This is a genomic window from Streptomyces guryensis (assembly GCF_021261325.1).
Classification (GTDB): Bacteria; Actinomycetota; Actinomycetes; order Streptomycetales; family Streptomycetaceae; genus Streptomyces; species Streptomyces guryensis.
Genome location: NZ_JAJSBI010000022.1, coordinates 57,672 through 115,342 on the forward strand (window position 1 = coordinate 57,672; position 57,671 = coordinate 115,342).

Consider the following 57,671-nt stretch of genomic DNA (forward strand, 5'->3'; position numbering starts at 1 on the left):
CGCAACGTGTGCGACGACGTACGACGAGGGGCCCGGAGCGTGCATCGCTCCGGGCCCCTCGGGCGTCTCCGTGCCCCTGTGCCGCGCCCTACGCGGTCTGGTGCGCCAGCAGCGCCACCGCCGCGATCAGCACCGCCAGCAGTGCGATCAGCGCCATGGGGTTGACTCCCGCGAAGAAGTTCTCCTGCTGCAGCCGCTCGCGGTTCGCGCGGCACACGGGGCACCGGCCCTCGCTCACGGGCGCCGCGCAGTTCGCGCACACCAGCCGGTCGTACGTCATGCGCTCGCCCTCCTAGCCCTACGGTTCCACCGGGAGAACGCTCAGGGGTTGCCGAACGTTCCCCTCTCTACTGTGCCAGGTTCCTCCAGAGGGTGCGCGGGGTCGCCCCGAGAGGGGCGGTGACGCTCGTCTCGCGGCTGCCGGCCGGTGGGGGCTTGTCGCGCAGTTCCCCGCGCCCCTTACCGGCGCTGCCCCCCAGGCCCCTTACAAAGCCCCGTACAAAAGCGCACAACCTGCACCCAACCGCAACCGCTGCCTGCGCTTGTGCACCCGACTCGCGTATGGTCACGCTCATCTACCCCCGGCGACCCGTGGTGCATCCGTGATCCGATTCGACAACGTCTCCAAGGTCTACCCCAAGCAGACCCGTCCTGCACTCAGGGATGTGTCCCTGGAAGTGGAGAAGGGCGAGTTCGTGTTCCTCGTGGGGTCCTCGGGCTCCGGAAAGTCCACCTTTCTGCGGCTGATCCTCCGCGAGGAGCGGTGCAGTCACGGTCAGGTGCACGTTCTGGGCAAGGACCTCGCGCGCCTGTCCAACTGGAAGGTGCCGCAGATGCGGCGCCAGTTGGGGACGGTGTTCCAGGACTTCCGGCTCCTGCCGAACAAGACGGTGGCGGAGAACGTCGCCTTCGCGCAGGAGGTCATCGGCAAGTCGAAGGGCGAGATCCGCAAGTCCGTACCGCAGGTGCTCGACCTCGTCGGGCTGGGCGGGAAAGAGGAACGGATGCCCGGTGAGTTGTCCGGTGGTGAGCAGCAGCGCGTGGCCATCGCGCGCGCGTTCGTCAACCGGCCCAAGCTGCTCATCGCCGACGAGCCCACCGGCAACCTCGACCCGCAGACCTCCGTCGGCATCATGAAGCTGCTCGACCGGATCAACCGGACCGGCACCACCGTGGTGATGGCGACGCACGACCAGAACATCGTGGACCAGATGCGCAAGCGCGTCATCGAGCTGGAGAAGGGCCGCCTCGTCCGCGACCAGGCACGCGGCGTCTACGGCTACCAGCACTGACCGCCACGTCCACGGAAAGGCTCAACCAGTCGCCATGCGCGCACAGTTCGTACTCTCCGAGATCGGTGTCGGTCTCCGCCGCAATCTGACCATGACCTTTGCGGTCGTCGTCTCCGTCGCCCTGTCCCTCGCCCTGTTCGGTGGGTCGCTCCTCATGAGCGACCAGGTCAGCACCATGAAGGGCTACTGGTACGACAAGGTCAACGTCTCGATCTTCCTCTGCAACAAGAGCGACGCCGAGTCGGACCCGAACTGCGCCAAGGGCGCGGTCACCGACGACCAGAAGAAGCAGATCCTCTCCGACCTGGGCAAGATGACCACGGTTGTGCAGAAGGTCACGTACGAGTCGCAGGACGCGGCGTACAAGCACTACAAGGAGCAGTTCGGCGACTCCCCGCTGGCCAGTTCCCTCACGCCGGACCAGATGCAGGAGTCGTACCGGATCAAGCTGAAGGACCCGGAGAAGTACCAGGTCATCGCGACCGCCTTCGACGGGCGGGACGGTGTGCAGTCCGTGCAGGACCAGAAGGGGATCCTGGACAACCTGTTCGGGCTGCTCAACGGCATGAACTGGGCCGCGCGGGCCGTGATGGCGCTGATGCTCGTCGTCGCGCTGATGCTGATCGTCAACACCGTGCGGGTGTCCGCGTTCAGCCGGCGGCGCGAGACCGGGATCATGCGCCTGGTCGGCGCCTCGGGCTTCTACATCCAGGCGCCGTTCATCATGGAGGCGGCGGTCGCCGGGCTCATCGGCGGGACGGTCGCCTGCGGCTTCCTGGTGGTCGCGCGGTACTTCATCATCGACCACGGTCTGGCCCTGTCCCAGAAGCTGAACCTGATCAACTTCATCGGCTGGGACGCGGTGTTGACCAAGCTGCCGCTCATCCTCGCCACGAGTCTGCTGATGCCCGCGTTGGCCGCGTTCTTCGCGCTGCGCAAGTACCTGAAGGTGTGACGCATGCCAAGAGGGCCGTACGGTCAACCGGCCGTGCGGCCCTTCGCGTTGTCCTAGACTCACCGGCATGTCAGGTCGTGACCTGTTCTGCCAGCCCCGCCGCATCCGCCGCGGGGCCGCCCTGACATTCGTCTTCGCGAGCGTGCTCGTCGCGGGCGCGGCAACCGGCTCCTTTTCCGAGGCCGACCGGAAATCCCCGCCCGGCGAGGCCCGTTCGGCCATGCCCGCCGGCCATCACGAGGACGTGGCGAAGGCGGCCGAGGAGGCCATGGCCGACGGCAAGTCCCCGATGAAGGCCGCCGAGCGCGCGGTCAGCCGCAGCGGGGACCGCTGGGGGGCCGTCTACTCCGAGGGCGAGTACCAGGAGTTCGAGGAAGCCCTGGAGGGCCAGTACACCGGCGTCGGCCTCTGGGCCCGGCGCGAGCGCGACGGCCGTATCGAGGTGATCAGGGTGGCCGCCGGCTCGCCCGCGGCCGCCGCCGGGATCCGCAGCGGCGACCGGCTGCGCAGCATCGACGGCGAGAAGGTCGACGGTCAGCCCGTCACCGAGGTCGTGTCGTTACTGCGCGGCGACGCCACGGACGCGGCCGCCGGTACGGCCGTCCGGCTCGGCGTGCAGCGCGGCACGCGCGCGTGGGTCGAGACCTTGCGCCGCGCCCGTCTGTCCACCGACTCGGTCGCCGTTCGAAAACTCGCCGGCGGGGTCACCGTGATCAGGATCGCCGCGTTCACCAAGGGCTCCGGCGACGTCGTCCGCACCGCCGTACGGCAGGCCCCCGCAGGCGCCGGGATCATCCTCGACCTGCGCGGCAACTCCGGCGGCCTGGTCACCGAGGCCGTGACCTGCGCCTCCGCCTTCCTGGACGGCGGCCTCGTCGCCACGTACGACGTCAACGGAGAGCAGCAGGCCCTGCACGCCGCCCCCGGCGGCGACACCACCAGACCCCTGGTCGCGCTCGTCGACGGCGGCACGATGAGCGCGGCCGAGATGCTGACCGGCGCCCTGCAGGACCGCGGCCGTGCGGTCGTCGTGGGCTCCCGCACCTTCGGCAAGGGCTCGGTCCAGATGCCGAGGGAGCTTCCCGGCGGCTCCGTCGCCGAACTGACCGTCGGGCACTACCGCACCCCCTCCGGCCGCAGCGTCGACGGCCGGGGCATCACCCCCGACCTGGAGGTCACCTCCCCGGGGCAGGCGGCCGTGGAGCGGGCCGAGACCGTACTCGGCGGGCTGGGCGACGCCGACTAGACGCCGATCCGGATGCCGATTAAAGGCTGGTCCGCACCCCCCTCCGTAGTGCGAAAATGGACAGCACTATGAGCAAGGGAATGTACGTACCGAAGGAAAACCAGCCCAAGCAGGGCGGGGCGGCCGCGAAGGCCAGGGACGGCGAGAAGGGCGGCAAGCGCAAGATCGTCGCCCAGAACAAGAAGGCCCGGCACGACTACGCGATCGTCGACACCTACGAGGCCGGTCTCGTGCTGACCGGCACCGAGGTCAAGTCGCTGCGCGAAGGACGGACCTCGCTGACGGACGGCTTCGTCCAGATCGACCGGGGAGAGGCGTGGCTGCACAACGCCCACATCCCGGAGTACCACCAGGGCAGCTGGACCAACCACTCCGCGCGCCGCAAGCGCAAACTGCTGCTGCACCGCGAGGAGATCGACAAGCTGGAGTCCAAGGCGCAGGAGACGGGTCACACGATCGTGCCCCTCGCCCTGTACTTCAGGGACGGCCGCGCGAAGGCCGAGATCGCCCTTGCGCGAGGCAAGAAGGAGTACGACAAGCGCCAGACCCTGCGGGAGAAGCAGGACCGGCGGGAGTCGGACCGGGCGATCGCGGCGGCGAAGCGGAAGCAGCGGGACGCGTAGCCGACCGGGCGCCCGGGAATACGGTGGCATCGTCGCGCGTTGTTCACGTACGATGGCACCGCACCTCACAGCGGGTGCGCACCCCTCCTCGGAGGGCCTCTTCGGAGGGCTTGAAAACACAACATGGGGATGATCGGTTTCGACAGCGGCTGTCGAAGCAGGGGAAGCGTGTCGAGGAAGCGGCAATGATCTCGTTAACCATATGTCGCAACCAATAATCGCCAATTCCAAGAGCGATTCCCGCGTCTTCGCCCTCGCTGCCTAATAAGCAGTGAGCGAAGGCCCTAACGGGTGTCAGACCGGGGATGTTCCCGACCCGGACCCTGGCATAATCTAGGGGACTAAACCATTCGGCCCGGTCACGGGGGCGGATGGGAAACCAAACAGTGGCTGGGCCCGTCGGCGACTTGTTCGCGTGATCACCGGGGCCGAGAAAATCGCAGCGAACTGCACACGGAGAAGCCCTGATTCCGCACCGTTGGACGCGGGTTCGATTCCCGCCATCTCCACTCATCCCATGTGAAACAAAGGCCCCGTCGCTGCGAGCGGCGGGGCCTTTGTCGTGCACACCTTCACAGATCCCACACAGGTGCCATAAGGTGATCGCCGCGCCCGGCGGAGCCCGACCACTTCGCCCCCGCGCGTATCGACCGGCGACTGGGGGGACCAGACCGTGCGGGACCAGTCCGGCCCCTACTTCGAGAAGTACGACTCCGATTTCGGGCTCAGTGGTCTGACCGAGTCGTTCGCCCTGTCGACGCCGCCGGGGACGGAAGAGGCGGCCCTCGGACTCCTCACCGGGAAGCTCGCCGCATACGAGGGTGAGGCGCCCGTCGACATGTCGGGCATCGAGCGGCTCGGCGAGGAGGAACGCCGCATCCTGGGGTTCGACGTGTTCCACGACGACTTCGGGTATGCCGAGGAACTCCGTGCGGACCTGGGCAGCCTCCTGGAGGCCCCGCTGTCCGACGAGGTGCTCGGCGCCGTGTGGGTCGCCGCCACGGGAGGCGCATGGGATCCGAAGGCGCACGGGATCGGCGTCCGCGACTGGCTCGCGCGGATGGACGCGACCTGCGCGGCCCGTCCGCCACGGGCGATGGTGGGCCGCGCACCGGGCCCTTCGTGGTCGTTCTGGCGACTGCCGGCCGTCGCCACCGTCCGGGAGGCGATCCTGGCGGAGATCCGGGCGTCCACCGGTGAACTCCCCGGACTGGCGCCGGCGCTGGAGGAGGTCGCCACCCGGGCCGACCTCGACCTCGGGTTCCGGCTCTATCTGCGGGCGCTCAAGACGGCAGCCGTGCCGGTCCCCGAGGTGCGCTGCAACAGGTTCTGCGAACTCGGTGCACCGTTCGGATATCACTTCCAGGTCGTCTACGAGGGGCTCACCGTCGTGTGGCAGCCCCTGGAGGTCGCGCGGCGTCTCTTCGACGGGGACTTCGGGTTGTCCGAACTGGCCGGGCAGTTCGACCCGATGTGGGAGCGGTCCGTCCCGGCGCCCGAACTCCTCCACCGGACCGTGATCGCCGACGGCTATCACGTACCTGGCGTCCAGGCGCTCGTGCTGTGGGAGGACTCCGTCCGGCTGCTTCGGTCCCCGCTGTCCGGCGACACCCTCACCACGCTCTGGTTCGCCGCGTCGAACACGGACCCCGGTCGCTCCGCAACCGACGGACCGGCCTGGCTGCGCCGGATCGCCGAGGAGTGCCGGACGCGGCTGACCGAGGTCGCCCCCGGGCACACCCCCGCCCTGCCCCCGGTCCGGGCCGACCTGGCGGACGCGGTCCTGCCCGAACTCCGGGAAGCCGCACCTCTGTTGGAGCCCGAGCACGCGACCGCCCTGGAGCAGGTCGTCGTCCAGGTCGACCCCGACCTCGGATTCAGGCTGCTGATCAGAGTCCTGCATACGGCGTCCGGGTCACTCTCCAAGCGGCAGTACGCCCGCTGCCGGGCCCTCGGCGAACGCTTCGGCCACGGCGAGGATCACGTGTCCCATGCGATCGAGCACCTCGTCCAGGACGAGTGACCGCCCCGCACTCGCCCCACCTCTGCACGGCCGCACCCGCCCCGAGCGGCCTCACCACTCCCGCACGACCTCACCCCACCCGACGAAGGACCCACCCGCGCATGTTCCTGATCCGTCTCCTGCCCAAGCTGCCCCGCGAGATCTGCCTCGCCGTCATCGGGCTCATCGGCGGTGTTTTCCTCGCCGGCCACGGCATCGTCCAGGCCCACGCCGAACTCACCGGCACGCCCGGGACCGTCCAGGTCACCGACTGCCGGCGCGCCACCGGAGCGTGGAGCGACCTCTGGGAGGACGGCTGGGCCTGTGCCGGGTCGTTCGAGTCCGACGACCACAGCGTGCGGATCGCCGCCGTCGGGATCGACGGCATCATGACATCCCCTCCCGACAGGCCCCTCGCCGCCCGCGTCGCCGGAGCCTCGGCCGGCACCGCGACCCAGGACAGCTCAGGCCGGTGGAAGTGGCCCGCCCTCACCGGCGTCGTCGTGCTCGCCTTCACCGCCTGGCGGATCCGCTCCATCCGCGGCCTTCTCCGCGAGCGCCGCGCCGACGGAGCCGGAAGCCCAGTCCCGGCCTGACGGGCCGGCACGGCGTCCCACAACCACGGCGCCCGATGTGGTGCCTCAGCACATGTCGACGGACCGTTCACGCTTCTACGGTCCCTCCCCATGACCCAGACCAGAGCCGCACGCCGCAGCACCGTCCTCGCGACCCTCCTGGTCGCCCTGATCGCCGCCTTGCTCACCCCGGGCAGAGCATCCGCCGCCTCCCTCCAGGAAGTCACCGGCTTCGGCGCCAACCCCGGCGCCCTGCGCATGTTCCGGTACGTCCCCGACGGGCTGCCCGCCGGGCGGCCCGTCGTCGTCGCGCTGCACGGGTGCACGCAGGACGCACCCGGCTACGGCACCGGGAGCGGGTGGATCCAGCTCGCCGACCGGTGGGGGTTCTCGGTCGTGCTGCCGCAGCAGACCACCGCCAACAATGCCTCGTCCTGCTTCGACTGGTTCCAGAGCGGGGACATCGAGCGGGGGCAGGGCGAGGCCGCGAGCGTCGCGCAGATGGTGGACCGGCAGCTCGCCGACGTCGGCGGCGACGCCTCGCGCGTGTACGTCACCGGGCTGTCCGCCGGGGGTGGCATGACCGCCGTGATGATGGCGGACTACCCGGAGAAGTTCGCCGCGGGCGGGATCGTCGCCGGGCTGCCGTACGGATGCGCGCAGGCCGCCGGATCGCCATGGGTGTGCATGTACGTCGGTGCCACGCAGACGGCGAAGCAGTGGGGCGACCGGGTGCGGGCCGCCCGGCCGGCCTATACCGGCCCCTGGCCCACGCTCACCGTCTTCCAGGGAACGGCCGACTACACCGTCAAGCCCGTCAACATGACCGACCTGATGAAGCAGTGGACGGATGTGCACGGGGCCGACCAGACCGCGGATGTCAGTGACACCGTCGCCGGCTATCCCCACCAGGTCTTCCGCGACGCGGCAGGGAACATGGCCGTCGAGACGTACAGCATCACCGGCATGGGGCACGGGCAGCCGGTCGACCCCGGCAGCGGCACCGCGCAGTGCGGTGCCGCCGGGGCCTACCTCCTCGATGTGAACCTGTGCGCCGCCTACCGGCTCGGGCTCGCCTGGGGGCTCAGCGCAGGGTGAACGTCGACAGGCGTACGTCCTTGCTCAGCACCAGGTAGACGTCCGCACGGCCCTTCGCCGCGCCCGACAGCTCCGCGGTCACCGTCGTGTAGTCGTACGGCGACGACGTGCCCGCGAAGTGCGCGGTGCCGACGAGGGTGCCGGTCGGGGAGCCGAGCCGCACCTCCACCGTCCCGGGCGAGGTCCCGGCGACGCGTGCGCCGAACTCGCCCGCACCCGCCCCCAGTCGGGTGTCCGCGAACTTCAGCCACGCGCCGTCGGAGGCCGCCGACACCGCCGTACCGCTCGCCTTGGACTCGTCGACGAGAGCGATGCCGGCGGAGTAGTCGTCGAAGTTCTCCGCGCGGGTCAGCTTCGACAGGTCGCGGGGTGGGATCGTCTCACCCTTCACCTGCCAGGACGTACGCGCACGGATGTCGGAGGACGACGAGCCCACCAGGACGTCGTAAGTGCCGCTCTCCACGGCCCACTTGGAGCGCGTGACGTCCCAGTGCGCCAGGTCCGACGGCCGTACCTTCAGCCGGACCGTCCTCGTCTCACCCGGCTTCAGCGACACCCGCTGGAAGGACTTGAGCTGCTTGAGCGGCTGTTTGTCGCGGGAGGCGCGCTGGTGGGTGTAGAGCTGGACGACCTCCGCGCCCGCCCGGCTGCCGGTGTTGGTGACCCTCACCTCGTAGCCGTCGCCCACCCGTCGGAGACCGGAGTACGCGAACGTCGTGTACGACAGCCCGTATCCGAAGGGATAGAGCGCCTGCCCCTTGAAGTACTGGTAGGTGCGGTCGGACTTGATGATGTCGTAGTCGAGGATCGACGGGAGGTCGGCGTCGGAGCGGTACCACGTCTGGGTGAGGCGGCCCGACGGGTTGGCGTCGCCGTAGAGGAGGTCGGCGAGGGCGTTGCCGGTCTCCTGGCCCGCGTGGGTGGTCCACAGCAGCGCGGGGACCTCCTTCTGCAACGACCCCAGAGTGGTCGGGTAGCTGTTCTCGACGATCACGACCGTGTGCGGGTTGGCCGCGTGCACCGCCTTGACCAGGGCTTCCTGTGAAGGTGCCAGGGCCAGGTCCGTGCGGTCGTGGGCTTCGCGGCCGTTGATCGACGGGTCCGAGCCGACCACCACGACGGCCTGGTCCTTGCCCTTGACCGCGGCGACCGCCTCGTCGACACCGCTGCGGACCACGTCCTTGGTGTAATGGGCGGCCTGGCCCTTGGCGACCAGGCCGAGGGTGCCGTCCGTGCCCGTCGGGCCCAGGTAGACCGGGTTCGACCACCAGGACTCGGAGGTCTCGTAGCCGGCGTAGCGCAGCAGGTACGTGCCGTCGTCCTGGCGCTCCAGCCTGAACTGCTGCTGGACGAACCAACCGTTCGGCTGGGTCTGGTCGTTGACGAAGTTCGACCAGTTGTAGCCGACGTACTTGCCGTTCGCCGCGGAGCGCAGGGTCACGATGCCGGAGCCCCAGTCGAACATGTCGAACTGGCTGTCCGTACCGGAATCCGCCGTCTCCTTCAGGGGCGCGCCCGCCTCGCCCGTTCCCGCTGTCACGTACTTGCCGGTGGCCGTGTCCTTCAGTGCGATCCGGTCCACGCCCTCGGTGCTCGCGACCGAGGTGCCGAGCTTCGCTTCGATGCCGTCCTTCGGGGTGACGGCGTAGGGGAGGGTACCCGAGTACCAGTCGGTGTAGAGGGTGTCGGCGAGCGGGCCGACGACGGCGGCACTGCCCGTCTTCCTCAGCGGCAGCGCACCGTCGTTCTTCAGCAGCACCGCCGCCTCGGTGGCCGCCTTGCGGGCCAGGGCCCGGTGGGCGGGGCTGTCGATGACGGACGCGTCGATGGAGCCGTACCTGCCGCCGCCGGGGTCGAACTCGCCGAGGCGGACGCGGATGCTCAGCACGTCTCCCGCGGCCTTGTCGACGTCCGACTCCGTCAACAGGCCCGTGGACAGCGCTGTCTTGACCGCCGTGGTCGTCGGGCCGGAGTCCGTGTCGTTGTCGGTGAAGCTGTCGACGCCCGCCTTCAGCGCCGCCGCGTCGGCCTCGGTCTGGGTGCCGTAGTACTTCTGGCTGCCGACCAGGTTGCCGGGCGCCGCGGCGTCCGTCACGTTCAGCAGGTCCTTCGAGGTCCAGGTGCGGACGGTGTCGTCGAGGGCCGGATTCACCGTGTTCGGGCGGCCGTTGACCAGGTTGTACGAGGTCATCACGCCCGTCGCCGCGTCGGCCGCGATCGCGGGCTTGAACGCCTGCTCGTCGTACTCCTTCAGCACGCGCGGGCGCAGTTCGGAGCTCGTGGTGTCGCGGTGCACCTCGTTGTTGTTGGCGAGGAAGTGCTTGATCGTCGGGGCCGTCTTGAGGTGGTCCGGGTCGCCTCCCGTCAGGCCCGTGCCGTACGCAGTCGAGACCGCGCCGGTCAGGTACGGGTCCTCGGAGTAGCCCTCCTCGTTGCGGCCCCAGCGCGGGTCGCGCAGCAGGTTCACCACGGGCGCCCAGAGGTTGAGCCCCCAGCCGGCCGGGCGGGTCTGCTGGAAGCCGCGTGCCTCGTCGCCGACCGCCGAGCCGACCTGGCGGAGCAGGGACGGGTCCCAGGTCGAGGCCAGCCCCACGGCCTGGGGGAACACGGTCGTCTTGCCGAGCCAGGCCACGCCGTGCAGCGCCTCGGTGCCGGTGCGGAACGACTGGATGCCGAGGCGGGGGATGGCCGGCTCGTACTGGTGGAGGAGGGAGATCTTCTCGTCGAGGGTGAGACGGGAGAGGAGGTCGGTGACGCGGGCGTGCACCGAGAGGCTCGGATCGCGGAAGGGGTAGGCGGGGTCGTCGGCGTGGGCGGGGACGGTGGCGCCCAGACCCGCGATCAGGGTCAGGGCCGCCAGCAGCGTGGTTCTCTGTCTTCTTCGCTTGCCCTTCATGTCACGGCTCCTTCAACTAGGGCCTTGCACAGACGAGTTGATCAGGCACTGCGTGGCATGGTGCTCGCCCGCTCCGCCAGCCGCGGCGGCAGCAGGGTGGCCTCGGGTACGGCGCTGCCCCCGAGCTTCTTCATCAGGAGCTCCACCGCCCGCTCGCCCACCTCGGCGGAGGGCAGGGCGACGGAGGTGACCGGGACGCGGACGGACTCGGCGAGTTCGTCGGGGCAGATGGCGGTGACGGAGAGGTCGCCCGGCACGCGCAGGCCGAGCTGCTCGAAGGCCTCGATGAGCGGTTCGAGGATCGGCTCGTTGTGGACGACGACTCCCGTCAGCGCCGGTTGTTCGCGCAGGAGTTGCTCGGCCACCAGCCGGGCGGCCGCGGGCGAGGCCTCGCAGGGGTGTACGGAGGAGGACAGCCCGCTGCGGTCGGCGGCGGCCGTGAAGCCCTGGACCACCCGCTGTGCGAACGCGGTCTGCCGTACGTACACCTCCGGCGGTGACCCGACCAGTGCCACCACCCGGTGCCCGAGCCGCGCCAGATGCTCCACGCAGGCCTCACCGGCCGCCTTGAAGTCGAGGTCGATGCAGGTCAGGCCCTCGGAGTCAGCCGGGAAGCCGATCATCACGGACGGCCGTTCCAGGGAGCGCAGCAACGGCAGCCTGGGGTCGCGGAGCTGGACGTCCATCACGATCAGCGCGTCCACCAGCGCCGTGTCCGCGACCCGCCGCAGCCCCTCCTCGCCCTCCTCCTGCGTCAGCAGCAGCACGTCGTGGTCGTGCTTGCGGGCCGTCGTCACCACCGACACCGCGAACTGCATCACCACCGGGACGTGGATGCCCGCCCGTAAGGGGATCACGAGGGCCAGGACGTTCGACCTGCTGCTGGCCAGGGCGCGGGCGCCCGCGTGCGGCCGGTAGCCCAGTTCGCGGGCGGCCTCCTCGACCCGCTGCCGGGTCTCCTCGGAGATCGGGCGCTTGCCGCTGAGCGCATAGGAGACGGTGCTGGGGGAGACCCCGGCGTGCCGCGCCACATCGGTGATCTTCACCATCAGCTCAGCTCCAGCTCCAGGGAGAGGAATCCGGTACCCGCCCGCGCCCGCGCCGTCCGCTCCCCGGCCGCCAGACCCCACTCCGCCACCGGATCACTGCACGAGGCCCGCAGGGTGTCCCCCTCGCGTACGACGGTGAAGGTCACGTCCCCCACCGGCACCGTCACCTGGGCGCCCCGCTCCAGGCCGTACGCCCGCAGGGTGACCCCGTCGGCATGGTCGTAGTCGGGCCGGTCGGCCACCGCACCCACCGGGATCACCGTCCCCGGCCGTACCAGCAGGGGCACGCTCAGGAAGCCGTGCCGCTCGCGCACCCAGCGTGGCCCGGTCACCGTCCGCCCGCTCAGGAAGTGCGTCCAGGTGCCCTCGGGGACGTAGTAGGACACGTCCCCCTCGTCGCCGAACACCGGCGCGACCAGCAGATCCGGCCCCAGCATGTACTGCCGCTCCAGATGCGCGCACCCCGGATCGTCCGGGAACTCCAGTACCATCGCCCGCATCATCGGCACGCCCTCGGTGTGCGCGGTGCGCGCGGCCTCGTACAGATACGGCATGAGCCGCAGTTTCAGCCGGGTGAACTGCCGCAGCACGTCGACGGACTCCTCGTCGAACAGCCAGGGCACGCGGTAGGAGGAACTGCCGTGCAGCCGGCTGTGGGAGGACAGCAGTCCGAAGGCCAGCCACCGCTTGAACAGCGCGGGGGACGGGGTGCCCTCGAAGCCGCCGATGTCATGGCTCCAGTAGCCGAAGCCGGACAGGCCAAGCGACAGCCCGCCGCGCAGCGACTCGGCCATCGACTCGTACGTCGCCTCGCAGTCGCCGCCCCAGTGCACGGGGAACTTCTGGCCGCCTGCCGTCGCCGAGCGTGCGAAGAGCACGGCCTCGCCCTCGCCGCGGTGCTTGCGCAGCACGTCGAAGACGGTGCGGTTGTAGAGGTACGTGTAGTAGTTGTGCATCCGCTCCGGGTCGGAGCCGTCGGACCAGGCCACGTCGACCGGCACCCGCTCGCCGAAGTCGGTCTTGAAGCAGTCGACGCCCTGCGCGAGCAGCGCCTCCAGTTTCGCGGCGTACCAGTCGCGGGCGGCCGGGCTGGTGAAGTCGACCAGCGCCATGCCCGGCTGCCACATGTCCCACTGCCACACGCTCCCGTCCGGCCTGCGCAGCAGATGGCCGAGCGCCTTGCCCTCCGCGAACAGGGGCGAGCGCTGGGCGATGTACGGGTTGATCCACACGCACACATGCAGGTCGCGTTCCTTGAGCCGCGTCAGCATGCCCCCCGGGTCCGGGAAGACCCGGGGGTCCCACTGGAAGTCGCACCAGTTGAACTCACGCATCCAGAAGCAGTCGAAGTGGAACACGGAGAGGGGGAGTTCGCGCTCCCGCATGCCCTCGATGAAGGACGTCACCGTCTCCTCGTCGTACGACGTCGTGAAGGACGTCGACAGCCACAGGCCGAACGACCAGGCGGGCGGCAGGGCCGGTCGGCCGGTGAGGGCCGTGTACTTGCGGAGGATCTCCTTCGGGCCGGGCCCGTAGATGACGTAGTACGTCAGCTCCTGTGTCTCCGCGCTGAACTGGACCCGGGACACCGCCTCCGAGCCGACCTCGAAGGAGACCTTGCCCGGGTGGTCGACGAAGACGCCGTACCCCGCGTCCGTCAGATAGAACGGGACGTTCTTGTACGCCTGTTCGGTGGCCGTGCCGCCGTCGGCGTTCCAGATGTCGACGACCTGGCCGTTCTTGACCAGGGGGCCGAAGCGCTCGCCGAGGCCGTAGACGGAGTGGCCGACCCCGAGGCCCAGCTGTTCCCGCAGGTAGTGCGCTCCGTCCGCGTTCCGCATGATGCCCATGCCCTTGGGGCCGCTGGAGGTGATGGTGCGGCCGTCCGCGAGGAAGTCGACGTGCCAGGGGCCGGTGCGGGCCACTCGGACCGACAGGGCGCCGGAGGTGAGGGTCGCGTGCTCGTCGTCGTAGGAGACGTGCGGGGCGAACTCCTGCTCGGAGAGCTCGAATTCGGGGCCGCGCGGCTGCTCGCCCTCGAAATGGGTGAAGGTGAGGCCGATGACGTCGGGCATCGGGGTGTGCGCGCTGATCGTCACGACCGGTCCCTTCAGCAGGTCGCCGCGGCGGCGGATGGGATGCGTCGGCGCGTGGATCTCCAACGAGCCGTCCGTCGCGGTGACGTCGAGGACCTCGACGGGGTGGGCCGCGGTGACGCCCTCGCGCAGCAGCCAGTAGCCATCGGTGAACTTCACGTGGGGGATCCTTACTTGACAGCACCCACGGCGATGCCGCGGGTGAGGGTCCGCTGGAAGACGAGGAAGAACACGATCGCCGGGAGGACGCCGAGCAGGGCCGCCGCGTTGGTCATCGTCGCGTCCATCAGGCGCTGGCCCTGGAGGACGCCGAGAGCAACCGACACCGTCTGGTTGTCGTTGGAGATCAGCATGACCAGGGGGAGGAGGAACTCGTTCCAGGTCCAGATGAAGAAGAAGACCAGGAGCACGCCGATCGTCGGCCGGCTGACCGGGACGACGATCCGCCACAGCACCTGCCACTTGTTCGCACCGTCGATACGGGCCGCCTCGATGATCTCGCGGGGGAACTGGCCCAGGACCGACGAGAGCAGATAGGTGCCGAACGCCGCCTGGATCACCGTGAAGACGATGATCACGCTCAGCCTGGTGTCGTACAGGCCGGCCTGCTTGCTCAGGTAGTAGACCGGGTAGACCAGCGCCTCCTGCGGCAGCATGTTGGCGAGCACGAAGAAGGCCAGGACCCAGGTGCGGCCCTTGATCCGCCCGATCCCGATCGCATACGCGTTGAGCACGGAGAGGATCACCGCGAGCACGGCCACCGAACCGCTGATCAGTACCGAGTTGACCAGCTTCTGGCCGAAGTCGACGCGCTGCCAGAAGCTCTTGAGGCCGTCCAGATAGAGGCCCTCGGGGAGGCTGAGCGGACCGTGCTGGGAGTACTCGGCCGGCGACTTGAACGCGTTGACCGCGACGATCAGGAACGGGACCACCATGAACAGGGCGGCGATGCACAGGGCGATCAGCACGGGGTAGCGGCGCAGAGCCGTCGTCATGTGCGGTCCCCTTCCTCGTCGCGGGTCTGGAGTTTCAGGAGGACGAGGGAGAGCGCCAGGATGATCGCCGTGAGGATCGTCGAGATCGCTGCGCCGTAGCCGACCTGGGTCTTCTCGAAGAAGGTGGAGAAGGAGAAGTAGGACGGGACGTCGGTGGCACCGCCCGGGCCGCCCTTGGTCAGCACGTACACCGCGCCGAACACCTTGAGCGCGGCGATCGTGCACCAGGTCAGGACGACGTAGATCTCCGGACGGATCTGCGGCAGCGTGATGTGCCAGAAGCGGCGCCACCAGCCGGCGCCGTCCAGCTCGGCGGCTTCGTACAGCTGAGGGTCGACGCGCTGCAGGCCCGCCATGAAGACGACCAGCGGGAAGCCGATCTGCACCCAGACCATCACGCCCATCACGCTGTACAGCGCGATGTCGGGGTCGCCGAGCCAGTCCTGCTGCCAGGAGCCCAGCCCCACTGCCTTCAGCAGCTCGTTGAGGGAGCCGTTGTCGGGGGCGAGGATCCAGCTCCAGACGATGCCGGCGACCGCGATCGGCAGCACCTGCGGGAGGTAGAAGCAGGCCCGCAGCACCGCGGCCCACCGCGATCCGAAGTGCTTGCCGATGTAGTCGAACAGCGCGGCCGCCAGGACGAGACCGATCATCGTCGGTACGGCCGCCATGGCGACGACCATGAACAGGCTGTGCCGGAACGACGCCCAGAACTCCGAGTCGTCCAACAGCTCCCGGTAGTTGGCGAGCCCGGTCCACTTGGGGCTGCCGATGCCCTGCCACTCCGTGAAGCTCACGCCCGTGTTCATCAGGAACGGGACGACGATGATCGCCGTGAAGGCCAGGATGCCGGGGAGCAGGAACAGGGTGTACGAGTCGCGGGTACGGGGGCGGCGCGGGCCGGTGTGCTGATCCTTGCCGGCGGCCCGCGCACCCCGTTCGACGGTGACCGTCATTTCGCCGGCGCGCCCTTGTCGTACGCCTGCTGCAGTGCGCTGAGGTAGGCGTCCGGTTTCTCGCTGCCCGTCATCAGCTTCTGCGTCTCGGAGACGAGGACGTCGTAGAAGCCGTTCACCGGCCAGTCCGGGTAGAAGGCCAGGCCGTCCCGCCCGCTGAGGGTGTTGAAGTTGGCGATGAGCTGCTTGGACTTCGGGTCCGTGATGGCGGAGGTGTCGGCCGCGACCGGGATGCCGCCCTTGTTGCCGAGCAGGTTCTGGATCTTCTTCGACATGGTGATGTCGATGAAGTCGTAGGCGAGGTCCTTGTTCCTGGCGTTCTTGGGGACCACCCAGATGTTGCCGCCGGAGCCCAGGGTCAGGTTCGAGCCGGGCCACAGTGTGCTGTCCCAGTCGAACTTGGCCTCCTGCTGGAAGCGGCCGTACCACCAGCTGCCGGAGAACAGGATCGGCGCCTTGCCCTGGATCCAGGAGACGCCGGCGTCCTCGGCCTTGGTGCTGGTGGACTTCTTGCTGATGTAGCCCTTCTTCACCCAGTCGGCGAAGGTGTTGGCCGCGTACGACCAGGCCGTGTCGTGGAAGTCGGTCTTGCCCTTGTACAGCTCGTACTTGTCCACCCAGGAGCGGTCGGCCTTGGTGAGGGCCAGCTGGTAGAGGTACTGCTGGGCCATGTACTCGGCGCCCGCGTTGGCGAGCGGGGTGACGCCCTTGGCGACGAACTCGTCCATCGCGGTGGTCAGTTCGTCGAAGGTCTTCGGCTCGGTGATCCCGTACTTCTTGAAGAGGTCCTTGTTGTAGAAGACCATCGTGTACTCGGCGTAGTTGGGGACGCCGTACCACTTGCCGGAGCCCATGACGCCGTTCGTGTCGTACATGCTGGTCGTGCGGACGCCCGCGCTGAGCTTCTTGTCCCAGCCGCGCTTGGTGGCCTCGGCGGTGAGATCGGTCAGCAGGCCCTGTTTCGCGAGGGCGCCCGCGGTCGCGTTGCCCTTGTTGTACTCCATGATGTCGGGCACGTCCGAGGAGTTCAGGATCATGGGCGCCGTCTTCTGGATCTGTTCGAAGCCCTTCTCCTCGAACTTCACCTTGACGCCCGGGTGCTTTGCCTCGAACTCCTTGATCGCCTCGTTCCAGGCCAGGCCCATCGCGCTGTCGGGGCCCTCGTAGTGCCAGAGCTTGAGCGTCTTGGCGTCGGAGGCCCCGCTGTCCGAGCCGCCGCATGCGGTCACCAGCAGCGATCCACCGAGGAGCGCGGCCGTGGCCGTCATCACACGCCTTCGTGCCGTCAACATCCCGTGCCTCCAGGAGAGCCGGATGGGTATCGGGGCGTCATGCGGGGAACGGATCCGGTCGTCGAATCGATTCGATGCATGACGTCGAAGCGCTTCGACGGGCGAAGGTATGTGCGGGCCGTGAGTGCGTCAATGGATTGGACGAGAAAGGTTGTCGATCGTCTGCGGCTTCCTGGTGGCTTGTCGCGCCCACGCGGCGGAGCGCAGACGATCGATCACAGCCCCGCGCCCCCTGCGGGGCGCGGTACCGCAGCGGCGATCAGCAGCGCCGCGGCCGCCGCCGTCAGCGGCACCCCGAACCCGGCTGCCGGGGACAGGTGGTCCACCAGCAGGCCGCCGGTCGCGGAGCCGCAGGCGATTCCGCCGAGCAGGCCGGTCACCGCGAGGGTCATGCCCTCGTTGAGACGGCCCTCGGGGGTGCGCCGCTGCACCAGCGTCATGGTCGTGACCATGGTCGGGGCGGTCGCCGCGCCCGCGACCAGCAGCGCACCGGCCAGGAGCGGGAGCGAGCCGGTGAGGGAGGCGGCGAGAAGGGGGAGCGTCATCAGGGTGGCCATCGCGGCGATGCACCAGGGCAGGCGGGCGTCGGCGGGACCGCTCGGCTTGGGGGCTCCGTACAGCAGACCCGCCACGCACGAACCGGCCGCTTGCAGCGCGAGCACGACACCGGCCGCCGAGCGGTGTCCCTGTGCGTCCGCGAACGCGATCGTGACGACCTCCATGGAGCCGAACACCGCGCCCGTCGCCAGGCAGACGGCGAGCAGCGGGGGCATACCGGGCGCGCGGAACGGGGACCTGGTGCGAGCGCGCCGCTGCGACGGAGGCTCGGTCGAGCGCTGCGCCGCGAACAGCAGCATGCCGGTCAGCAGCAGTACCGCCCCGGCCAGCGTGCCCGCCTCCGGGAAGAACGTCCCGCACAGGACGGCCGCCAGCACCGGGCCCAGCATGAAGCACAGCTCGTCGGCTGCCTGTTCGAAGGAGTTCGCGGTGTGCAGCGCGCCGTCGTCGTCCTTCAGCAGATGGGCCCAGCGGGCGCGGGACATGCCGCCGGTGTTCGGGGTCGTCGCGGTGGCGGCGTAGGAGGCGAAGAGGGTCCAGGCCGGGGCGTCGAAGTGCACGCAGAGCAGGAGCGCGAGGGAGCCGAGGGCCGCGATGACCGTGGCGGGTACGGCGATCCGGGCCTGGCCGTACCGGTCGACGAGCCGCGCGGTCCACGGGGCCACCACGGCCGTCGCCGCGAGACCGGTCGCGGTGACGGCGCCTGCGAGGGCGTACGAGCCGCGCGCCCCGGCGATCATCAGGACGGCGCTCACGCTGAACATGCCCATGGGGAGACGGGCCAGCAGATTCCCGAGCGTGAAGGCGCGGGCGCCGGGGGTGGTGAAGAGGCGGCGGTAGGGACCGGGTGGCCGGTTGCCGGTACGGGGGGTGAAGTCGACGGCTACGAGGGTGTCTGCGGTGACCGTGAAGAGCGGGGCCTTGCGGGGGGTCGGTTGCGGCATGGGCACTACGGTCGCCCGTATGCGATCAAGGGGTCCAACACCTTCTCCGCGCCGATTCACGCACCTGTGTTGTGAGTCCTGTTGTAGGTTCGCCGGATGCCCGCGCCCAGCCATCTGGACCCCCGCCTTCTGCGCGCCTTCCTCGCCGTCGCCGAGGAGCTGCACTTCACCCGCGCTGCCGCTCGGCTCCACATCGCCCAGCAGGCGCTCAGCCGGGATGTGCGGCGGCTGGAGCGGGAGTTGGGGGCCGAGCTGTTCGTGCGCAGCACCCGGCAGGTGACGCTCACGGCCGACGGTGAGTGCCTGGTGCCGTACGCGAGCCGGGTGTTGCAGGCGCAGGACGCGCTGCTGGCCGCCTTCGGGCAGGCCGGGCCCCTGCTGGTCGACCTCAACTACCGGGGCGCGGCCACCGCGCGCCGCGTCCTGCACCGGGCCCGTGAACTCGCCCCCGACCACGAGCTGATGGCGCGCTACGAGAGCGGGCTGACCGGCGCGGCGGAAGAGCTGCTCGCCGGGCGGCTCGACGTGTCGTTCGGCCGGTTCGCAGGACTGGACCCGGTGCTGCGGGCCCGCCTGGAGCACCAGCCCGTGCGCTGTGAACCGATGGCGGTCGTGCTGCCCGAGGACCACCGGCTGGCGGCGCTGGACGCGGTGCCGCTCGCCGCGCTGGCAGGGGAGACGGTGTATGCGGGGGCCGGAAATCCGCGTACGACGGAGTGGACGGATCTCGCCCGCCGGCTGTTCGACGGGCGGGGCATCGGGATCGCGCCGCCCGTTCCGCTGGCCGTCGGGGAGGAGGAGTTCGAGCGGATCATGGCCAAGATGGGGAACCCGATTCTCGCGGTGGTGGGTTTTCCGGCCATGCCCCGGACGGTGCTGCGGCCCCTGATCGATCCTGTGCCCGTGTCGCTCGTGTCGCTCGTGTGGCGGAAGAGGCTGGTGCACCCCGGATTCGACGCGCTTCGACGTGCGGCGCTCGAACTCTCGGCGGAGGAGGGGTGGCTTCGGGTGCCTTCCGGGGGGTGGCTGCCCGCCATCGACGCGGACGTCATTCGACTCCGCGACTGACACGGAGCCCTTCACGGGAAAGCGAGGGGCGGCGCACTCCGACGGGTTGTCGGGGTACGCCGCCCTGGGGTGGACGGGTTGCGGACGGGGGCCCGCGCTGTCACCGCGGTTACTTCGGGTCGCTGTTGAACTTCGACGCCGACCAGAAGTAGCCGAGGATCGCGAGGCCGACGCACCAGGCGACGGCGAGCCAGCCGTTGTGGCCGATCGGGGTGCCGAGGAGCAGTCCGCGCAGGGTCTCGATGGCGGGGGTGAAGGGCTGGTACTCGGCGATCGGCTGGAACCAGCCCGGCATGCTGTGCAGGGGGACGAAGGTGCTGGAGATGAGCGGGAGGAAGATCAGTGGCATCGCGTTGTTGCTGGCGGCCTCGGCGCTCGGGCTGACCAGGCCCATTCCGACCGCGATCCAGGTGAGCGCCAGCGCGAACAGCGTGATCAGCCCGAAGGCCGCGATCCACTCCAGGGGGGTGGCGCCGGTGGAGCGGAAGCCGATGGCGACGGCGACGGCGCCCACGAGGACCACGCTCATCACGCACTGCAGCACGCTGCCGATGACGTGCCCGATCAGGACCGACCCGCGGTGGATGGCCATGGTGCGGAAGCGGGCGATGATGCCCTCCGTCATGTCCGTGGAGACGGACACCGCGGTGCCGATCGTGGTGGAGCCGATGGTCATCAGCAGCAGGCCGGGCACCAGGTAGGCGATGTAGTCGGAGCGGTTCGCTCCGCCGCCGAGGCCCGCGCTCATGGCGTCGCCGAAGATGTAGACGAAGAGCAGCAGCAGCATGACCGGGGTGAGCAGCAGGTTCAGGGTGAGGGAGGGGTAGCGCCTGGCGTGCAGCAGGTTGCGGCGCAGCATCGTGGACGAGTCGCGCACGGCGAGGGAGATCCGGGTCGGGCGGGTGGGAGCCAGGGGGGAGCTCATCGGAGGGCCTCCGTGGACTGGGTGCTGCCGGTCAGGGCGAAGAAGACGTCGTCGAGGTCGGGGGTGTGCACGGTCAGCTCGTCGGCCTCGACGCCGGCCGAGTCCAGCCAGTCGAGGATGGAGCGCAGTTCGCGCTGGCTGCCGTCACTGGGGATCTGCAGGGCGAGGGACTCGTCGTCCCGGGACGCCTCACGCAGGGCGGAGGTGGCGCTCTGGTACGCGGCCGGGTCGGTGAAGCGGAGCCGGACGTGGCCGCCGGGGACGATCCGTTTGAGCTCCTCGGCGGTGCCTTCGGCGGCGATCCTGCCGTCGTTGAGGACGGCGATACGGTGGGCGAGCTCGTCGGCCTCGTCCAGGTACTGGGTGGTGAGGAAGACGGTCACGCCGTCGCCTGTGACGAGGTCGCGGATGATCTGCCACATGGTGTGGCGGGAGCGCGGGTCGAGGCCGGTGGTCGGCTCGTCGAGGAAGATGATCCGCGGGCTGCCCACCAGGGTCATGGCGATGTCGAGGCGGCGCTTCATGCCGCCGGAGTAGGTGGAGGCGGGCTTCTTGGCCGCCTCGGTGAGGTCGAAGCGCTCCAGGAGTTCGGCGGTGACCTGCCGCCCCTCGCGCCGGGAGAGGTGGTGCAGGTCCGCCATGAGGAGCATGTTCTCCTCGCCGGTGATCAGGTTGTCGACGGCGGAGAACTGTCCGGTCACGCCGATCGCGGCGCGCACGGCCTGGGCGTCGGTGGCGAGGTCGTGGCCGCCGACGCGCAGGTCGCCGGCGTCGGCGCGGATGAGGGTGGAGAGGATCTTGACGGCGGTGGTCTTGCCGGCGCCGTTCGGGCCGAGCAGGGAGAAGATCGTTCCTTCCGGGACGGCCAGGTCGATGCCGTCGAGGACGGTCTTGTCGCCGTAGGACTTGCACAGCCCGTTCGCCGCGATGGCCAGGTCGGTCATGAGAGGTGCCCCCCTTGGTGGCTGCGGATTCAGAGGCTGCGGGCGGTGATGTCGCCGGAGGAGGTGGTGGCGCGGATGTCGAGTCCGGCGGTGCCGTCGTTCTTGAGCGCGTTGCTGATGCGGCCGTTGCCGGTACCGGCGTCCAGGGCGGCGGAGACACCGGCGGCGGCACCGACCGTGATGTCGCCGGACTGGGTGCTCAGCGTCACCGTGCCGCGCACGGCCTCGGCGATCCGGATGTCGCCCCGTGCGGTGCTGATCTCCGCGGGGCCGCCGAGCCGGCCGACCTCGATGTCGCCGTCGACCGCGGTGAGGCGGAGGCTCGCGACCTCGTCGATCTTGATCTGGCGGTAGGCGCCTTCGAAGGCGACGTCGCCGAGCCGCCCGACGGCCCGGAGCTCGGCGCCGGCCGTCTTCGCCTCGATGCGGGAGCCCGCGGGCAGCTGGACGGTGACCTCGACGGATCCGGAGGGGCCGAGGTACTGGTTCTTCGCCGGCCTCGCCTCGATCCGCAGGACACCGTCGCGGTAGGTGACCTCGACCTGCTCCGCCGCCTTCACATCGCGGCTCTTGGCGGCGTTGGCGGGCCGGACCTCGACCGTGGTGTCGGCCCGGTCGGCGGCGATGAACTGGATGCGTCCCGCGGGGATGTCGAGGACGGCGGAGACGGGGGCGGGGGTGTCGAACTTCTGCATGGTGCTCTCCTTGGTCTGCGGCGGGCGCTTTGTCGGCCCGTCGTTTCTGATGATGGAAAGCTACGTTGCATTCAGATATCTGGCAACAACATCGTTGCGCGATATAGCAATCAATGCAGGTGAGAGCCGATAAATCGTTGCAACGGTTCAGAATCTAATGCAACACCTCTTCATTGTTTCGTTGCAATGGAATGAGGGTGAACGCTAGAGTGGGAGAAGCCGAAGAGGGGCGTACGAAGGAGACCGCGATGCCGGGAGGCAGACTCACCCAGCAGGACCGCCAGCAGATCGCGCTGGGACTGGCCGACGGCCTCGCCTACGCGGAGATCGCCCGCCGCCTGGACCGCCCGACCTCGACCATCACCCGCGAGGTGCTGCGCAACGGCGGCCCCACCGCCTACCGCGCCGAGCTCGCCCACCGTGCGACGGGGCGCCGCGCCCACCGCCGCAGGCAGGCCGCGCCCCAGAGTCCGCAGGCGTCCCCGCAGCCCTACGGGCGCGACGCCGAGGCCGTGCGCGCGTACGAGGAGACCCTCGCCACCGTGTTCGTGCAGTCGGGCACGCCGCAGATGATGGCCCGGGTGCTGGCCGCCGTCTGTCTCAGCGACGCGGGCAGCCTCACCGCCTCCGAACTCGTCCAGCGGCTCAAGGTCAGCCCGGCGTCCATCTCCAAAGCGGTCGCGTTCCTCGAGGAACAGGGCATGATCCGGCGGGAGCGCGACGCACGCCGCCGGGATCGGTACGTCGTCGACTCCGACGTCTGGTACCAGTCGATGATGGCCAGCGTCCGCGGCACCGTCCAGGTCGCCGAGACCGCACGGCAGGGCGTCGGGATCCTCGGCGCCGGCACCCCGGCCGCCGTCCGCCTGGAGAACATCGCCCGCTTCCTCGACTTCGTCTCCGAGAGCCTCGCCCGCGCCGCGGACCAGGCCCGGGACATCCTCCATGCGAGGCCCGAAACGATGCCGGGGGGCACCGCCGACACCCCCTTCACGGAGACATCCCCGTGATGGGGAGCCCTTCGTAACGCAAGGCCGCGGAACCTCTCACCCCCCGTTCGCGCGAGGTGAGAGCAACGTTCCCTTCCGGTCACCCGGTGCCACAGGCCGGAAACGCCGCCTCCCTACCTTCGGGACTCATCACCGCTCATCTGCCCCCGAGCACGACCGAGCCCCGGAGCACCGTGGAGGCGTCATGACAGCCCCTAGCACAGCCCCCGCATCCAGCAGGGGAGGCCGCTGGATCCAGCAGTGGGATCCCGAGGACGAGACCTTCTGGAACGAGACCGGAGAGAAGATCGCCAAGCGGAACCTCTACTTCTCCGTTCTCTCCGAGCACATCGGGTTCTCGATCTGGACCCTGTGGTCCGTGCTGGTGCTCTTCATGGGCCCCGAGTACGGCCTGACCCCGGCCGACAAGTTCATGCTGACCTCGATGGTCACGCTGGTCGGCGCCGTCGTCCGCGTCCCCTACACGTTCGCCGTCGCCCTCTTCGGCGGGCGGAACTGGACGATCGTCTCGGCCGGCCTGCTCCTCATCCCGACGATCGCCGCGTTCTCGGTGATGAAGCCGGGAACGTCCTTCGACACCTTCCTGTGGATCGGCCTGCTGGCCGGCATCGGCGGCGGCAACTTCGCCTCCTCGATGACCAACATCAACGCCTTCTTCCCGCTCAGGAAGAAGGGCTGGGCGCTCGGGCTCAACGCGGGCGGCGGCAACATCGGCGTCGCCGCGATCCAGCTCGTGGCCCTCGCGGTCATCGGCGCGAGCGGCGGCCCGCGGGTACTGCTCGGGATCTACATTCCGCTGATCGTCGTCGCGGCCGTGCTCGCCGCACTGTTCATGAACAACATCGAGAACGTCAAGAACGACACCGGTGCGGCCAAGGACGCCGCGAGGGACGCCCACACCTGGATCATGTCCGTCCTCTACATCGGTACGTTCGGCTCGTTCATCGGCTACAGCTTCGCCTTCGGACAGGTGCTCACCAACCAGTTCGGGCGTACGCCGCTGCAGGCCACCTACCTCACCTTCATGGGCCCGCTGCTCGGCTCGCTGATCCGTCCGGTGGGCGGCTGGCTCGCCGACAAGTACGGCGGCGCGAAGATCACCCTCTACAACTACGTCGCCATGGCCGCCGCCACCGCCGTCCTGGTCGTCGCCAGCATGCAGAAGTCGCTGCCGCTGTTCGTGGTCGCCTTCGTCGTACTGTTCTCGCTGACCGGCATCGGCAACGGATCCACGTTCAAGATGATCCCCGGCATCTTCCAGACCAAGGCCCTCGCCAAGGGGCTGGAAGGCGAGGAGGCGGCCAAGTACGGGCGTCGGCTCTCCGGGGCGTCCATGGGCCTCATCGGCGCGGTCGGTGCACTCGGCGGCGTCGGCATCAACCTGGCCTTCCGGCAGTCCTTCCTCTCCTACGGCTCCGGCACCGGCGCGTTCGTCGCCTTCCTCGGCTACTACGCCCTCTGCTTCGGGGTCACCTGGGCCGTATACCTTCGACGTCCGGCCACCAAGGGCCAGTCCGAGGCCGCCGCGGAGGCGAAGCCGCAGCTCAGCTACGCCGAGGTGTGACGTAACACCAGCGACATGAAGCCGAACCGAGCCTGTCACGGACCGTTGACAGGCTCGATCGGCATGCAGGCAGTACCGCCGTACTGCATGTACCGACTCTTCGGGACGAGAGCCATGTACGACGAAAAGCAGCGACCAGACCCAGGCCGGCAGAGCCCCCTGGCCGGATTCACCGTGGGCGTGACCGCCGCCCGCCGGGCCGACGAGCTGGGCGCGCTGCTGCAGCGACGGGGAGCCGCCGTCCTGCACGCACCCGCCCTGCGCATCGTGCCGCTCTCCGACGACAGCGAACTGCTCGCGGCGACGAAGGGCCTGATCGACCAGGCCCCGGACGTGGTCGTGGCCACGACCGCCATCGGCTTCCGGGGCTGGGTCGAGGCCGCCGAGGGGTGGGGGCTCGGCGAGCCGCTCCTCGACCGGCTGCGGCACGTGGAGCTGCTCGCCCGCGGGCCCAAGGTCAAGGGCGCGATACGGGCCGCCGGGCTGACCGAGGAGTGGTCGCCGTCCAGCGAGTCCATGGCGGAGGTGCTCGACCGGCTCCTGGAGGAGGGCGTCGACGGGCGCCGTATCGCCATACAACTGCACGGCGAGCCGCTGCCCGGCTTCGTCGAGGCGCTGCGGGCCGGGGGAGCGGAGGTCGTCGGGGTTCCGGTGTACCGGTGGATGCAGCCGGAGGACATCGGGCCGGTGGACCGGCTGCTGGACGCCGCCGTCTCCCGCGGCCTTGACGCGATCACCTTCACCAGCGCGCCCGCCGCCGTGTCGCTGCTGAACCGGGCCGAGGAGCGCGGGCAGCTGCCCGAACTGCTCGCCGCCCTCCACCACGACGTCCTGCCGGCCTGCGTCGGCCCGGTCACCGCGCTGCCGTTGCAGGCCCAGGGCGTCGACACGGTCCAGCCCGAACGCTTCCGGCTCGGTCCCCTGGTCCAGCTGCTCTGCCAGGAGCTTCCGAACCGGGCGCGTTCCCTGCCCATCGCCGGGCACCGGGTGGAGATCCGCGGCCACGCCGTCCTCGTCGACGGTGACCTCAAGCCCGTACCGCCCGCCGGGATGTCGCTGCTGCGGGCGCTGTCGCGGCGGCCGGGATGGGTGGTGGCACGGGCGGAGCTGTTGCGGGCGCTTCCGGGTGCCGGGCGTGACGAGCATGCGGTGGAGACCGCGATGGCGCGGCTGCGGACGGCTCTCGGCGCGCCGAAGTTGATCCAGACGGTGGTGAAGCGGGGGTATCGGCTGGCGTTGGATCCGGCCGCCGATGCCAAGTACGCCGACATGTGACCTGTCGTGGGCGTTGGCCGGGGGCTCCGCCTCCAGATCCCCCATCGGCCTGAACGGCCTCGTCCTCGAAGGCCGGGCGGGCCGCGGGCCGAAAGCGTCTGACGTGGCCTCAGGCGTGCCGCGCGTGGCGCTGCCGTGGAGAACCCGGGCCCCGAGAACCGCACCCGCATGAGCGCGCGTCCACGCACCGCCTCCCGTACTGCCGGTACGAGGGGTTCCGGCCGCGCGAGAGGGAAGGCACTGTAAGAGGGATCGGTTGCTCGGCCCTCAGGTTCCCGAACCAGGCGGTGACAGGCACATGGCACTGGGTACGGCCACGGTCGCGTACGAGCTGCGGTTCGACGCCGGTCGGATCTGTCTCGACCTTCTCGCCACCACCCACCCCGAGGAGCGGTTCGACTCCCTCGCGGTGCTGTGCGCGTGGATCACCGGGGCGGGGCTGGTCCCGGCGACCACCCCTTTGCTGCACGCCGACCCGTCCTGGCTGGTCGCCTTCCGTGAACTGCGCGGACAGATCGGGCAGTTGGTGCGCGGGGGACTTGCGCCGGCAGTCCTGCGGCCGTCGTACGACATCGCACTCGCCCGCGTGAACGAGACGGCCCGTGTCTCACCTCCCGCCCCGCGTGCCGTGCGGAGCGAGGACGGCTCGCTCGTACGCGAGCTGGACGGTCCGCCCGAGTGCGCGGCGCTGCTCGGCGCGATCGCCCGTGACGCCGTGGAACTCCTCACCGACCCCGTCGCCCGGGCCGGTCTGCGGCAGTGCGAAGGGGACAACTGTCCGATCGTTTACGTGGATTCGTCCCGGGGGCACAGGAGGCGCTGGTGCTCCAGTGAGGTCTGTGGGAACCGGGAAAGGGTGGCCCGGCACCGTCGGAGGGCGGCGCTGGCGCGCGTCTGACGTCCGGTACGCGGCTTATGTGAACGAGCCGTCGAAGTGATTTCGATTACACACCGTTTACCTCATCCGTGACATGGGCAGCGCTTGCGATCTCGCCAATGTGGCGGAAATGTAAAGATCGCGAGGTGGGAATGTGCCCCCATGTCCCCCTCGTCACGTCACCCAGAAGAAAACTGTCATCTCACTCTGAACATGACGCGGCCCACATCCGTACCCGTGGACGAGCGACCGACTGGGGGAACCCCGGGACATCGGAGGTGGGCGTGCGCAAGGATTCCGTCGTGGCCAATGAACGTGGATCGAGGGCCCGACATCGCATGTCCCAGCCCTCGGAACCTGATGAGGAGCTGATGCGTGCGCTCTATCGCGAGCACGCCGGACCTCTCCTTGCGTACGTGCTCCGGCTGGTCGCCGGAGACCGGCAGCGTGCCGAGGACGTGGTCCAGGAAACGCTGATCCGTGCCTGGAAGAACGCCGGCCAGCTCAATCGAGCGACCGGATCGGTACGCCCCTGGCTGGTGACGGTCGCTCGGCGCATCGTCATCGACGGCCACCGCAGCCGGCAGGCCCGGCCGCAGGAGGTCGATCCGTCGCCGCTGGAGGTCATCCCCGCGGAGGACGAGATCGACAAGGCGCTGTGGCTGATGACGCTGTCCGATGCGCTCGACGACCTGACCCCGGCCCACCGGGAGGTACTCGTCGAGACGTACTTCAAGGGGCGTACCGTCAACGAGGCCGCCGAGACGCTGGGCATTCCCAGTGGCACGGTGCGATCCCGGGTGTTCTATGCCCTGCGGTCGATGAAGCTCGCACTGGAGGAGCGGGGGGTGACGGCGTGATGAGTGTTTACGGGGGAAACCAGGGATTCGGTACAGGTGGTTCGGGTATGTCTGGCTCCATGATGGGATCTCCGGGCCCGAGCGAGCACGAAACGGTCGGTGCCTACGCCCTCGGCATCCTCGACGACGCCGAGGCAACCGCTTTCGAGGCACACCTCGCGACCTGCGAGTGGTGCGCTCAGCAGCTCGACGAGCTGGCCGGGATGGAACCGATGCTCGCCGCGCTGGCGGATCTGCCGGGGACCGGTTCGCCCGCGATCGGGGAGTCCCTGTCCGCCAGGCCCAGCCCGCGGCTCGCGGAGAAGCTGGTCGACGAGGTCTCCGAGCGCCGGGCGCAGAAGCGCCGCAAGGGTTTCTACCTGGTCGCGGCCGCGGCCGCGCTGATCATCGGCGGCCCGCTGACGGTCATGGCCGTCAACGGCGGCGGTGACTCGGGTACCACCGCCACACCGCTGGCGGCCGGCGCCAAGGCGGCCTTCGGCACCATCTCCGACAAGGTCTCGAACACGGACGCGTCCACCAAGGTCAAGGCGACCGTGGCAATGGAGCAGAAGGACTGGGGCACCTGGGGCGTCGTCGAGCTCAGCAACGTCAAGGGCCCGCTGAAGTGCTCGCTCATCGCCGTCGGCAAGAACGGCGAGCGCGAGACCATGTCCTCCTGGTCGGTCCCGAAGTGGGGCTACGGCATCCCGAACGGCAAGACCGTGGAGGCGAAGCAACCGCTCTACGCCCAGGGCGGCGCGGCGTTCAAGCCCAACGAGATCGACCACTTCGAGGTCATGACCTTCCAGGGCAAGAAGCTCGTGGAGATCGACGCGTAGCTCACGTAGCTTTGCCGGGTCCCCTTCGCGTACGGTTGACGGCTGCCATGCACGTCAGAAGGGGGCCCGGTGGCCGCTCAGGCTCAACAGGAAACCGCCGTCGGCTCGGACCACGACTCTGTACGGGACCGAGAGATCAGCGTCGAACAGGAACACCTCGATCGGGTGTACCGGCGTCTTGAGGAGAAGATCCACGAGGCCGAGTTCCTGATGAACGACGCGGCCAAGCGCGGCCAGGTCGGCACGCCCGGCGCCCTCGCCGAGCGGGACGCACAGGTCTTCCGGGCGGGGATCCATCTCAACCGGCTCAACAACGAGTTCGAGGACTTCCTCTTCGGACGGATCGACCTGCTGCTCGGCAAGGACGGCAAGAAGGGGCCCGACGGCGCCTACACCGCCGTGGAGCCCGCTGAGGGCGCCGTGCGCGACGACGACACCGCCGACATCGCCGAGACCCTGCACATCGGGCGGATCGGTGTCCTGGACTCCGAGTACGCGCCGCTCGTCATCGACTGGCGGGCGCCCGCCGCCGCCCCCTTCTACCGCTCCACCCCGGTCGACCCCGGCCGGGTCGTGCGCCGCCGGGTCATCCGCTCCAAGGGCCGCAAGGTGCTCGGCGTCGAGGACGACCTGATGCGCCCCGAGCTCAAGGCCTCCCTCGACGGCAACGAACTGGCCGTCATCGGCGACGGCGCCCTGATGGCCGCCCTCGGCCAGGCCCGCAGCCACACCATGCGGGACATCGTCGCCTCCATCCAGGCCGAGCAGGACCTGGTCATCCGCGCGCCCGCCGCCTCGGTCACGTATGTCGAGGGCGGGCCTGGCACGGGCAAGACCGCCGTCGCCCTCCACCGCGCCGCCTACCTCCTCTACCAGGACCGGCGCCGGTACGCGGGCGGCATCCTGATCGTCTCCCCGACCCCCCTGCTCGTCGCCTACACCGAGGGCGTCCTGCCCTCCCTCGGCGAGGAGGGCCAGGTCGCCATCCGCGCGATCGGCTCGCTCGTCGACGGCGCGGAGGCCACGCTCTACGACTCACCGTCCACCGCCCGCGCCAAGGGCTCGTACCGCATGCTCAAGATCCTGCGGAAGGCGGCGCGGGGGGCGCTGGAGCTGGGGCCGGGCGGCGGTCCCAGCGCTTCCGGCGCCGGCGCGCGCCCGGCCGCCGCCTCCGGCCGGGGCTCCTCCTCCGGTCAGCTCGCCTTCGGCGAGGACGACACGGACGGGTACGCCGACGCCCCCGCCGGCCCTCCCACCCGGCTCCGCGTCGTCGCCTTCGGCCGCCGTCTGGAGCTGGAGGCCGCCGAGCTGGGCCGTATCCGCCAGGCCGTGCTCGGCGGCACCGCGCCCGTGAACCTGCTCCGCCCCCGCGCCCGCAAGCTGCTCCTCGACGCGCTGTGGGCGCGGTCCGGCGCGGCGGGCCGGCACACCGACCCGGAGCTGGCGGCCGAACTGCGGTCCTCCTTCGACGAGGACGTGTCGAGCGAGGACGTCTTCCTCACCTTCCTGGACGCCTGGTGGCCCGAGCTCACGCCCGGAGCCGTCCTCGCCGCCATGTCCGACGAGCGGCGCCTCGGCCGCTGGGCCCGCCGGATCCTCAACCCGGGCGAGGTCCGCAAGGTCGCCCGCTCGCTCAGACGCGAGGGCCACTCCGTGCACGACATCGCGATGCTCGACGAGCTCCAGTCGATCCTCGGCACCCCGGCCCGCCCCAAGAAGAAGCGCGAACTGGACCCGCTGGACCAGCTCACCGGTCTGGAGGAGCTGATGCCGGTCCGCGAGGAGTCGCAGCGCGAGCGCGCCGAGCGACTCGCCCAGGAGCGCACCGAGTACGCCCACGTCATCGTCGACGAGGCCCAGGACCTCACCCCCATGCAGTGGCGCATGGTCGGCCGCCGCGGCCGGCACGCCACCTGGACGGTCGTCGGCGACCCGGCCCAGTCCTCCTGGTCCGACGTCGACGAGGCCGCCGAGGCGAGGGACGAGGCCCTCGGCACCCGCCCCCGCCGCCGCTTCGAACTCACCGTCAACTACCGCAACCCGGCCGAGATCGCCGAACTCGCCGCCAAGGTGCTGGCCCTCGCCATGCCGGGCGCCAAGTCCCCTTCGGCCGTACGGTCCACCGGTGTCGAACCCCGCTTCACCCCCGTACGGGACTCCCTCGCGCACACCGTCCGCGAGGAGGCCGCCCGTCTCCTCGACCGCGTCGACGGCACGGTCGGCGTCGTCGTCGCCATGCAGCGCCGCGAGGAGGCCGCCCGCTGGCTCGCCGGGCTCGGCGACCGGGTGGTGGCCCTCGGCAGCCTGGAGGCGAAGGGCCTGGAGTACGACGCGACGGTCGTCGTCTCGCCCGCGGAGATCGCGGACGAGTCCCCTGCCGGCCTGCGTGTGCTGTACGTCGCCCTCACCCGCGCGACCCAGCAGCTGACCATCGTCTCGGCCGACCGGGACGAGCCGGACCCGAACGGAGTACCCGACCTGCTCCGGGACTAGGCCGACAGGCCCTGGCCCCTGCTCCATCAAGTTGAGAACCGGATGAACTCTCGGCACGGGAATGGCCTTACGGGATCTGTTTGTTAGCCTGGGTGTGGCACCGGCCCGATCCAAGCCCCCGGGCCCAACCTTCGTCGCTACGAGCGACCACTTGCCGCGAGGCGAGCATGGCGGGTCGGTGTCACTAGCCTGCTGGAGGCCCGCGTCACGTGTGACGCGGGCCTCTTTCGCTGTGAACAAAACGATCGCAATCCGGAGCGGCTAACGCCTACTCGACAGTAGGTGCGACCATCGGACGGCATACCCAGCGTCACGGTGAAAGCAGAGGAAGTCGGCCATGGCAACGGCGCCCAGCGTCTCCTACTCCATTACGGTCCGGTTGGAGGTGCCCGCGAGTGGAACCGCGGTCTCCCAGATCACCACGGCCGTAGAGTCCCACGGAGGCTCGGTGACCGGCCTCGACGTGACCGCCTCCGGCCACGAGAAACTCCGCATCGACGTCACCATCGCGGCGAGCTCCACGGCCCACGCCGACGAGATCGTCACGCAGCTGCGCGGCATCGAGGGCGTCACCCTCGGCAAGGTCTCCGACCGTACGTTCCTGATGCACCTCGGCGGCAAGATCGAGATGGCGTCGAAGCACCCCATCCGCAACCGTGACGACCTCTCCATGATCTACACGCCGGGTGTGGCCCGCGTCTGCATGGCGATCGCCGAGAACCCCGAGGACGCCCGCCGCCTCACCATCAAGCGCAACTCCGTTGCGGTCGTGACGGACGGCTCGGCCGTGCTGGGCCTGGGCAACATCGGCCCGAAGGCCGCCCTCCCGGTGATGGAGGGCAAGGCGGCCCTCTTCAAGCGGTTCGCCGGCATCGACGCCTGGCCGCTGTGCCTCGACACCCAGGACACCGACGCGATCGTCGAGATCGTCAAGGCCATCGCCCCGGGCTTCGCCGGCATCAACCTCGAGGACATCTCCGCTCCCCGCTGCTTCGAGATCGAGGCCCGGCTGCGCGAGGCCCTCGACATCCCCGTCTTCCACGACGACCAGCACGGCACCGCGATCGTCGTCCTCGCCGCCCTGACGAACGCACTTCGCGTCACCGGCAAGGCGATTGAGAACATCCGGGTCGTCATGTCCGGCGCCGGCGCGGCCGGTACGGCCATCCTCAAGCTGCTGCTCGCCGCAGGCGTCAAGAACGCCGTCGTCGCCGACATCCACGGCGTCGTGCACGCCGGCCGCGAGGACCTGCGCGAGGCGGCGGTCGACTCGCCGCTGCGCTGGATCGCCGACAACACCAACCCCGAGGGCCTGACCGGCACGCTGAAGGAAGCCGTTCGCGGAGCGGACGTCTTCATCGGCGTCTCCGCCCCGAACGTCCTGGACGGCGACGACGTGGCCGCCATGGCCGACGGCGCCATCGTGTTCGCGCTCGCGAACCCCGACCCCGAGGTGGACCCGGCAATCGCCCGCCAGACGGCGGCCGTTGTGGCCACCGGCCGCTCCGACTTCCCGAACCAGATCAACAACGTGCTGGTCTTCCCGGGCGTCTTCCGCGGCCTGCTGGACGCCCAGTCCCGCACGGTCAACACCGAGATGATGCTGGCCGCGGCGACCGCCCTCGCGGACGTGGTGACCGAGGACGAGCTGAACCCGAACTACATCATCCCGAGCGTCTTCAACGACAAGGTCGCGGGCGCGGTCGCCGGTGCGGTGCGGGAAGCGGCGAAGGCGGCGGCAGCGTCGTAAGGGCTCGCAGAGGCCTTTTCCCGGGCTGTGAGGATCGCCACGGCAAGGCCTTGCACCGGCGCGTCGGGGAACCTGACCCTCCTGGTCGCCGTTTATCGTGTCGGCCAGGCTCAGGCCCTCTTTTCGTGTGACTCCCAAGGGTGTTCTCACGACTCCTGCGGGTGCCGGATTGGCTTTCGCGCCGCAGGTAGGGGCAGGATGCGTCCCTGGGCGCGAGGGGTCTGACCACGGACCCGGGCCCGGGGCCTCTCCGAGGACCCTGGCAGCATCGGCTTCACCGTGCCCGATATGCGGCTCCGCCGCGTGGCACGCCTCAAACGGCAAGAAGAACACGGGAGTAACAACATGAACCGCAGTGAGCTGGTGGCCGCGCTGGCCGACCGCGCCGAGGTGACCCGCAAGGACGCCGACGCCGTGCTGGCCGCGTTCGCCGAGACCGTCGGCGAGATCGTCGCCAAGGGCGACGAGAAGGTCACCATCCCCGGCTTCCTGACCTTCGAGCGCACCCACCGTGCCGCTCGCACCGCGCGCAACCCGCAGACCGGCGACCCGATCCAGATCCCGGCCGGCTACAGCGTCAAGGTCTCCGCGGGCAGCAAGCTCAAGGAAGCCGCGAAGGGCAAGTGACCTTGCCGTCTGTGCATCACGGGACGATGTACGGCGCGTAGAACGTCAATGGGGCGGCACCCGGACTTCCGGGTGCCGCCCCATCGTTGTTGCGCCCACAAATGGCCTCAAGCGCCGGCCGGGCTGGATCTAGCCCAGCGCCTTACCGGGAAGCTCCACCTTCGCCCCCAGCTCCACGAGCTTCTCCATGAAGTTCTCGTAGCCGCGGTTGATGAGGTCGATGCCGTGGACGCGGGACGTGCCCTGGGCCGCCAGGGCGGCGATGAGGTACGAGAAACCGCCGCGGAGGTCGGGGATGACCAGGTCGGCGCCCTGGAGCTTCGTCGGGCCCGAGACGACGGCCGAGTGCAGGAAGTTGCGCTGGCCGAAGCGGCAGTCGGAGCCGCCCAGGCACTCGCGGTACAGCTGGATGTGAGCACCCATCTGGTTCAGCGCGGACGTGAAGCCCAGGCGGGACTCGTAGACCGTCTCGTGGATGATGGACAGGCCCGTGGCCTGCGTGAGGGCGACCACCAGGGGCTGCTGCCAGTCCGTCTGGAAGCCCGGGTGCACGTCCGTTTCGAGCGCGATCGACTTCAACTGGCCGCCCGGGTGCCAGAAACGGATGCCCTCGTCGTCGATCTCGAAGGCACCGCCCACCTTCCGGTAGGTGTTCAGGAACGTCATCATCGAGCGCTGCAGGGCGCCGCGGACGTAGATGTTGCCCTCGGTCGCCAGCGCCGCGGACGCCCAGGACGCGGCCTCCAGGCGGTCCGGGAGGGCGCGGTGGTTGTAGCCGCCGAGCCGGTCCACACCCGTGATGCGGATGGTGCGGTCGGTGTCCATCGCGATGATGGCGCCCATCTTCTGCAGGACGCAGATCAGGTCCTCGATCTCCGGCTCCACCGCCGCGTTCGAGAGCTCCGTGACGCCCTCCGCGAGGACGGCCGTCAGCAGCACCTGCTCGGTCGCGCCCACGGACGGGTACGGCAGCCGGATCTTCGTGCCGCGCAGCCGCTGCGGTGCCTCCAGGTACTGGCCGTCCGCCCGCTTCTCGATCGTCGCGCCGAACTGCCGCAGCACCTCGAAGTGGAAGTCGATCGGCCGGCCGCCGATGTCGCAGCCGCCGAGACCCGGGATGAACGCGTGGCCGAGGCGGTGCAGCAGCGGGCCGCAGAACAGGATCGGGATACGGCTGGAACCCGCGTGCGCGTCGATGTCCGCGACGTTCGCACTCTCCACGTGGGACGGGTCCATCACCAGCTCGCCCGGCTCCTCACCCGGACGGACCGTCACCCCGTGCAGCTGCAGCAGTCCGCGTACGACACGAACGTCCCGGATGTCCGGAACGTTGCGCAGTCGACTCGGTTCACTGCCCAGCAGGGCGGCGACCATTGCCTTCGGTACGAGGTTCTTCGCACCGCGGACACGGATCTCGCCCTCCAGCGGGGTTCCGCCGTGGACAAGCAGGACATCGTCGTTGACGGTCATGTATCTCGCGTTCCGATGAGTGGGGCAGGGGCCAGAAGGGAAAGGGTAATCGCCGCCCACCCCCCTTCTGTAAGCCCAAGGACGGCCCGGCTACGTCATAGCTGTGTCACAACACGAACGGTTCCCTGGTGGGCACATGGGGTCACCGGCCCTGTCGCGCGCCCAGAGTGCTTCATTCCTCCCTGAGCTGCATTCACCCGCTAACCGCCATTGCCTCCCCAAGCGAAGGCAAGATGCGGGATCATGTCTGCCATGACCGAGGTGTCCTCGCTCACAGGGCGGTTGCTCGTGGCAACGCCCGCCCTGGCGGACCCGAACTTCGACCGTGCGGTGGTGCTCCTTCTCGACCACGACGAGGAGGGCTCCCTCGGTGTCGTCCTCAACCGTCCCACCCCGGTGGACGTCGGCGACATCCTGGAGGGCTGGGCGGACCTCGCGGGTGAACCCGGCGTCGTCTTCCAGGGTGGCCCCGTGTCGCTGGACTCGGCCCTGGGGGTCGCCGTCATCCCGGGCGGCGGGACCGTCGACGGTGCGCCGCTGGGCTGGCGCAGAGTGCACGGCGCGATCGGTCTGGTCGACCTGGAGGCACCGCCCGAGCTGCTCGCCTCGGCCCTCGGCAGCTTGAGGATCTTCGCCGGATACGCCGGTTGGGGCCCCGGCCAGCTGGAGGACGAGCTGGTCGAGGGCGCCTGGTACGTCGTCGAGTCCGAGCCCGGCGACGTCTCCTCGCCGTCCCCGGAAGGACTCTGGCGCGAGGTGCTGCGCCGCCAGCGCAACGAACTGGCGATGGTGGCCACGTATCCGGACGACCCTTCGCTCAACTGATGCGTGTGAGCTTCAGTACCCTTGGTCGGTATGAGCACTCTTGAGCCCGAGCGCGGGACTGGTACGGGGACCCTCGTAGAGCCGACGCCACAGGTGTCCCACGGCGACGGCGACCACGAGCGCTTCGCCCACTACGTCCAGAAGGACAAGATCATGGCGAGCGCCCTCGACGGGACCCCCGTCGTGGCGCTGTGCGGCAAGGTGTGGGTGCCCGGCCGCGACCCGAAGAAGTACCCCGTGTGTCCCATGTGCAAGGAGATCTACGAGTCCATGGGCGCCGGCGGCGACCAGGGCAAGGACGGCGACAAGTAACCCGTACCGCCTGAGGTTCGTAAGGCCCCCGAGGCGCGCTGCGGCGCGCTCCGGGGGCTTTTGCGTGTCACGGACTGGTTGAGACCTCTTGTGTGCATGTCCATGTAGTCCCTAGCCTCCGTTGTGCAGGACGAAATGGCCATTGCATATGTTGCAACGCACGCTCGGAGGCCCACTCCATGAAGCTCTCCCAGCGACTGGCCGTGCTCCTGGCGGCCCCGGCCCCCCGGCGTGTCGAGGCCGCCTTCGACGACCCGAAGTCCGCCCGCATGTGTCCGCGCCCTGTACCGCCGCACGGACGTTTTCAGGGAGCTGGGCCTCCAACCCCCGTGGCCCATGGCCGAGTTGGCCTCCACGGCCCGAAGGGTCCGCCGCGAAGCCCGGCCCGTACGGGCTTGTCGTCGGCGGTGCCTACACGTACGGCGCGATGCCGTTCGTCCGGGTCGACGGGCGCGAACTGGCCACCGGCAGCGGGGCGCGTACACCTCCGCCCCGTCCGGAAGCAGGACGCGGCGAAGGCGCCGTATGTGAAGCCGTTCGCGCAGGCGCCGGCCGCGGGGACCAGGTTCGTGCCGGCTCCGCCGGGTGAGGCCCGGGGCGCCCAATGGCTCGGGGCTTCGGAGCGTTTGCGGGTGACGGTACGTCGTGGCTTGTCGTCCAGTTCCCCGCGCCCCTTGGGAGGCTGGAGCGGCCCCTGGCTCCATGTCGTCCCCGCTCTCGTCGTCCTCGGCCTGCTGATCCTGCTCGGTGTGACGCGCCCGGGTACCTGCGGTTGCTGCGCAGGTAGGGGGAGGAGCTGTGAATCTTCTGGGTCTGCGCGTGCGGCGACCGTGGCGGCCCGCGGCGGAGGGCTCGCCACGGCCGTGGACCGTGCCGCCGTCCCTGGATTCCTTCCGGCGGGTGTTCGGACAGCAGGATTTTGGTCGGTATTTCGTCAACGGCCTTGTGGTGGCGGGCAGTGTCGTCATCGTCTCGGCACTGATCGCGCTTCTCGCGGCGACCGCAGTGACGCGATTCCACTTCCGGTTCCGGACCACCCTGTTGATCATGTTTCTGATGGCCTGGATGGTGCCGGTGGAGGTGCTCGCCATCCCCTTGTTCTCCCAGATGCGGGACTTCGGTCTGCTGAACACGCTGGGGTCGCTGGTCCTACCGCACATCGCGTTCTCGCTGCCGTTCGCGATCTGGATGCTGCGGGGGTTCGTGAAGGCGGCCCCGGAGGCATTCTTCTTTCCCCCCCTTGTGTTCCCGGGCCGTGTGGCCACGAGCGTGTTCTCCTTCATCTCGGCCTGGTGTTCTGCAAGCCGGACGATCCTGACGGGGGCGGGGTCATGGCCGCCTCCACAGTCATGACGATTCCGGTACCGGTGTTCTTCGTACTCGTGCAGCGACGGCTGGTCTCCGGGCTGGGCGGAGCGGTAAAAGGACTGACGTGACTTCAGAGACGGAACTGATTCCGGCGCCCCGCCGCGTCCTCGCCGGTGCCGGCGAGGTGCGGCTGACGGCGCGCTCCCAGCTCTACGCCGGTCCGGCGACGGAGGGTGTCGGCCGCTGGCTGCGCACCGTCCTCTGGCAGGCCACCGGACTGCCGTTGAGTGAGGGGCGAGAGCTCGACGACGCCGCCGACGACGGCATCGGGCTCCAGCTCGACCCCGCACTCGGCGCCGAGGAGTACCGCCTCACCAGCGACGGGGACGGCGTCCTCATCGAGGGCGGCAGCGCGGCCGGCGTCTTCTGGGGCGCCCAGACGCTGCGGCAGCTCCTGGGGCCCGACGCCTACCGCAGGGCCCCGCTCGACCGCGACCGTGGCTGGGCCGTGCCGCACCTCACGATCGAGGACTCTCCCCGCTTCCGCTGGCGCGGTCTCATGCTCGACGTCGCCCGGCACTTCATGCCGAAGGAAGGCGTCCTGCGCCACCTCGACCTGATGGCCGCGCACAAACTCAACGTCTTCCACTTCCACCTGACGGACGACCAGGGCTGGCGTGTGGAGATCAAGAGGTATCCACGGCTGACCGAGGCCGGCTCATGGCGGGCGCGCACGAAATTCGGCCACCGGGCCTCGCCGCTGTGGGAGGAGAAGCCGCACGGTGGCTTCTACACCCAGGACGACATCCGCGAGATCGTCGCCCACGCCGCCGAGCGGCATATCACCGTCGTCCCCGAAATCGACGTACCCGGCCACTCACAGGCCGCCATCGCCGCGTATCCGGAACTCGGCAACACCGACGTCATCGACACCACCGCCCTCTCCGTCTGGGACAACTGGGGGATCTCTGCCAACGTACTCGCCCCCACTGACAACACCCTGCGCTTCTACGAAGGGGTGTTCGAGGAACTTCTCGGACTGTTCCCGTCGGAGTTCATCCACGTGGGCGGTGACGAATGCCTCAAGGACCAGTGGCGGCGGTCACCGACCGCGCAGGCCCGCATCAAGGAACTCGGACTCGCGGACGAGGACGGGTTGCAGGCGTGGTTCATCGGACACTTCGACAAGTGGCTGACCGCACGCGGGCGCAGGCTCATCGGCTGGGACGAGATCCTGGAGGGCGGGCTCGCGGAGGGCGCGGCCGTGTCCTCGTGGCGCGGGTACGCGGGCGGGGTCGCCGCTGCCCAGGCCGGTCACGACGTCGTCATGTGCCCCGAGCAGTACGTGTACCTGGACCACCGTCAGGCGGCGGGCGAGGACGAGCCGGTGCCGATCGCCCACGTGCGCACCCTGGAGGACGTCTATCGCTTCGAGCCGGTTCCTCCGGAGCTGACCCCCGACCAGGCCGGGCACGTGCTCGGCACGCAGGCCAACGTGTGGACCGAGGTGATGGAGGACCCCGCACGGGTGGAGTACCAGACGTATCCGCGGCTTTCGGCCTTCGCCGAGGTGGCCTGGAGTGCGCTCCCCGCCCCGGCGGAACGGGACTTCGCCGACTTCGAGCGGCGGATGGCCGTCCACTACCGGCGACTTGACGCCCTGGGAGTGGGCTACCGGCCGCCGGCCGGGCCACTGCCGTGGCAGAAGCGTCCCGGCGTGCTCGGACGGCCGAAGGAGGGGGCGCCCCCGAACAGGTAAGTGAGCTTCCGAACGGGTAAGGCAAAAAGGTCGTAAGCATCACCGAAGAGTGGCAATTCGTGCGCACCGGTGATGCCGTACGAAAACGGGCCATCTCCCTGGTGAAACGGGCGAATGTCTCCTAGCGGACCCCCGTCTTCGGCCCTTGCGAAGATGTGCCAGAGTTGCCACGTCCGCCCTGTCAGCACGTACCGTACGGCGACACAGGTGGGACCAGGTGGGGCAGCGGGAAGGGGCAGCCGGTTTGACCACGCAAGCACCACAGGCGGCGCAGGCTGTCACGTTGCCCACGACGTTGGACGAGGCCGTGGCGGCACTCACCGCCGTGCCCGCCGCCGTCCCGGTGGCCGGCGGCACCGACCTCATGGCCGCCGTCAACTCCGGGCAGCTCAGGCCCGCCGCACTGGTCGGTCTCGGCAGGATCAGCGAGATCCGCGGCTGGCAGTACCAGGACGGACACGCTCTGCTCGGCGCCGGGCTCACGCACGCGCGCATGGGGCGCCCGGACTTCGCGGCCCTGATTCCGGCGCTGGCCGCCGCCGCGCGCGCGGCGGGCCCGCCGCAGATCCGCAACGCGGGCACCCTGGGCGGCAACATCGCCACGGCGTCCCCCACCGGGGACGCGCTGCCGGTGCTGGCCGCCCTGGAGGCGACACTGATCATCGCGGGCCCGGGCGGAGCCCGCCGGGAGATCCCGGTGTCGCACCTGCTGGCCGCGGTCGACATGCTGCGCGCCGGCGAACTCATCGGGTACGTGCGCGTGCCGCTGCTGCACGCGCCGCAGGTCTTCCTGAAGGCGACCGGCCGGACCGGCCCCGGACGCGCGGTCGCGTCCGTCGCGCTCGTCCTCGACCCCGCCCGACGCGGAGTCAGGTGCGCCGTCGGTGCCATAGCGCCGATGCCGCTCAGGCCTCTGGACGCCGAGCAGTGGGTCGCCCGGCTCATCGACTGGGACAACGGCCGGACGATCGTCCCGGAGGCGCTGACCGCCTTCGGCGAGTACGTCGCCGCGGCCTGCATCCCCGACCCCGTTCCCGAACCGGACGGCACCGTCCAACAGCTTCCGCCCGCCGTACTGCACCTGCGGCGCACCGTCGCCGCGCTGGCCCGACGAGCACTGGGGAGGGCGCTGTCGTGACCGACGACCAGCACGGAGAGGGCACGCCCCACGGCGGCGGCCGGTGGGACCCGTTGCCCCAGGGCGACTACGACGACGGCGCCACCGCCTTCGTGAAACTCCCCGAAGGGGGCATCGACGCCCTCCTGGCCTCCGCCGACAGTCCCCTTGCGGCGCCCGGCCACGGCTATGTGCCGCCGCGGATAACGGCCGATCCCGGCTCTGTGGCGGGGGCCGACCCGGCGGCGACCGGCAACTGGGCCGTGCCCGCCGACGGCGCCCAGTGGCCCGACCCCAACGCCGTGCCGCAGGACCCCGCGGGTGACCGGTTCACGTACAACCCCGCGACCACCCAGCAGTGGAACTTCCAGGAGGCGCCGACTCAGGAGTCCGCGCCCGCGCCGGGTCACGATGTGACCGGGCAGTGGTCGATTCCCGTGGCCGGGGGCGACCTTCCGGACGAATCGGGCGAGTTCACCACGTCCTCCCTGGTCCAGCAGTGGGGTGGCACGCCGCCGGCCACGCTCCCGGGTGGCGCCCCCGCCCCCTGGGCGACGGAGGCCGCGGGCCGGCCCTGGGGCCAGCCGCAGACCGAGGAGCCGACGGCGCCCGAGGACGGCTCCGGGCACGCGCGCGAACGCTCCGCCGAGCCCCCGGCCGGTGCGGGGCACGCCTACGAGCAGCCCCCGGCCCACACCGACGGCCGGCCTGTCGGGAGCCCCGGGACTGCCGCCCACGCGCCCGTGGAGCCGGACCGGGCCACGCACGAGCACGAGAACGCGCGGGCGCACACCGCGGAGCAGTCCGGCCCACCGGTCGACGAGTACGGGGCTGAGCCCGCCGCCGACGCCTATGCGGAGACGCCCGCCGAATCCTCCTCACAGGCCGCGCACGGGCCCGGTGAGGCCGCCGGGGCGGCAGCGGACGCCCAGGAGGCCGAAGAGGCGCCTGAGGGGGCCGTGGAGCCGCTCGCGGAGCCCGCGGCGGATACCGGACCCACCGGACCGTCCACGCGGCCTTCGAACGGACCCGCCGCCCCCAACACGCCCGACTCACCGGACGCTTCAGACGCTTCGGGCACTTCAGACAACTCGGTTGGTCCGGACGCAGCCGACGGCTCCGACACCGAGGCCGCCGACGAGGCCCCGCCGCCTTCCGGCGAGGAACACCCCCTGGCCTCCTACGTCCTGCGGGTCAACGGCGTGGAGCGCCCCGTCTCGGACGCCTGGATCGGCGAGTCGCTGCTCTACGTGCTGCGCGAGCGGCTCGGTCTCGCGGGCGCCAAGGACGGCTGCTCGCAGGGCGAGTGCGGGGCCTGCAACGTCCAGGTCGACGGACGCCTCGTGGCCTCCTGCCTGGTGCCCGCCGTGACCGCCGCAGGCAGCGAGGTCCGTACCGTCGAGGGCCTCGCCGTCGACGGGCAGCCGTCGGACGTGCAGCGCGCGCTCGCCCGCTGCGGCGCCGTGCAGTGCGGTTTCTGCGTGCCCGGCATGGCGATGACCGTGCACGACCTGCTGGAGGGCAACCCGGCGCCGACCGAGCTGGAGACCCGCCAGGCCCTGTGCGGCAACCTGTGCCGCTGCTCCGGCTACCGGGGCGTGGTCGACGCCGTCCAGGAGGTCGTCGCCGAACGCGAGGCGCTCTCCGCGGGCGACGGCGCCGAACAGGACGGCGACGAGGCACGTATCCCTCACCAGGCAGGCCCCGGAGCCGGCGGTGTCAACCCGTCGGCGTTCGAAGCACCCGGGGCCATGAACGGGGGTCCCACGGGACCTCATGACCAGGCGTACGGACAGGACGGAGGCCAGGCGTGAGCAACGAAGCCGCCACCGCGACCACCGCCGCGGAGGCAGCACCCGCCCCCGAGCAGCTGCCGCACGGGCTCGGCGCCTCTCTGCCGGCCGCCGACACCCGCGCCAAGACCGAGGGCACGTTCCCGTACGCGGCGGACCTGTGGGCCGAGGGCCTGCTGTGGGCCGCCGTACTGCGCTCCCCGCATCCGCACGCGCGCATTGTGTCCATCGACACGTCCCACGCGCGCGAGATGCCGGGCGTAAGGGCCGTCGTCACGCACGAGGACGTGCCGGGCACCGCCCGCCACGGCCGCCGCAGCGCCGACCGGCCCGTGTTCGCCTCCGAGGTCGTGCGCCACCACGGCGAGCCCATCGCCGCCGTCGCCGCCGACCACCCCGACACCGCGCGCATGGCCGCCGCGGCCGTCATCGTCGAGTACGAGGTACTCGACCCGGTCACCGACCCCGAGCAGGCCTTCGAGGCGGAACCGCTGCACCCCGACGGCAACCTGATCCGGCACATCCCGCTGCGCCACGGCGACCCGGACGCGGCCGGCGAGATCGTGGTCGAGGGCCAGTACCGCATCGGCCGCCAGGACCCGGCCCCCATCGGCGCCGAGGCCGGCCTCGCCGTGCCCCGCCCCGACGGCGGCGTCGAGCTGTACCTGGCCTCCACCGACCCGCACGCGGACCGCGACACCGCCGCCGCCTGCTACGGCCTCGAACCCGAACGCGTCAAGATCGTCGTCACCGGGGTCCCCGGCGCCACGGCCGACCGCGAGGACCAGGGCTTCCAACTCCCGCTGGGCCTGCTGGCGTTGAAGACCGGCTGCCCGGTGAAGCTCACCGCGACGCGTGAAGAGTCCTTCCTGGGCCACACGCACCGCCATCCGACCCTGCTGCGCTACCGCCACCACGCCGACGCCGAGGGCAGGCTGGTGAAGGTCGAGGCGCAGATCCTCCTCGACGCGGGCGCGTACGCCGACACGTCCTCCGAGGCCCTCGCGGCCGCCGTCGGCTTCGCCTGCGGCCCCTACGTCGTCCCGAACGCCTTCATCGAGGGCTGGGCCGTACGCACCAACAACCCGCCCTCCGGCCATGTGCGCGGCGAGGGTGCGATGCAGGTCTGCGCCGCCTACGAGGCCCAGATGGACAAGCTGGCCAAGAGGCTGGGCCTGGACCCGGCGGAACTGCGCCTGCGCAACGCCATGGCCACCGGTGACGTACTCCCGACCGGCCAGACGGTGACATGCCCCGCACCCGTGGCGGAGTTGTTGCAGGCGGTCCGCGACTTCCCGCTGCCCGCGCTGCCCAAGGACACCCCCGAGGAGGAGTGGCTGCTGCCCGGCGGCCCCGAGGGAGCGGGCGAACCGGGCGCGGTGCGCCGAGGCGTGGGCTACGGCCTGGGCATGGTCCACATGCTCGGCGCGGAAGGCGCCGACGAGGTCTCCACGGCGACCGTGAAAGTCCAGGACGGCGTGGCGACGGTGCTGTGCGCGGCCGTCGAGACGGGCCAGGGCTTCACCACGCTGGCCCGCCAGATCGTCCAGGAGACCCTCGGTATCGACGAGGTGCACGTGGCGCCCGTCGACACCGACCAGCCACCCGCCGGCGCGGGCTGCCGAGGCCGCCACACCTGGGTGTCGGGCGGCGCGGTGGAACGGGCGGCCAAGATGGTCCGCACCCAGCTCCTGCAGCCCCTGGCCCACAAGTTCGGCATGTCCACCGAACTGCTCCAGATCACCGACGGCAAGATCACCTCGTACGACGGTGTCCTGTCGACCACCGTCACCGAGGCGATGGACGGCAAGGAACTGTGGGCCACGGCCCAGTGCAGACCCCACCCCACGGAGCCGCTGAACGAGGCCGGCCAGGGGGACGCCTTCGTCGGCATGGCGTTCTGCGCGATCCGCGCGGTCGTCGACGTCGACATCGAACTCGGTTCGGTACGGGTCGTGGAGCTGGCCCTCGCCCAGGACGTCGGCCGGATCCTCAACCCCGCCCAGCTGGCCGCCCGTATCGAGGCGGGCGTCACCCAGGGCGTGGGTATCGCGCTGACGGAGAACCTGCGCACCGCGCGCGGGCTGATCCGCCACCCGGACCTGACGGGTTACGCCCTGCCGACCGCCCTGGACGCACCCGACATCCGGATCGTCAAGCTCGTCGAGGAACGCGACGTGGTCGCCCCGTTCGGCGCGAAGGCGGTCAGCGCGGTCCCGGTCGTCACCTCCCCGGCCGCCGTCGCCTCCGCCGTACGGGCCGCCACGGGCCGCCCGGTGAACCGGCTGCCGATAAGGCCACAGGCCGCCGTGGTGACCGACCGGTGACCGCAGCGGGCGGCACACGTGCGTGGTGACGTCTTCCGCCGCATGATCGTGTCCGGGCGCGAGGAGTACGTCCCCGGGGCGGACGGCGAGAGGGAGGCAGGGCTCCGGCTCCGGCTGCGGTGCGACGCGTAGGGGCCGCGTGTGCACCAGGCCGGCGTACGGCGCCAGATCCTTGGCCGGCACGACGTCCTGCGCCACCGCAGTGAACCCGGCATCCGCGTTCGCGTCGGCGGTCGCCGCCGGCAGCATTGCTGTGGCCGGACAGCTCGGAGCTGACGGCGGGGGAGACGGTGGAGGCGGTCCTCGCGGGACGGGAACGGACGAGGGTGCTCTGAGCGTCCTGTGGTTCGGGCCGTCCTCGCCGGTTCGGGGGCATTGTCAGTGGCGCGGCGTAGTGTTCTGGGCAGTGGGGAACGGCTGCCGGAGCCGTACGGCGTAACGGCACATGCCCGGCCGCGCCCTGCACGGGGACTGTGAGCAGACACATGCGCCGGGGCACATGTGACGAAGCACATGCGGGGGAGCAATGAGTACGACCAGTGCCGCCACGGCGGTGATCACGCTGACCGAGGACCAACTCGATCCGTACGTCAAGCACGGGGCGACGCGCCGCTGGCTGACAGGGCCCGGACTGCCGGGCGACAGCGGCCTGTTCACCTTCGAGGAGCTGGTCCGGGAGGGCCTGCGGACGGTCGGGGACTCCACCGGCGACCCCGACGGGCGCCTGGCGGCGGAGCTGCGGGACCAGCTGGTCATAGGGGCGGTGCTCGACCCCCGGGGCCTGGAGACGGAGTCGGTGCTGCTCGACGGCGCGACGGGGGAGATCGCGACGACGTACTTCCTGCACGACCGCCCCGACCTGATGGGCAGCCGCCCGCTCGCACCGTCCCTCGGCACGCTGGTGCGGTTCGCGACGGCGGCGGACGAACTGGCGGGGCTGCGCGGCCAGTTCGCGTCCTACGCCGGCCGCTTCGGCCCGAAGGCGGCGGCGGAGGCGTCCCGCCACCTGCTGGCGTTGTTCGAGGAGGGCACGGACGGCGAGGTGCCGCTGTTCTGGAAGATGGCGGCCCTGATCCGCCCCCTGTCCCTGATGGCGGGGCCGGGCACGGACTCCGGACTCGCTCTCGACCTCCCCACCCGCCTGCTGGACCGGGAGTTCGGCCACGGCCAGGTGTGGCGCTTCGAGGACGTCGACTTCCCCTCGACCCTCACGCACGAGCCGACCCGCCGCTTCCTGCGCGAGACGGGTCTGCCGGAGGACGGCGTGCTCTTCCACCTCGACACGGACGTCCCCCTGCCGACCCTGGCCGAGCACTACGCCTACCAGGGCCCCGAGGGCTTCGATCCCGCCCGACTTCCGCGCAGGGTCAGCCACTTGATACGACTCGGCCACCTCATCGAGGACAACAGCCTGGTCGTCGACGGCGAAACAGGCGCGGTCCTCAACTGGAGCGAGTCCGAGGCCACCCTGTACCCGCTGAACACAGACGTCTCCACCCTGGCCTTCACCCTCTGGCTCCTCCACCGCGAGAAGGCCGTCGACAAGGCCCTGGCGGGCGAGCTGACGACCGACGCCTACGACCAACTGGCCGCGACGATGCTCCACACGCTGTCGAGCATCGACCCGACCACCCTCACGACGGAACCGGGCCGCCACTACTGGACGGAGGCCTTCCAGGACGAGGCGGGCGGGGTGCTGTGACCACGGACTGGCCGACGAGGCGGCTTCAGGACCCCTCCTGACTGCTCCGGGTGTGCCCCCTGGCTGCCAGCACCTCCCGAACGACCAGCCACACGACCGTCAGCGAACCGCCCATCAACAAGGAGCAGTTTGTGTCCGGGCTCCGCATCATCCACGACTGGGCCGACACCGAGACGGCCGGACAGCCGGCAAGACGACACCCGCCCCGGCGGGCCGCCCTATCCTTCGGCCTGGTCAGGCAGTCAGAGTCGTTCCGTACGGAGGCAGCGACCCTCGGGGCTCCGACGAGCCGATCTGTCAGACCGCAAGCCCATCCACCTACGGTTGACTCGACCCGTTCCAGAAAGTCCTTGCGCGCAAACTTTCCAATTGTCCGCATCGCCGTCCGGGGAGTTCGCAGCGGTCCGCGGGGCAGGCCAGAGGCGATACGCGTGCGACTCTGAACGGTGGCAGCCGTCGATGTACTGGACAAAGACCACGCCAACGAGCGGGTTCGGAACGAGACAGAAGGTCGGCGGACACGGCAGCTGCCTCAGGGTGTTGTCGGCGCCTCTTAGGGCCGCCCTTCTACTTCCGCAATACAACCTTGCTGGACAACCTTCCCGCCTATGATCAGGCTATGACTGATCGTCCATTCCCGACGCCAAGCAGCGACGATGTAATTGCGGCACTTGAACGTACAGGATTCCTGCTTGAGCAGCGAGTTGCGCAGGAAGTAAGGGCTGCAGGATTTTATGTCCAGACGGGGCGTGCGTTCAGAGACCCGGAGGAGGGCAAATCGAGGGAAGTGGACGTTTATGCCTTTAAGCGTCTTTTTGTGAATGAGAAAGGTGATATCAGTCTGGGTGTGAAGCTTCTGATCGAGTGCAAGAAATCGACCGGGCCCTATGTTGTCTTGGGGAGGAAGCTAAGTGATGACGAAAGAAATAGGTCTCCTCATTCTCACGCGATGCCGATTAATTCCGTGAAATGGGAAGAGAAGGGTGAAGGGCTTCGAATTTACTACAAAAGCAAAAGTCTCTGGAATGTGCTTGGTTTGCATGAACTGCCTCATAGTCCGAGTCGAGATGAGAAGAAGGGTCTTCAACTAGTCAGGATGCACTTGAAGAACAAGGAGTGGCAAGCCGATAATTCTGCCATCTTCGACTCCTTGACTCTTCCCCTGATGAAAGCGGTTGAAGCGTTTAGGCCACCCCGTGACAAGGCTTCCGTTATTCCAAAGTATGCTCACATGGAGCTGTGCTTTCCTGCTGTCGTGACCAGCGGCGAAGTTTTCTATGTTGACGCGGATGCGGGTGATCCCTTGGCTGAGCGGGTGGAATGGGTGTCGATTGACCGAGATATCGACATGGAGGGTATGAGTGGGAATTTCTCCATGGATGTTGTGAGCTACGATTCGTTGGGTGACTATTTGACTACTCGGATTCTCGGATTCTGTGAGGAGGTGAGAGAGGTTGTGATTTCTGATCCGGAAAGATTGCGAACTCGTGAGATTCCGTCTCCCCGTTGAAACAGGGCGGCGAAAAGCTGATTTTCGATAGGGTCTGCAATTCTGAGGGCGTCAGCGAGTCGGTATGGAGTGCCGAGTGGTTCGTTGGTGGGGAACCGGTGACTGTCGGCCGTTGACCGAGAAGGTGACGGGCCTGTTTTGCGGGCAGGCGGGGCCAGGGTCGGTGAACGCTTCATTGACCCGCACTGAAGACGGAAGCTATGCACCACGCCAGGGTCACGACCTTTACCGAGGACGCCTCACGGCTGTGGACCGGTAACGCACGCCGCATGATGGCCACTTGGCGCAACCGCGCGATGGGAGCCGTGCGGCTGAGCGGCGTCACGAACATCGAGGCCGGCCTGTCGCAACGCCTGCGACGTACGGTGCCAGCGCGCTCTCCGGGGGCTCGAATGATCATGAACCGCACAGCATGCAGCTACGCCAGGGCTCTGGGTTACGCCAAGGCTCTGGGTGACGTCCTCCTCCTCGGTCGGTCCATCCTGGCTGACGTTGTCTTACCGCAAACTGCGTAGCTGAAACGGCCTGTTGCGGAAAGGGACGGCTCGCTGGCCAAGATCAGGGCTAACCTGATGCCCCGTCTCCTCGCGGCCCAACGGCCGGGACTAGCGAAAGGTGGACATCGACAGTGACGCCGATGCTCCCTTCGACCTCCACACTTCCCTCATTGGGTTTGGGTACATTTCCGTTCAGCGGAGTGTTCACCCCTCTTGATCAGCAAGCCGCCAGTGACGTGCTGAGGGCTTTCGTGGAGGCCGGCGGATGGTATATCGAGACGGCTCCGGTCTACGCACCCAACGGAATCAACTTCGAGCAACTCATTAAATCCGTCGGCCGCGAGAGGCTTTTTATCGCCACGAAGTGCGTGACCGGAAGAGACGCCACCGGCGCGACAGTTCGCAGCGGCAAGTCACATCATCTGCGGGAGCAGTGTCACAGTGAACTCAAGCGCCTGGGTGTCAACCATCTCGATCTGCTGCAACTGCACACGGTCCCGGAAGACGCCAGCGCCGAGGAGTCGTTCGGAACCCTGCAGGAGCTGAAGGCCGAAGGGCTCGTACGCAACGTAGGTGCTTCGAACGTGTCCCTGGCTCAGCTCAAGGCCTTCCAGGCCGTCGGCCCCGTCGACTTCGTCCAGAACCGCTTCTCCTTCATCTACCGGGCCCAGCACCGGGAAATCGAGGGCTTCTGTCTTGAGAACGGCACGCTGCTGAATCCCTATCAGGTCATTGAACGAGGTCTGCTCACCGACAGCCCCCGCCAAGCGTTCCGCGATGGAGACCTTCGCAACAATAAGTACGAGTACAGCGGAGACGTGTACGCGTACGTCCGATCCTGGGTACTCAGTGACCTGAAGCCCATCGCCGAGACGCATGGTGTTTCGGTGACTCGTTTGGCCCTCGGATGGGCCGTGCACCAGCCGGCAGTGGGCGTCATCCCTGTTGGCGCCACCTCCACGGAACAGGTCCGCGCCAACACGGCGGCCTCGATCGGTCCCCTGCTAGCCGATGTCATCGTCGAGATGGAGTCGGCCTTCGAGCGCCTTGAGGGTGCTGTCCGTGAACGCGTGGGCCTCTCGTTGGACGAGTACCGGGGGCTTTGAGGTGACCGCCGAGGACGAACTGTGCATTCAGGACACGAAGGTGTGTGGGGGGCCGGCGGTCGAGCCGGGCAGTGTGGTCTCGCTGCTCTACCGCGTGGCGCTCGCTGCGGAGGACCTCGAGACCGGACGCTGCATAGAGACAAATTACAGTCCGGACATCCCCATCACGGTCACGCTCGAACGTGATCAGCTGCTCCCTGGCGTCTACGAGGCGCTCTTGGGGATGCGCTCGGGTGGTTCGGTGAGGCGGGTCCATATCCCCGCTGCGCTGGCATTCGGAGACCGAGGTGCTCGAGGCGTACCACCAGGCTCCGGCCTGTGGGTGGAGATATGCGTCATGCATATTGGCCAGTCCCCGCCCGAGCCGGACACAAACCGTACGGCCGCCGGACTCACGAGCACTGGTGGCGGATGAACACGGTCCACCGGTCAGCGGTCCTCGAAGGTCATGTGGAGATCGGCTCGAACAACGTCATCGGCCCCGGTGTCACCATCAGGGGTCCAGTGATCATGGGGGACGGTAACTATATCGGCCCGGGAGCCTCGGTGGGATGGTTCAGTCGTGAACGTCTCGAAGGCAGCCATCGTCTTGCCGACCCGTTACCGTCGGAGGAATCCGCAGTCGTTATCGGTAGTAATACGATGCTGTTTGACAAGGCAGTCATCTTCAAACCGATGTTCAAGGAAACGCGGATCGAGGACAACGTCGAGGTCGGTGCACACGTGATCGTCGGTCACGACTGCATCATTCATGAATCTGCCATTCTTTCACCCCACGTTGCGCTAGGGGCATACGTCACTGTCGGATCGCGCGCGAACCTGGGAATCGCCAGTGCGGTTCACAATAGGCTCACCATCGGCGGACTCGCCATGTGCGGAATGGCTTCGGCGATCGTCGGGCATGTGCCACCTGGAGCGCTTGTCTATGGCAACCCGGCCCGAATCCACGGTGTGAACAGCGTCGGCCTGGCCCGCGCCGGCTTCCCTGAGGGCGAAATCGAGACCGTACTGGCCTCTCTGCGTGGGCATCCCGTCAAACCGGGAAACGGCATCAGGGAACTCATCGAGCAATACCGTGCCGATGTTCAAAAATGGCCGACCAGTAAGAAGGAGGTCCGGTGGGGGACCCTCAAGTCGTCATCGTCGCCGGAGTCCGACCCCAGTATGTGAAGACTAGAGCGGTCCTGTGGCTCCTCGAACGGCATCATCCCCGCATCGCCGAGCGAACCGTGACCTTCGACATAGCTCAGCACTACAGCCCAGAACTCTCCGATGAAATTGTCGCGGATTTGGGATTTTCATTCACTCATCGGCTCACCCATGCTCCTAACCGTCGGCTACGGGGCGTCATCCTGGGACGCGCCATCTCGGAACTCTCCACCTTCCTCGACGGCCTACGGTCCAGACCCGCAGTGATGGTCTTCGGAGACGCGTCGAGTGGGCTGGCGGGGGCCCTCGCGGCCCACGACGCGCAGTTACCCCTCATCCATGTCGAGGCGGGTGCGCGACGGGACCCACGAGAGATCGAGCACCACAACAGCGTCGTCATCGATTGTCTGGCGCACAAACGTCTGGCGTACACAGAGCGCGCCATGACCGCATTGGCGGAAGAGGGTCGGGCAGAAGGCAGTTTCCTCGTCGGAGATGTTTCCTACGACTGGTACCGGGACAGGTATGCCGAGCAGTTCGCCTGTCCCCGCCCTCAGGGGCTGGCCCCCGTCCTAGTCTCCATGCACCGCCCTGCGAACATGACGGCGGAGACGATGCAGATGGTCGCCGAAGCGCTCCTGGCCACTGGCCGGGAGGTTCGCTGGCTGGACTTCCCCCGCGCACGGCCGTATTTGGGCCCGCTTCGCAAGATGGGAGTCACCATCGTCAGGCTCATGAACCACCAAGAAGCGATCGGTGAACTCACCCGCAGCGCCTATGTGTTCACGGACAGCGGCGGTCTGAGCCGAGAGGCGCACTACTTTCGCTGCCCTGTCGTGATGCGTCGTGACGTCGGTGGCTGGCCGGAGCTGGCCGCTACTGGTTTTCTCTACTCGCTGACCGGGCGCACACCGCAGGACATCGACTCAGCCATCATGTGGGCAGAGTCCGCAAAGGTCCCTGACCTGGACCAGTCGCCGCTCATCGTGTCGGGCGGGGGCGCACTGATCGCAGATCTCGTTCGGGCAAGCACACGACGAGAAATCGGGTGAACGCGGTGGTGCGCGCATGGCGTTCGGTCTGGAGCCGCTGGACCTTGCTGGCGGTTGTGTGCCTCCTGCTCACCATGGACGCGTATGGCGTGTCCTTCTTCGGTTCCGGCAGGATCGATCCGAAGCGAGTGGGTGATCTGGGAGAGTGGTTTGCTGGAGCAGCCACGGCCGGCGCGGTGATTATGGCGGCCTCCGGTCTGCGCAGAGACCGCATTGAGTCGGAACTGGCAAGGGACCGCCGTGAAAGAGCGGCAACCGGCGAGGTGTACTCATGGGTGGAATTGCGCCAACTCAGGCCGGGACGCAAGACGCCGGTCCTGTTGGTCGTCAACCGAACAACCAGTCCGATCTACGACTGGAAAGTGACCTTGATCGGATGCAGGCACCGGCCGGTCAGCCATGAGACGCACGGACCCTTGCTCCCTGAGGCACGTGTCATTGAACTCGATGAGGACGACCTCGCACACCCCACGGCTTCGTCGCCGGTGAAGACGATGGTGTCTTTCACCAGCTCTGTGGGGAAGAGGCTCAAACGGGATTCGAGCGGACTGCTGACGGAGGTCGAGCAGTGAACCCAGACGAGGACGACTGGTCCAGCGCCCGATCCCACGCCCACGTGGAAGCAGCCCTGGAAGCCCTCTATGAGGACCTTGCCTACATTCGGGGTGGTATGGGGCAACGAGGTCCGGCGCGGCTCAGTCTCCAGAACATCTACGTCCCCCTTAGGTCCGACATCAACATCGACCTGACCGTGGAACGTTACGCACCGTCCTCGGTCGTGGTCCGCCAGGCCGCGAGCGAGCTGGGGACCGCTGCCGCTGAAGGCCCCGACATCAGCATCACCAGCAGAAGCCGCAATGTGGACACGGGCCTCCTCCATCTCCTGCTCACGCGGTGCCAAACTCTGATCGCGGAAGGAGCGCTGCGGGGTCTGCGTCTGGCGCCACGGCCACTGATCGCGGCCCCCTTGTGGGCGGACGGACAACGTTTGAACATAGCCGTCCTGGAAGCCGCCTCAGCCGTCAACGTCTTCCGCCGAGCCGTACTCCTTGGCCCACCCGGCAGCGGTAAGAGCACCCTCGCGAAGATTCTCGCCCTCGCTCATCTGCGTCCACTGACTCGCCTGGGCGGGGAGACGCCCGACTCGCTGGGTCTGTGGAAGTCCAACCCACTCGTCCCGATCTTTGTCGAGCTCCGGCATCTCGCGGCCTTCCCGGAATTCCCTTCGGTGGACCAACCGGCTAATGTCGAGCACTTGCTGCACTATGTTCAGCAAGTGATCTGCAAAGGGGATGCGGAGCTTTACTCATATCTGATCGGTGAGCTGTACGGCAGCCGGGCATACCTCATTCTGGACGGGCTCGACGAAGTCCCCATCCCGCATGACATCCCCGACGCTCTTGAGTTTCGGCGAGAACAAGTGACCGGCCTCATCGCCTCGGTGACCAGTCGGTTCCGACAACTCAAGATCCTGGTGACCAGCAGGCCCGCAGGCTATTCCGGCTGGACCCTGCCTGATTTCGATGTGCTCTATCTTGTCCCGCTCTCAACAACGGAGACGCGATCCCTGATTCATTCATGGTACCGAGGCATGGGGCACCCGGAGGACTGGTGTGCTGAGCGGACCGCCCGCCTGGAAACCCAACTGCCGTCCATTCCGGAAAGTCTGAGATCGCAGCCGCTCTTCGTCTCGCTCCTCGCTCAGCTTTACGAATCGAGCGACGCCGACCTGCCCAGGCAACGCGGCGCCCTGCTGGCCGAGGCGATCGACCTTCTCCTGGGCGCTTGGTCGCTCCCGCGAACCGGCGAGGCGTCCCTCCCTGATGTTCTCGGCTGCACGACGCAGCAACTCCTCTCCCGCCTCGAGGTGATCGCCCTGAAGTCACTGCAGAGTGGCGGGCTCAGTTACAGGCCTGACGAACCATCGATCCCGCGCTCACTGATCCTCGACGAACTGTACGAACTCGGCTCCCATGTGAACCCGGCGGGTGCGCTCGATTACATAAGCCAGCATGCCGGCATCATGACTTCGCCGGCTCCACGCCGGTACCGATTCGCGCATCGGCTGTTCCAGGAGTACTTGGCCGCCTCAGCCATCGCGAAGTCGCAGTCCCCAGGCCCCTTGATGATCGACCTGCTGAAGGCAGGTCTGCCCATATGGCGAGAGGTGGCACTGCTTCTTGCCGACGTCCTCACGAACAACAGACGAGGGAGCGATGTCTGGGAATTCGTCGGCGACCTGGTCGCTTCGTCCGGCCCTCGACTTCAGCTGATGGCCGCGGACATCGTGGTGGATCAGTCCAGCACACTGGCACGGACCGGACGTATCTACGAGTCCATCGCACCCGTGCTGCGCAACGCTTTTCGCCGTGTCCTGACAAGCACGGAGTTGGCGCCGGACGAGCGTCGGCGCGTGGGAAGCGCCCTGGCCTGGGTCACCGACGACCGGCCGGGCGTGGGGATCGACGATCAATGCCTCCCCGACCTCGATTGGTGCGTGATACCCGGCGGTCGGGCAGTTCTCGGCACGAACGCTGCTACTCGCCGGGCGCTGGACAGATACGGCACTGGATGGTCGTACGAACGCGAGGAACCGCCGCACCATGTCGATGTCCACGCCTTCGACATGTCGAGGTATCCGATCACCATCGAGCAGTACCAGTCGTTCGTGGAGGCAGCCGACGGGTACAGCGCGGATCGATGGTGGCCGCCAGGCGGCCTCGAATGGAAGAAGGCCAACCCTCCGGCTGCCCGAACAGCGGGCCTGCCGGGCAACGCCCCTCAGGGAAACGTCACCTGGTACGAAGCGACCGCGTTCTGTGCCTGGCTTTCGGAACGATCGGGCCAGGCAGTACGGCTGCCGACCGAGGCGGAGTGGGAATGGGCCGGGCGCGGCCCGGTCGGCGCACTTTACCCGTGGGGGGACCCTCCGGACGACTCGCTCGCGAACACGCGTGAGGTAGGGGTGCTCCAGCCCATGTCCGTCGGATCCTTCGAGAACGTCACCCCCTGGGGCCCCTTCGGCCCGTGCGATCTGATTGGCAACGTGTGGGAATGGTGCAGCTCTGCCGTGGAGACCGACAACCACGCTTTCGCCTACCCATACGACGTGTCAGACGGGCGGGAACGTTGCTCGGGCGGCGACAGGGTCAAAAGGGCGACCCGCGGCGGCTATTTCGGCACTTCTCAAGCGGTGTCGCGATCCACTTTGCGCGGTCGCGACATCCCTTCCGTGCGCGTGGAAAGGCAGGGTTTCCGTCCGGTTCGGTCCAGGAGCGAGGCTTCCGTGAGTGTCACGCATCATCGAGTTGCGGTACGAGAAGGCCTGAATCTGCATGTTCAGGCGAGTGAGTTAGAAGGGCAACAATCCACCAAGCCGGTGATCGTGTTCGTACACGGATTCATCACCTCAGGCACCGAGAACCACGGGATCTTCGTGCGTGCCGCTCGGCTGGCTCACCAACGCGGATATCCGACCGTATTGTTCGATTTTGAGGGAACGGGCTACAGCGACGGGGACTACAGTGATTTCCTTGTCACAACGGCCGTCGCGGACCTCGACTCCATTGTGAACTGGGCAGTGGGAACAGTCAGGTGCAATGGTAGCGCCGTGCTCTTCGGACAGAGCCTGGGTTCGGCTCTGGCAGTTGTGGCGCAGGCTGGCTTGCCGAGCCGTATTTCCGCACTCGTGCTCTGGAACCTTTCCGCCAACTTCGAGGACCGGTATCCGTCACTGTTCGGATTGTCCACAGACGCTTCGGAGGGCCAGTGCGTGGCACGCAAGGGCTATATGGTCGGGGGCGATTTCCTGAGGGACGCGGGCACGGTGGACGTACTCGCTCATGCCGCGGCCATCTCCTGCCCCACACTGCTGCTCAACTGCACAGGGGACGACGTGGGTGACGTTTCCATCGCGCAGGAGGCGGCTCGCCTCGCGACTCGTGTCGAGCCGACCCTGAGAAGCCTTGATGCCAACCACTCGTTCAACTGCGAGCGTTCACTTGAACTGGAGGCCGTCTGCACCTCGTTGGACTGGCTGGACGCGGCACTCAGGTAGGGGACTCACAGTCGTTGACAACGCGCTGGATGCGGTACCACTCCCGTACCCCCGTCCATTCCCGCATACGCGGGTCGTGCTCGGGAAGCCAGAGAGAGCCGTCGACCTTCTGGTGCCTGTAGTGGTCCAAGAGTCTGGATTTGGCACGCGTGTCATGACGATAGGTCAGATCAGCTGGGCCGGACGCGCTGAATGTCCAGATCTCCGTCGGCCCCGTCGATCCTGCCAGGGACATGACTGCGTCGTGCACGCACCGGTGCTGTGGATGGCCGTACTCGCCCGTGAAGCCATGGGTGATCACCACGTCGGCGTCCGTGAACAACCCTGTCTGGCGCACGGCCGCCCAAATGGTCCGGACTCGCTCCTGGTAGTTCGCGTCCTGCCTGGTCGACGTTTGCGGCAGGTTGGGTATGTGGAGTTGCGACGATCCGGCGTCGAGGTCGCAGCAGACGGCATCGAATGCGGCGACCCTGCGCCGCCTGCGCTCGATCTCCAGCGGCAAAGGCGCTGTGACCTCGCGCGGTGCGCTGGTCGTCTCCACGCTGGTCACGACCACCACGTGCAGGTGTGCCATAACCGGTCGCATTTCGGCGAGCAGCGCACCACAGAACAGTGCTTCGTCGTCGAAGTGGGCAACGACGACCCGGACGCGAGCCCCAGCCAAATGGGCCGGTGACGGCTGACGATCAGTTGGAGGATCTTTGCTCGCGGCGCACATGAGTGAGAGGTTGTATCTCTACTGCCTCTCCGTCAAGGGTTCCTGGCCGGGACATACTTTTTTACGAAGGCTTGATATGAGCCGTTCCCCTCCTCTACTGTCATCGGTATGAAGATTGGCATAGTGGGTTGCGGCACCGTCGGCAGAGCGGTTGAGCAACTATTCGCGGGGCGTGCCGAGATCACTGCTTGGGATGTTGCGTTCGACAACGCTTACCCAGCTGCAGAGCTATCCGTCTGTGACTGTGTTTTCGTTTGTGTCCCCACGCCACCGACCAAAGAGGGGTCGGCCGATCTGAATTTTGTCCACGAGGCGCTGTCCCGACTGCCAGCCGCCCGGGTCATCCTGAAGTCCACCGTTCCGCCGGGAACCACGTCCGCACTGGCAAAAGAGTACAAAAAGGAGCTGTGCTACTGGCCTGAATACATCAGCGAGAGTACATACTTCAACCCTTTCTTCGGTGACCGGATCGAGAGCGTGCCTTTTGTCATCCTGGGCGGTGCGCCGAAAAACCGGACCTGGGCTCTGTCGATATTACAGTCGATCCTGGGGCCTACTCGACGGTACTTCCAATGCTCCGAACTGGAGGCGGAGCTGATCAAGTACACGGAGAACGCGTTCTTTGCGGCCAAGGTGACGTTCGCGAACGAGATGCAGCGAGTTTGCGCGGCGCACGGCGCCGACTGGAACATCGTCCGGGAAGGATGGATTTTGGATCCTCGTGTCACGCCTATGCACACTCTCGCCTTCGAAAACGACCCGGGCTTTGACGGGAAGTGCCTTCCCAAGGATTTGAGCGCCATAGTTTCCTCAGCAGTACGGAACGGCTACGAACCGGCGTTCCTCAAGGAGGTCCTGCGATCGAATGCCCGCTTTCGATGCGAGGACATGGAACAGGGCGACGTGTGAGGAGGCGCCACTCCCCGTCAGGTAACGGTCGGCCGCGGAGAGGGCGCCGCATCCGCCAGTTCCCGGCGTTGCTGGGGCGATCGTCGGAATCCTGAGGTGGGGACGAGGAGGACGGCCGGTGACGTCGCAGGGCGGGTCCGTGGTTGGCTTTACAGGCTTCGAACAGTGCGTCCGTCCGGGCAGACTGATCGGCTGTCACTTCCGGTTGGGTGCGGAGGTGAAGGTCCGACAGACGACGGCCTGATCCCAGAGACGTCGGCGATGGGCCGCGCGCTTGAGACGCGAGACTACGTGCGTGGCCTGTTGGGGCCGGTGGGCCGGCAGAACAGCTGGCAGCTGGCAGCTGGGCCGAGCGTGCAGGCCATGCCGCCCCCTACGGCTTGCAGCGGCTGCTGTCGTGGTGTCAGTGGGACCCGGATGAGATTCGCGACGACCCGCAGGATTGCGTAGCCGAGTGGCTCGGGCAGCCAGACGGTGTGCTGATCGTCGACGACACCGGCTTCATCAAGAAGGGCACCGTCTCCGCCGGGGTGCAACGGCAATATTCCGGCACCGCCGGCCGCACGGAGGATGC

Annotated in this window: 45 protein-coding genes, 1 other RNA gene and 2 pseudogenes; 35 read left to right on the plus strand and 13 right to left on the minus strand. The window is 68.6% G+C overall.

The features are described from left to right. Nucleotides 1–88: 88 nt before the first annotated feature. Nucleotides 89–280, minus strand: a complete 192-nt coding sequence (locus LJ657_RS33995; RefSeq protein ID WP_232652761.1) for a hypothetical protein — start codon at nucleotides 278–280, stop codon at nucleotides 89–91. A 322-nt stretch (nucleotides 281–602) separates the two neighbouring features. Between LJ657_RS33995 and ftsE the strand changes: the two genes are divergently transcribed. The 8 genes from ftsE (at nucleotide 603) to LJ657_RS34035 (ending at nucleotide 7,791) form a co-directional block, all read left to right on the plus strand. Next, nucleotides 603–1,292 carry a cell division ATP-binding protein FtsE gene (ftsE, locus tag LJ657_RS34000; RefSeq protein WP_133046264.1) on the plus strand — a complete coding sequence of 230 codons (690 nt, stop codon included), beginning with the start codon at nucleotides 603–605 and terminating at the stop codon, nucleotides 1,290–1,292. A gap of 34 nt (nucleotides 1,293–1,326) precedes the next feature. Further along, nucleotides 1,327–2,247, plus strand: coding sequence for a permease-like cell division protein FtsX (gene ftsX / locus LJ657_RS34005; protein ID WP_232652762.1), 921 nt, complete (start codon nucleotides 1,327–1,329; stop codon nucleotides 2,245–2,247). A 67-nt stretch (nucleotides 2,248–2,314) separates the two neighbouring features. Then, nucleotides 2,315–3,493, plus strand: coding sequence for a S41 family peptidase (locus LJ657_RS34010; RefSeq protein WP_232652763.1), 1,179 nt, complete (start codon nucleotides 2,315–2,317; stop codon nucleotides 3,491–3,493). Between the two features lie 80 nt (nucleotides 3,494–3,573). After that, on the plus strand, nucleotides 3,574–4,116 hold the full coding sequence (smpB, locus tag LJ657_RS34015) for an SsrA-binding protein SmpB (protein ID WP_232652856.1): 543 nt from the start codon (nucleotides 3,574–3,576) through the stop codon (nucleotides 4,114–4,116). Between the two features lie 125 nt (nucleotides 4,117–4,241). Then, nucleotides 4,242–4,628, plus strand: a transfer-messenger RNA (tmRNA) gene (gene ssrA / locus LJ657_RS34020). A gap of 161 nt (nucleotides 4,629–4,789) precedes the next feature. Next, nucleotides 4,790–6,139, plus strand: a complete 1,350-nt coding sequence (locus tag LJ657_RS34025; protein WP_232652764.1) for a hypothetical protein — start codon at nucleotides 4,790–4,792, stop codon at nucleotides 6,137–6,139. 101 nt (nucleotides 6,140–6,240) lie between these two features. Further along, complete coding sequence (locus LJ657_RS34030) at nucleotides 6,241–6,714, plus strand: hypothetical protein (protein WP_232652765.1); 474 nt, start codon at nucleotides 6,241–6,243, stop codon at nucleotides 6,712–6,714. A gap of 90 nt (nucleotides 6,715–6,804) precedes the next feature. Next, nucleotides 6,805–7,791 carry an extracellular catalytic domain type 1 short-chain-length polyhydroxyalkanoate depolymerase gene (locus tag LJ657_RS34035; protein ID WP_232652766.1) on the plus strand — a complete coding sequence of 329 codons (987 nt, stop codon included), beginning with the start codon at nucleotides 6,805–6,807 and terminating at the stop codon, nucleotides 7,789–7,791. Here LJ657_RS34035 and LJ657_RS34040 read toward each other — a convergent pair. From LJ657_RS34040 to LJ657_RS34070, 7 genes are all read right to left on the minus strand, one after another. Continuing rightward, complete coding sequence (locus LJ657_RS34040) at nucleotides 7,778–10,687, minus strand: glycoside hydrolase family 3 protein (RefSeq protein ID WP_232652767.1); 2,910 nt, start codon at nucleotides 10,685–10,687, stop codon at nucleotides 7,778–7,780. The two genes, LJ657_RS34035 and LJ657_RS34040, sit on opposite strands and share 14 nt — an antisense overlap. Nucleotides 10,688–10,728: 41 nt before the next feature. After that, nucleotides 10,729–11,736 (minus strand): LacI family DNA-binding transcriptional regulator, encoded by a 1,008-nt coding sequence (locus LJ657_RS34045; RefSeq protein WP_232652768.1) that lies wholly within the window; start codon nucleotides 11,734–11,736, stop codon nucleotides 10,729–10,731. Then, nucleotides 11,736–13,991: an alpha-xylosidase gene (gene yicI, locus LJ657_RS34050; RefSeq protein ID WP_232652769.1), complete on the minus strand. Its 2,256-nt coding sequence runs from the start codon at nucleotides 13,989–13,991 to the stop codon at nucleotides 11,736–11,738. Before yicI ends, LJ657_RS34045 begins: the two co-directional genes overlap by 1 nt. An 11-nt stretch (nucleotides 13,992–14,002) precedes the next feature. Continuing rightward, complete coding sequence (locus LJ657_RS34055) at nucleotides 14,003–14,827, minus strand: carbohydrate ABC transporter permease (RefSeq protein ID WP_232652770.1); 825 nt, start codon at nucleotides 14,825–14,827, stop codon at nucleotides 14,003–14,005. Further along, nucleotides 14,824–15,783, minus strand: coding sequence for a carbohydrate ABC transporter permease (locus LJ657_RS34060; RefSeq protein WP_232652771.1), 960 nt, complete (start codon nucleotides 15,781–15,783; stop codon nucleotides 14,824–14,826). Before LJ657_RS34060 ends, LJ657_RS34055 begins: the two co-directional genes overlap by 4 nt. Then, nucleotides 15,780–17,075: an ABC transporter substrate-binding protein gene (locus tag LJ657_RS34065; protein ID WP_372488005.1), complete on the minus strand. Its 1,296-nt coding sequence runs from the start codon at nucleotides 17,073–17,075 to the stop codon at nucleotides 15,780–15,782. The genes LJ657_RS34060 and LJ657_RS34065 overlap by 4 nt, the downstream gene beginning before the upstream one ends. Before the next feature lie 215 nt (nucleotides 17,076–17,290). After that, entirely contained in the window at nucleotides 17,291–18,577 is a 1,287-nt protein-coding gene (locus LJ657_RS34070; RefSeq protein ID WP_232652773.1) for an MFS transporter, read from the minus strand. Between the two features lie 96 nt (nucleotides 18,578–18,673). Between LJ657_RS34070 and LJ657_RS34075 the strand changes: the two genes are divergently transcribed. After that, a complete protein-coding gene (locus tag LJ657_RS34075; RefSeq protein WP_232652774.1) occupies nucleotides 18,674–19,645 on the plus strand; it encodes a LysR family transcriptional regulator in 972 nt (323 codons plus the stop codon). Between the two features lie 109 nt (nucleotides 19,646–19,754). Here the strand turns inward: LJ657_RS34075 and LJ657_RS34080 are convergent, their stop codons facing one another. From LJ657_RS34080 to LJ657_RS34090, 3 genes are read right to left on the minus strand one after another with little or no spacing between them, the layout of a single operon-like run. Beyond that, on the minus strand, nucleotides 19,755–20,570 hold the full coding sequence (locus LJ657_RS34080) for an ABC transporter permease (RefSeq protein ID WP_232652775.1): 816 nt from the start codon (nucleotides 20,568–20,570) through the stop codon (nucleotides 19,755–19,757). After that, the gene (locus LJ657_RS34085) at nucleotides 20,567–21,514 is read right to left on the minus strand and encodes an ATP-binding cassette domain-containing protein (RefSeq protein WP_232652776.1); all 948 of its coding nucleotides are present in this window, start codon (nucleotides 21,512–21,514) and stop codon (nucleotides 20,567–20,569) included. The genes LJ657_RS34080 and LJ657_RS34085 overlap by 4 nt, the downstream gene beginning before the upstream one ends. Nucleotides 21,515–21,543: 29 nt before the next feature. After that, nucleotides 21,544–22,209, minus strand: coding sequence for a DUF4097 family beta strand repeat-containing protein (locus tag LJ657_RS34090; RefSeq protein WP_232652777.1), 666 nt, complete (start codon nucleotides 22,207–22,209; stop codon nucleotides 21,544–21,546). Between the two features lie 248 nt (nucleotides 22,210–22,457). Here LJ657_RS34090 and LJ657_RS34095 point away from each other — a divergent pair, with 248 nt between their 5' ends. The 9 genes from LJ657_RS34095 to LJ657_RS34135 all read left to right on the plus strand — a co-directional run bounded on the left by LJ657_RS34095 (nucleotide 22,458) and on the right by LJ657_RS34135 (nucleotide 33,486). Then, nucleotides 22,458–23,219, plus strand: a complete 762-nt coding sequence (locus tag LJ657_RS34095; protein WP_232652778.1) for a GbsR/MarR family transcriptional regulator — start codon at nucleotides 22,458–22,460, stop codon at nucleotides 23,217–23,219. Nucleotides 23,220–23,403: 184 nt separating this feature from the next. Continuing rightward, nucleotides 23,404–24,783 (plus strand): nitrate/nitrite transporter, encoded by a 1,380-nt coding sequence (locus tag LJ657_RS34100; protein ID WP_232652779.1) that lies wholly within the window; start codon nucleotides 23,404–23,406, stop codon nucleotides 24,781–24,783. Between the two features lie 114 nt (nucleotides 24,784–24,897). Beyond that, a complete protein-coding gene (locus LJ657_RS34105) occupies nucleotides 24,898–26,058 on the plus strand; it encodes a uroporphyrinogen-III synthase (protein ID WP_232652780.1) in 1,161 nt (386 codons plus the stop codon). Between the two features lie 298 nt (nucleotides 26,059–26,356). Further along, on the plus strand, nucleotides 26,357–26,956 hold the full coding sequence (locus tag LJ657_RS34110) for a CGNR zinc finger domain-containing protein (RefSeq protein ID WP_232652781.1): 600 nt from the start codon (nucleotides 26,357–26,359) through the stop codon (nucleotides 26,954–26,956). A gap of 317 nt (nucleotides 26,957–27,273) precedes the next feature. Continuing rightward, nucleotides 27,274–27,795: a sigma-70 family RNA polymerase sigma factor gene (locus tag LJ657_RS34115; protein ID WP_010039908.1), complete on the plus strand. Its 522-nt coding sequence runs from the start codon at nucleotides 27,274–27,276 to the stop codon at nucleotides 27,793–27,795. Further along, nucleotides 27,795–28,616 carry an anti-sigma factor family protein gene (locus tag LJ657_RS34120; protein ID WP_372488006.1) on the plus strand — a complete coding sequence of 274 codons (822 nt, stop codon included), beginning with the start codon at nucleotides 27,795–27,797 and terminating at the stop codon, nucleotides 28,614–28,616. The genes LJ657_RS34115 and LJ657_RS34120 overlap by 1 nt, the downstream gene beginning before the upstream one ends. A 69-nt stretch (nucleotides 28,617–28,685) precedes the next feature. Beyond that, a complete protein-coding gene (locus tag LJ657_RS34125; protein ID WP_232652782.1) occupies nucleotides 28,686–31,109 on the plus strand; it encodes a HelD family protein in 2,424 nt (807 codons plus the stop codon). Between the two features lie 337 nt (nucleotides 31,110–31,446). Continuing rightward, nucleotides 31,447–32,859, plus strand: coding sequence for an NAD-dependent malic enzyme (locus LJ657_RS34130; RefSeq protein ID WP_232652783.1), 1,413 nt, complete (start codon nucleotides 31,447–31,449; stop codon nucleotides 32,857–32,859). A 345-nt stretch (nucleotides 32,860–33,204) separates the two neighbouring features. Beyond that, nucleotides 33,205–33,486, plus strand: a complete 282-nt coding sequence (locus LJ657_RS34135) for an HU family DNA-binding protein (protein ID WP_007382399.1) — start codon at nucleotides 33,205–33,207, stop codon at nucleotides 33,484–33,486. Between the two features lie 129 nt (nucleotides 33,487–33,615). On the opposite strand, the gene murA is transcribed toward LJ657_RS34135, so the two are convergent. Further along, on the minus strand, nucleotides 33,616–34,956 hold the full coding sequence (gene murA, locus LJ657_RS34140) for a UDP-N-acetylglucosamine 1-carboxyvinyltransferase (RefSeq protein ID WP_232652784.1): 1,341 nt from the start codon (nucleotides 34,954–34,956) through the stop codon (nucleotides 33,616–33,618). Nucleotides 34,957–35,208: 252 nt separating this feature from the next. Here murA and LJ657_RS34145 point away from each other — a divergent pair, with 252 nt between their 5' ends. The 15 genes and pseudogenes from LJ657_RS34145 to LJ657_RS48750 all read left to right on the plus strand — a co-directional run bounded on the left by LJ657_RS34145 (nucleotide 35,209) and on the right by LJ657_RS48750 (nucleotide 55,470). Further along, nucleotides 35,209–35,781 (plus strand): YqgE/AlgH family protein, encoded by a 573-nt coding sequence (locus LJ657_RS34145; RefSeq protein ID WP_232652785.1) that lies wholly within the window; start codon nucleotides 35,209–35,211, stop codon nucleotides 35,779–35,781. A gap of 30 nt (nucleotides 35,782–35,811) precedes the next feature. Next, the gene (locus LJ657_RS34150; RefSeq protein ID WP_232652786.1) at nucleotides 35,812–36,093 is read left to right on the plus strand and encodes a DUF3039 domain-containing protein; all 282 of its coding nucleotides are present in this window, start codon (nucleotides 35,812–35,814) and stop codon (nucleotides 36,091–36,093) included. Nucleotides 36,094–36,891: 798 nt separating this feature from the next. After that, nucleotides 36,892–37,529: pseudogene (locus tag LJ657_RS34160) on the plus strand (carbohydrate ABC transporter permease). After that, the gene (locus LJ657_RS34165; protein ID WP_372488007.1) at nucleotides 37,526–39,160 is read left to right on the plus strand and encodes a beta-N-acetylhexosaminidase; all 1,635 of its coding nucleotides are present in this window, start codon (nucleotides 37,526–37,528) and stop codon (nucleotides 39,158–39,160) included. Before LJ657_RS34160 ends, LJ657_RS34165 begins: the two are co-directional and overlap by 4 nt. A 244-nt stretch (nucleotides 39,161–39,404) precedes the next feature. Further along, entirely contained in the window at nucleotides 39,405–40,298 is an 894-nt protein-coding gene (locus LJ657_RS34170; RefSeq protein WP_232652787.1) for an FAD binding domain-containing protein, read from the plus strand. Continuing rightward, entirely contained in the window at nucleotides 40,295–42,091 is a 1,797-nt protein-coding gene (locus tag LJ657_RS34175; protein WP_232652788.1) for a 2Fe-2S iron-sulfur cluster-binding protein, read from the plus strand. The genes LJ657_RS34170 and LJ657_RS34175 overlap by 4 nt, the downstream gene beginning before the upstream one ends. Continuing rightward, nucleotides 42,088–44,397 carry a xanthine dehydrogenase family protein molybdopterin-binding subunit gene (locus LJ657_RS34180; RefSeq protein ID WP_232652789.1) on the plus strand — a complete coding sequence of 770 codons (2,310 nt, stop codon included), beginning with the start codon at nucleotides 42,088–42,090 and terminating at the stop codon, nucleotides 44,395–44,397. Before LJ657_RS34175 ends, LJ657_RS34180 begins: the two co-directional genes overlap by 4 nt. Before the next feature lie 526 nt (nucleotides 44,398–44,923). After that, the gene (locus tag LJ657_RS34190) at nucleotides 44,924–46,099 is read left to right on the plus strand and encodes an SUKH-4 family immunity protein (RefSeq protein WP_232652790.1); all 1,176 of its coding nucleotides are present in this window, start codon (nucleotides 44,924–44,926) and stop codon (nucleotides 46,097–46,099) included. Between the two features lie 586 nt (nucleotides 46,100–46,685). Further along, on the plus strand, nucleotides 46,686–47,609 hold the full coding sequence (locus LJ657_RS34195; RefSeq protein ID WP_232652791.1) for a DUF4143 domain-containing protein: 924 nt from the start codon (nucleotides 46,686–46,688) through the stop codon (nucleotides 47,607–47,609). Between the two features lie 637 nt (nucleotides 47,610–48,246). Continuing rightward, on the plus strand, nucleotides 48,247–49,212 hold the full coding sequence (locus LJ657_RS34200) for an aldo/keto reductase (RefSeq protein ID WP_232652859.1): 966 nt from the start codon (nucleotides 48,247–48,249) through the stop codon (nucleotides 49,210–49,212). Then, nucleotides 49,118–49,627, plus strand: a complete 510-nt coding sequence (locus LJ657_RS49135; RefSeq protein WP_372488008.1) for an FKBP-type peptidyl-prolyl cis-trans isomerase — start codon at nucleotides 49,118–49,120, stop codon at nucleotides 49,625–49,627. The genes LJ657_RS34200 and LJ657_RS49135 overlap by 95 nt, the downstream gene beginning before the upstream one ends. After that, the gene (locus LJ657_RS34205) at nucleotides 49,624–50,382 is read left to right on the plus strand and encodes an acyl-ACP--UDP-N-acetylglucosamine O-acyltransferase family protein (protein ID WP_232652792.1); all 759 of its coding nucleotides are present in this window, start codon (nucleotides 49,624–49,626) and stop codon (nucleotides 50,380–50,382) included. Before LJ657_RS49135 ends, LJ657_RS34205 begins: the two co-directional genes overlap by 4 nt. Before the next feature lie 59 nt (nucleotides 50,383–50,441). After that, a complete protein-coding gene (locus LJ657_RS34210; RefSeq protein ID WP_232652793.1) occupies nucleotides 50,442–51,413 on the plus strand; it encodes a UDP-N-acetylglucosamine 2-epimerase in 972 nt (323 codons plus the stop codon). After that, nucleotides 51,410–51,985 (plus strand): hypothetical protein, encoded by a 576-nt coding sequence (locus tag LJ657_RS34215; protein ID WP_232652794.1) that lies wholly within the window; start codon nucleotides 51,410–51,412, stop codon nucleotides 51,983–51,985. The genes LJ657_RS34210 and LJ657_RS34215 overlap by 4 nt, the downstream gene beginning before the upstream one ends. 44 nt (nucleotides 51,986–52,029) lie before the next feature. Then, the gene (locus LJ657_RS48750) at nucleotides 52,030–55,470 is read left to right on the plus strand and encodes an alpha/beta fold hydrolase (RefSeq protein ID WP_232652795.1); all 3,441 of its coding nucleotides are present in this window, start codon (nucleotides 52,030–52,032) and stop codon (nucleotides 55,468–55,470) included. Here the strand turns inward: LJ657_RS48750 and LJ657_RS34225 are convergent. After that, entirely contained in the window at nucleotides 55,463–56,188 is a 726-nt protein-coding gene (locus LJ657_RS34225) for a PIG-L family deacetylase (protein WP_232652796.1), read from the minus strand. The two genes, LJ657_RS48750 and LJ657_RS34225, sit on opposite strands and share 8 nt — an antisense overlap. 108 nt (nucleotides 56,189–56,296) lie before the next feature. On the opposite strand from LJ657_RS34225, the gene LJ657_RS34230 reads away from it, so the two are divergent. Both LJ657_RS34230 and LJ657_RS34235 read left to right on the plus strand, forming a co-directional pair. After that, nucleotides 56,297–57,097 (plus strand): Rossmann-fold NAD(P)-binding domain-containing protein, encoded by an 801-nt coding sequence (locus LJ657_RS34230; RefSeq protein WP_232652797.1) that lies wholly within the window; start codon nucleotides 56,297–56,299, stop codon nucleotides 57,095–57,097. A 282-nt stretch (nucleotides 57,098–57,379) separates the two neighbouring features. Then, nucleotides 57,380–57,669, plus strand: a pseudogene (locus LJ657_RS34235) (transposase); the annotation flags it as partial. Nucleotides 57,670–57,671 lie beyond the last annotated feature (2 nt).

Excerpts from the sequence above, each read along its gene's own strand:
- LJ657_RS33995 (WP_232652761.1), bottom strand. The coding sequence starts at position 280 with ATGACGTACGACCGGCTGGTGTGCGCGAACTGCGCGGCGCCCGTGAGC.
- ftsX (WP_232652762.1), top strand. The coding sequence starts at position 1,327 with ATGCGCGCACAGTTCGTACTCTCCGAGATCGGTGTCGGTCTCCGCCGC.
- LJ657_RS34010 (WP_232652763.1), top strand. The coding sequence starts at position 2,315 with ATGTCAGGTCGTGACCTGTTCTGCCAGCCCCGCCGCATCCGCCGCGGG.
- smpB (WP_232652856.1), top strand. The coding sequence starts at position 3,574 with ATGTACGTACCGAAGGAAAACCAGCCCAAGCAGGGCGGGGCGGCCGCG.
- LJ657_RS34030 (WP_232652765.1), top strand. The coding sequence starts at position 6,241 with ATGTTCCTGATCCGTCTCCTGCCCAAGCTGCCCCGCGAGATCTGCCTC.
- LJ657_RS34035 (WP_232652766.1), top strand. The coding sequence starts at position 6,805 with ATGACCCAGACCAGAGCCGCACGCCGCAGCACCGTCCTCGCGACCCTC.
- LJ657_RS34040 (WP_232652767.1), bottom strand. The coding sequence starts at position 10,687 with ATGAAGGGCAAGCGAAGAAGACAGAGAACCACGCTGCTGGCGGCCCTG.
- LJ657_RS34045 (WP_232652768.1), bottom strand. The coding sequence starts at position 11,736 with ATGGTGAAGATCACCGATGTGGCGCGGCACGCCGGGGTCTCCCCCAGC.
- LJ657_RS34055 (WP_232652770.1), bottom strand. The coding sequence starts at position 14,827 with ATGACGACGGCTCTGCGCCGCTACCCCGTGCTGATCGCCCTGTGCATC.
- LJ657_RS34060 (WP_232652771.1), bottom strand. The coding sequence starts at position 15,783 with ATGACGGTCACCGTCGAACGGGGTGCGCGGGCCGCCGGCAAGGATCAG.
- LJ657_RS34065 (WP_372488005.1), bottom strand. The coding sequence starts at position 17,075 with ATGTTGACGGCACGAAGGCGTGTGATGACGGCCACGGCCGCGCTCCTC.
- LJ657_RS34070 (WP_232652773.1), bottom strand. The coding sequence starts at position 18,577 with ATGCCGCAACCGACCCCCCGCAAGGCCCCGCTCTTCACGGTCACCGCA.
- LJ657_RS34075 (WP_232652774.1), top strand. The coding sequence starts at position 18,674 with ATGCCCGCGCCCAGCCATCTGGACCCCCGCCTTCTGCGCGCCTTCCTC.
- LJ657_RS34080 (WP_232652775.1), bottom strand. The coding sequence starts at position 20,570 with ATGAGCTCCCCCCTGGCTCCCACCCGCCCGACCCGGATCTCCCTCGCC.
- LJ657_RS34085 (WP_232652776.1), bottom strand. The coding sequence starts at position 21,514 with ATGACCGACCTGGCCATCGCGGCGAACGGGCTGTGCAAGTCCTACGGC.
- LJ657_RS34090 (WP_232652777.1), bottom strand. The coding sequence starts at position 22,209 with ATGCAGAAGTTCGACACCCCCGCCCCCGTCTCCGCCGTCCTCGACATC.
- LJ657_RS34095 (WP_232652778.1), top strand. The coding sequence starts at position 22,458 with ATGCCGGGAGGCAGACTCACCCAGCAGGACCGCCAGCAGATCGCGCTG.
- LJ657_RS34100 (WP_232652779.1), top strand. The coding sequence starts at position 23,404 with ATGACAGCCCCTAGCACAGCCCCCGCATCCAGCAGGGGAGGCCGCTGG.
- LJ657_RS34105 (WP_232652780.1), top strand. The coding sequence starts at position 24,898 with ATGTACGACGAAAAGCAGCGACCAGACCCAGGCCGGCAGAGCCCCCTG.
- LJ657_RS34110 (WP_232652781.1), top strand. The coding sequence starts at position 26,357 with ATGGCACTGGGTACGGCCACGGTCGCGTACGAGCTGCGGTTCGACGCC.
- LJ657_RS34115 (WP_010039908.1), top strand. The coding sequence starts at position 27,274 with ATGTCCCAGCCCTCGGAACCTGATGAGGAGCTGATGCGTGCGCTCTAT.
- LJ657_RS34120 (WP_372488006.1), top strand. The coding sequence starts at position 27,795 with ATGAGTGTTTACGGGGGAAACCAGGGATTCGGTACAGGTGGTTCGGGT.
- LJ657_RS34130 (WP_232652783.1), top strand. The coding sequence starts at position 31,447 with ATGGCAACGGCGCCCAGCGTCTCCTACTCCATTACGGTCCGGTTGGAG.
- LJ657_RS34135 (WP_007382399.1), top strand. The coding sequence starts at position 33,205 with ATGAACCGCAGTGAGCTGGTGGCCGCGCTGGCCGACCGCGCCGAGGTG.
- murA (WP_232652784.1), bottom strand. The coding sequence starts at position 34,956 with ATGACCGTCAACGACGATGTCCTGCTTGTCCACGGCGGAACCCCGCTG.
- LJ657_RS34145 (WP_232652785.1), top strand. The coding sequence starts at position 35,209 with ATGACCGAGGTGTCCTCGCTCACAGGGCGGTTGCTCGTGGCAACGCCC.
- LJ657_RS34150 (WP_232652786.1), top strand. The coding sequence starts at position 35,812 with ATGAGCACTCTTGAGCCCGAGCGCGGGACTGGTACGGGGACCCTCGTA.
- LJ657_RS34190 (WP_232652790.1), top strand. The coding sequence starts at position 44,924 with ATGAGTACGACCAGTGCCGCCACGGCGGTGATCACGCTGACCGAGGAC.
- LJ657_RS34200 (WP_232652859.1), top strand. The coding sequence starts at position 48,247 with ATGCTCCCTTCGACCTCCACACTTCCCTCATTGGGTTTGGGTACATTT.
- LJ657_RS49135 (WP_372488008.1), top strand. The coding sequence starts at position 49,118 with ATGTCATCGTCGAGATGGAGTCGGCCTTCGAGCGCCTTGAGGGTGCTG.
- LJ657_RS34205 (WP_232652792.1), top strand. The coding sequence starts at position 49,624 with ATGAACACGGTCCACCGGTCAGCGGTCCTCGAAGGTCATGTGGAGATC.
- LJ657_RS34225 (WP_232652796.1), bottom strand. The coding sequence starts at position 56,188 with ATGTGCGCCGCGAGCAAAGATCCTCCAACTGATCGTCAGCCGTCACCG.
- LJ657_RS34230 (WP_232652797.1), top strand. The coding sequence starts at position 56,297 with ATGAAGATTGGCATAGTGGGTTGCGGCACCGTCGGCAGAGCGGTTGAG.